Raw genomic sequence first — 57,671 nt, 5'->3', positions numbered from 1 at the left:
GGGTGAGGGCGCGCCGCCAGTAGCCGCTGAACTCGACGGCCGACTTGGGCAGTTCACGGTCCTCGACCAGGTGGCGGCGGAGCGCCCGCACGGCGGACGCCTCGCCCGCCACCCACGCGGCGTCCACCCCGTCGAGGTCCGCCCCGGCCCCCCGTACGGCCGCCACCAGCGAGCCGCCCCGGTCGCGGTGCACCCAGCGGACCTCGGCGCCGCCCGGCGGGGCGGGCAACTCCCGCTCCTCCGCCGCGTCCGCGACCTCGGCGTACACGACGGCCCCGGTCCCGGCCGGCAGCGCCTCCAGCACCGTGGCGATGGCCGGGAGCGCGGTCTCGTCCCCGGCGAGGAGCATCCGCCGGGCGGCGGGCAGCGGCCGGGCATAGAGGGAAGACGGGCCGACCATGCCGAGGACGTCGCCGGCCCGGGCCGCCGCACCCCAGCGGGAGGCGGGCCCGTCCGCGCCGTGCAGCACGAAGTCCACGGCCATCACGTTGCGTTCACGGTCGTACGAGCGGACGGTGAAGCCGCGCATCCAGGGTCGCTCCGCCTCCGGGACCGCGAGGTACGCCTCGTACCAGCGCATGCCGTACGGATCGTCGGCGCTCCGCTCCGGCAGCCGGGGCGCGGCCTGTCCGGCGCGGGGCAGGCAGAGCTTCATCTGCTGGTCCGGGCGGTCCTCCAGGAGCCCGGGCAGCTCGTCGGCGGTGAAGGAAACCCTGGCCGTCCCGGGGGTGACCCGCTCGACGCCCACGACCCGTACGTACGTGACCGGCAGCCCCTGCCCCATGGCGACCCGACCCCTCTCCCGGTGCGACTTGATACCTTACGGCGTAATGAATTACCCGCCGGACGTTACTTTACGCCGTAAGGAGTCGCAAGTGGTGGTCTTCGCCGGGCAGGGCGATCCGCGCCGCACCCTCTCCCTCCTCTGGCGCGCCGAGGCACCGCCGCCCGCCCGCACCGGCCCGGGACCCAAGCCCCGGCTGAGCGTGGACGCGATCGTGGCCGCCGCCGTGGCGATCGCGGACGAGGAGGGCATGGACGCGCTGTCGATGCGCGCGGTGGGTGACCGGCTCGGGCGCACGGCGATGGCGCTCTACACCCACGTCCCCGGCAAGAGCGAGCTGCTGGACCTGATGTACGACGCCGTCCACGCCGAACTGCCGCGCTCATACCAGGAGTCGGCCGGCTGGCGGGCGGCGCTGACCGCCTGGGCCGGAGAGGTCCTGGAGTTCTACGTCCGCCACCCCTGGGTGCTCCAGGTCTCGCAGGCGCGACCGGTGCTGGGTCCGCACGAGTACGCGGGGCTGGACACGCTGCTGGCTCTGCTGCGGGCGACCGGACTGCCGGCGGGGACTCTGCGGCGACTGGTGGGGACCCTGTTCCCGTTCGTCCGGGGCTCGGCGCAGGCGGTGGCGGACGCCCGGCGGGCAGCGGCGGCGACGGGGAGCAGCGACGAGGAGTGGTGGGCGGCGCGCTCGGCGGCCCTGCTGGAGCTGGTCCCGGATTTCGCGGAGCGCTTCCCGGCCGTGAGCGGCCTGGAGGCGGAGGCGGAGGGGGCGGTGGAGCCGTATCCGGACGAGGACCCCGGGGGCGCCGAAGCCGTGCCGTACCTGGAGCGGGAGGCCCGCGAGACGTTCCGGGCGGGGCTCGGGGTGCTGCTGGACGGGATCGAGGCGGCGCGCGTCGGCCGGACCTGACCGGGGCCGGGTCCGGCCGACGCGCTGATGCGGCGGGACGGCTACGGCTTGGGGAGCGCGCAGCCCTCACGGTCGAGGTCGATCTTGCTGGCGGCCCCGATGCACGGGACCATGGTGTACGTCTGCTGGGCGTAGTTGATGCCCTCGCGGACGGTGACCTCGCCGTTCTCGTCCACCTCGCACGGGTTGTTGTCCGTGCACTCCTGGCCGCTCTCGTTGCCGGTGTTGTTGACGGCGACCACCTTGCCGGTGGCGTCGTCGATCACCGGCGAGCCGGACGTGCCGCCGATGGTCTGGCACTCCGGGGTGTAGCGGACCGAGTCCTTCCAGGTCCACCGGCCTTCCTTGAGCTGGTGAACGAAGCCGTCGATGTCGCAGCTATAGGTGCGCTTCCAGTAGCCGGAGGCGACCGTGATGGCGGTACCCGCCGTCGGGTGGGCGGTCTCCAGCTCCAGTGCGCGGATGCCGTAGCCGTCCTCGATCTGCTGGTAGGTGGAGGTGAGTTCGTAGAGCGAGAGGTCGGTGTCGGTCATCGTGCCGTACGCGACCTTGCTCGCCTTCACCGTGCCGATGCCGCTGCCCGAGGCGTTGAGCAGGGTGAAGGTCCGGGACGACGGCTGGTCGACGACGACCTCGCCGGGGCCGGGGAAGCCGGACTCCAGGCAGTGCCCGTTGGAGAGTACGAGGGCGGGGTCGGTGGGGGCGGCGTCGGGCGAACGGACCACGGAGCCCGAGCAGTTGCTGAGGGCCACGGTCCCGGCGAAGGTCACGGCCTTCGCCTTGGGGGCGGCTGCGGCCGCGCCCGGCACGGCGGTCGGAGAGTCGACGGCGGGTGCTGCGGCTGCGGCCGGAACCGCGCTCGCGTTCCCGGCGGATTCGGCTGCGGTGACGGGCGCGGCGCCGGCTCCGAGGAGCAGGGCGGCAAGAAACGCACCGGCGAGAGGCTTGTTCATGTGGGGGGTACCTCCGGTGATGCCATGGGCCGGAGATCTTCCGGCTTTTGACATGCGCATGTTGGCGCAGATGTCCGGCCATCACAAGGGGCTGATTCCGGCCGCGCGGGGCGCGGCCGGCCCTACCGCTGCCCGTACCCGAGACCCACCACGGGCTCGGGCACGCCCGCGTCCGCGTGGGCCCCCGCGCCCTCACCGGTTCTCGCGCCCGCGCTCTCGCCCGAACCCGAACCCGCCGTGCCCGCACCGGCTTCCGCACCCGGATCCGCGGCCTCACCCTGGCCCGGGGCCTCGCCCGTACCCCGGTAGATGTGGTCGCGCCCCCACTGCCCCAGCGGCTCCAGGGCGGCGTTCAGCGAGAGGCCCAGCGGCGTGAGCGAATACTCCACGCGCGGCGGCACTTCGGCGTACACCTCGCGGTGCACGATGCCGTCGTCCTCCAGCTCCCGCAGGTGCGAGCTGAGCACCTTCTCCGTCACCCCGGGCACCGCCCGGCGCAACTCACCGAAGCGGCAGGTCCGTTCGTTCAACGCCCACAGGATGAGCACCTTCCACTTGCCGCCGATCACGTCCATCGCCGCGTCGATCCCGCAGACGAAAGCCCCCGGCCGCCGTACGATCCGCATCGCCCGCCCCTCCCACCTGGTCACTCACCACGAGGTAACCACCCACTCCATAGTGCGTACTTGTCGCCCCTCGCGCCGTCGACCAGCCTAATCGCCATGCCTGACACCACCGTTGACTCCACGTCCCCCGCTCCTCTCACCCTGCTCGGCCTCGGCGCGATGGGCGCCGCTCTCGCCCGTACCTGGCTCGCCGCCGGCCACCGGCTGACCGTCTGGAACCGCAGCCCCGGCCGTACCGCCGAACTCGCCGCAGCGGGCGCGCGGGTGGCCGCCACGGCGGCGGAGGCGGTGGCCGCGAGCCCGCTCGTCGTCACCTGCCTCCTGGACGACGCCTCGGTCCGCGAGGCGCTGGCCGACGCCGATCTCGGCGGCAGGGACCTGGTCGACCTCACCACCTCCACCCCGGCCGAATCGCGCTCCCGGGCGGCGTGGGCGAGCGGGCGCGGCGCCCGCTTCCTGGACGGCGGGATCATGGCGGTGCCGCCGATGGTCGGGGTGCCGGAGGCGGGCGGCTACGTCTTCTACAGCGGCTCCCGCGAGGTCTTCGACGCCCACCGCGAGGTGCTGGCCGTACCCGCCGCCACCCGGTACGTCGGCGCCGACCCGGGACTCGCCGCGCTCCAGGACGTGGCGCTGCTCAGCGCGATGACCGCCATGTTCGCCGGGGCCCGGCACGCGGCGGCGCTGGTGGCGGAGGCGGGGATCGACCAGAAGGCGTTCGGCGCCCTGGTGGCGGAGTGGCTGACGGCGATGGCCCCGTCGACGGCGGCGTACGCGGGCGGCCCGGCGCCCGAGGACCCCACCAGCGCGGCCGTGGCGGAGGCCGGGGACGCGGCGCTGCTCCGTACGGCCCGGGAGCAGGGCGTGGACACGGCGCTGCTGATCGCGTCGTCGGGGGCGATGGAGGGCGTCTGACGGAACGGATGCGGCGGGGCCGGGCAGGACCGTTCGGCCGTGCCGGACCGGGCAGGGCCGGGCCGGGCGGTCGGACCCGGTCAGCAGGCTTCCGCCGCCGCGGTCTCCTTCGCGTACGTCGCCGCCTGGAGCAGCGACAGGCCGGGCTCGGCCTGGCGGAGGGTCTTGATGGCCTCCACGGAGTCCGCCGGGCCCGTGTACCCGGAGGAGTCCAGCCGTTGGCGCACCCACCGGCAGCGCAGTTCCGCCTCCGGTCGCGCGGCGGACCGCTCGGCCAGGGCGAGGGCGCGCTCCAGTCCGGGGCGCTCGGTCTCCCCGGCCGTCTCCAGCGCGCGCCGCAGGTCCGCGACGACGTCGGGGGCGTCGCGGACGACGAGGACGGCGAGGGGCTGGGGCTTCCGGAACATGCTCATGGGGGCACTGTTACCCGGGCCTGGCCGGCTCGCACGCGAGTTGAGCAAGATCTGAGCCCGTCGGTCGGTCAGCACCCGTCCGCCCAGGGGCCGGACCGCACCTCCCCGGCCGCCGCTCTCCGCCCGGCACACCTCCCCGGCGCGCATCCCGGCCCACGCCCCTCGGTCCACGCCCCTCGGTCCACTCACCCCGGTCCACTCACCCCGGTCCGCGCTCCTCCGTCGCAGGCCCCCGGTCCAGCGACCGAGCCCCCGCCCGCCGATGTCGGCCCCCGGTCGGAGGCGCGCCCGCACCCCGGCTGCGTACGGTCGGCGTATGACACTCGACCTCGACGCCTACTTCGCCCGTATCGGCTGGACCGGTGAACCCCGCCCCACGCTGGAGGTGCTGCGGTCCGTGCTCCGCGCCCACCTGCTCGGCATCCCGTTCGAGAATCTGGACCCGGTCCTCGGCTCCGCCCCGTCGCTCGCGCTCGACGATCTGGAGGCCAAGCTCGTCCGCGGCCGGCGCGGCGGGTACTGCTACGAGCACAACACCCTCTTCTCCGCCGTGCTGCGGCAGATCGGCTTCACCGTGACCCCGCTGGCCGCCCGGGTGGTGGTGGGCGCCGCGCCGGGCGACATCCGTCCCCGTACGCACATGCTCATGCGGGTGGACGTGGCCGGGGAGCCGCACCCGTATCTGGCGGACGTCGGATTCGGCGCGATCGGCTCACTGCTGGAACCGATCGAACTGGTGGAGGGCGCCGAGCTGTTCGACACGCCCCGCCACCACCGCCTCGTCCACGTGCCGCACACCGGCCCGCTGCCGATGTGGGAGCTGCAGGTGGAGAAGGGCGGGGCGTGGGAGCCGCAGTACACGTTCACCCTGGAGCCGTACGAGGCCCCGGACTACGAGGTGATCAACTGGTTCATCGCGACGTACCCGCGCTCCCCGTTCCGCCAGGCCGTGTACGCGCAGCGCACCCGCGTCGGCAGCCATCTCGCGCTGGCGGGGCTCGACCTGGTGGAGACGGCGGACGACGGCACGATCACGGAGCGGGTGCTGAAGGACGGCGACGAGGCGCTGCGGGTCCTGGCGGACGACTTCGGCATCCAGCTCCCGGAGGGCACCCGCCTCCCGGAGTGAGGGCGGGGTGAGGGGCGGAACGGAGGAACCGCCGACCAGCCGCCGCCTCGGTCCCCGGCCCCGGCCCCGGCGGGACCGTGCCGTACGGAGAACCCGCCGCACCGCGCCGCCCCGGCGGCCGGAAGCCTCCCCCGCGCCCCGACCCCGCGTGGCGCATCTCACCCGGTGCGGCCGCCCACACCGCTCACGCCGCCATTCCAAGCCGCGACGCCGCCCCGACCGGGCCATCCCACGGTCCGGGGCGGCGACGGGCATGACGATGGAAGACGGCCGGGGAACGGTCCGCGCCCCCGGCCGGGTACAACCGGAGCAATCCCCGCGCACCCCGCGAAACGCCGCCGTAAGCTCGCGGACATGCAGGTCATCCAGTCCACGAAGCTCGCCAATGTCTGTTACGAGATCCGGGGTCCCGTGCTGGAGGAGGCGATGCGGCTGGAAGCGGCCGGTCAGCGCATCCTCAAGCTCAACACGGGCAACCCCGCCGCGTTCGGGTTCGAATGCCCGCCGGAGATCCTGGAAGACATCCTGCGCAACGTGGCGGGCGCACACGGCTACGGCGACGCGAAGGGCCTGCTGTCGGCGCGCCGCGCGGTGATGCAGCACTACCAGACCAAGGGCATCGACCTGGACGTCGAGGACGTCTACCTCGGCAACGGCGTCTCCGAGCTGATCCAGATGTCGATGCAGGCCCTGCTCAACGATGGTGACGAGGTGCTCGTCCCGGCCCCCGACTACCCGCTGTGGACCGCCTCGGTGTCGCTCGCGGGCGGAACGGCCGTGCACTACCGCTGCGACGAGCAGGCCGACTGGATGCCGGACCTCGCGGACATCGAGCGGAAGATCACCGACCGCACCAAGGCCCTGGTGATCATCAACCCGAACAACCCGACCGGCGCGGTGTACGACGACGAGATGCTGCGCGGGCTCACCGAGATCGCCCGGCGGCACAACCTGATCGTCTGCTCCGACGAGATCTACGACCGGATCCTGTACGACGGCGCGACCCACACCCCGACGGCGGCGCTCGCCCCGGACCTCATGGTGCTGACGTTCAACGGGCTCTCGAAGAACTACCGGGTGGCCGGCTACCGCTCCGGCTGGATGGCCGTCTGCGGCCCGAAGGCGCACGCCTCCTCGTACATCGAGGGGCTGACGATCCTCGCCAACATGCGGCTCTGCGCCAACATGCCGTCGCAGCACGCGGTGGCCACCGCGCTCGGCGGGCGGCAGTCGATCGAGGACCTGGTGCTGCCCGGCGGCCGGATCCTGGAGCAGCGGGACACGGCGTACGAGCTGCTGACCTCGATCCCCGGGGTGACCTGTGTGAAGCCGAAGGGGGCGCTGTACCTCTTCCCCCGGCTCGACCCGGCGGTCTACAAGATCAAGGACGACCGGCAGATGGTGCTGGACCTGCTGCGCGCCGAGAAGATCATGGTCGTGCAGGGCACCGGCTTCAACTGGCCGGAACCCGATCACTTCCGGATCGTCACGCTGCCGACGGTCGAGGATCTGACCGACGCCGTGACCAGGATCGGAAACTTCCTGGACGGGTACGGGCAGCCGTAGCCACCGGGCGTTTTCCGGCCACCCCTCCCGCCCACCGCCGATCGCCTCCCGCCATCCGGGCCGACCCCGTCCCGGATGACACACAACTTTAGACTCGTTCCAATGTAGGATGGTTCCCACGCACCATCGGGAGGCCATCCATGTACGAGCCGATCCGCAGCCCCTCGGTCCACACGCAGGCCGACGACGCGGACTTTCCGCACCGCAGCCGCGAGGAGGAGCTGGACATCCAGCTCGCCGGGCACCTGGCCGCCCTTCTCGCGGTCACCGACGAACTGGGCCTCTCCGCGGCCGGCGACCGCGTCGCCGAGCAGGTGGCCCGGTTGCGCGGCGCCCCGCCCGCCCGGCACGCCGGTCTGACCGACGCCGCCCCGGCGCAGCTCCACCGCCGCGCCCACGCCCTCGCGGGCCGCGCGCTCCTGGTGGCCGCGTCCCGGGCCGACACCACCGCGGCCATCCTCTCCGCCGAACGGATGGACGCCCACACGGCGGCGCTCGCCGCCCTCGCCGACGCCGCCCCCTCCGGGGAGCTGGTCGGCGCCCACTGACGGCCCCGGTCCGCATGCCGCGCAGCGCGTGCGGACCGGGCGCCACGGAACTCGGCACGCCCCCGGGAAGACGAAGCGGCCCCCGGAACCGTGAGGGGGTTCCGGGGGCCGGGAGGGTTGTCCTTGGTCGGGGACGGCCCTCCGGGGGCTGCCGGCGACGACGACAGGCCCCGTACCGCGGCGGATCGTTCGGCCCCACAGGTCAGGGCGGATGTCCGATGGACCCGGCCGCGGGGTTCGGTGGGGATCCGGGGATGCCCGGCGGACCTCGACGGCCCCGCCGGACGCCCCCGGGTCCGGGGGCCGGGATCAGCCCAGGCGCTCGACCAGCGCGTGGTACTCGTCCCACAGCTCCTTGGGCGTGTGGTCGCCGAAGGTGTTGAGGTGCTCGGGGACCAGGGCGGCCTCCTCGCGCCAGACCTCCTTGTCGACCGTGAGGAGGAAGTCGAGGTCGGCCTCGGCCAGGTCCAGGCCCTCGGTGTCGAGCGCGCCCTTGGCCGGCAGGACGCCGATCGGGGTCTCGACGCCCTCGGCCTTGCCCTCCAGGCGCTCCACGATCCACTTGAGGACGCGGCCGTTCTCGCCGAAGCCGGGCCAGACGAACTTGCCCGCGTCGTTCTTGCGGAACCAGTTGACGTAGTAGATCTTCGGCAGCTTGGCCTGGTCCTTGTCGGCGCCGACCTTGACCCAGTGGTTCATGTAGTCGCCCATGTTGTAGCCGCAGAACGGCAGCATGGCGAACGGGTCGCGGCGCAGCTCGCCGACCTTGCCCTCGGCGGCGGCGGTCTTCTCGGAGGCGACGTTGGCCCCGAGGAAGACGCCGTGCTGCCAGTCGAAGGACTCGGTGACCAGCGGGACGGCGGAGGCGCGGCGGCCGCCGAAGAGGATCGCGGAGATCGGGACGCCCTTGGGGTCCTCCCACTCGGGCGCGATGATCGGGCACTGTCCGGCGGGGACGGTGAAGCGGGCGTTGGGGTGGGCGGCGGGCGTGCCGGACTCGGGGGTCCAGTCGTTGCCCTTCCAGTCCGTGAGGTGCGCGGGCTGCTCCTCGGTCATCCCCTCCCACCAGACGTCGCCGTCGTCGGTGAGCGCGACGTTGGTGAAGACGGAGTTGCCCCACATGGTCTTCATGGCGTTGGCGTTGGTGTGCTCGCCGGTGCCGGGCGCGACGCCGAAGAAGCCGGCCTCGGGGTTGATCGCGTAGAGGCGGCCGTCCTCGCCGAACCGCATCCAGGCGATGTCGTCGCCGATGGTCTCCACGGTCCAGCCGGGGATGGTGGGCTCCAGCATGGCGAGGTTGGTCTTGCCGCACGCCGACGGGAACGCGGCGGCGACGTACTTGGCCCCACCGCGCGGCGGCGTGAGCTTCAGGATGAGCATGTGCTCGGCCAGCCAGCCCTCGTCGCGGGCCATGACGGAGGCGATGCGCAGGGCGTAGCACTTCTTGCCGAGCAGGGCGTTGCCGCCGTAGCCGGAGCCGTACGACCAGATCTCGCGGTCCTCGGGGAAGTGCGAGATGTACTTCGTGGTGTTGCACGGCCACGGGACGTCCTCCTGGCCCTCTTCCAGGGGGGCGCCGAGGGTGTGGACGGCCTTGACGAAGAAGCCGTCCTCGCCCAGCTCGTCCAGGACCGCCTGGCCCATGCGGGTCATGGTGCGCATGGAGACGGCGACGTACGCGGAGTCGGTGATCTCGACGCCGATCGCGGAGAGCGGCGAGCCGACGGGGCCCATGCAGAAGGGCACGACGTACATGGTGCGACCGCGCATGGAGCCGCGGAAGATGCCGTCCTCACCGGTGAAGACGTCCCGCATCTCGGCGGGGTCCTTCCAGTGGTTGGTGGGGCCGGCGTCCTTCTCCTTCTTGGAGCAGATGTACGTACGGTCCTCGACGCGGGCGACGTCGCTCGGGTCGGACGCGGCGTAGTACGAGTTGGGCCGCTTGATCTCGTCCAGCTTGGTGAACGTCCCCTTGGCGACGAGCTCCCCGCACAGGCGCTCGTACTCGGCCTCGGAGCCGTCGCACCAGACCACCCGGTCCGGCTGGGTGATGGCTGCGATCTCGTCGACCCAGGAGATCAGCTCCTGGTGGGTGGTGGGGACAGTGAGGGGAGCCGCGATGTCGCGCGCCACGATCGCTCCTTGTTGAGGGTGTCAGTTGTTGGGCCCCGTGGGGGCTGCGACCCGGATGCTTCGTACCCTTCGAAATCCCCTGGCGCTCATCCGGTGCCGACTGCACTCATTTGATCATCCAGCTCTTCCGCCCATATGTCCAGGGGGCCGCACACGTGAGCATCGCCACTCGTTTCCGCCCCATATCCGCTACCTACGGAGGCGTAGGTACCATGCGGGACATGACTGACGTTGCCGCTGACGCCGCGCCCCGTGACGCCGCGACCCCGGGGCCTGTCGTCCTCGACCCCACCCCCGTCAAACCGCGGATGCGCGGCTGGCTGCACGCCGGCATGTTCCCCGCGGTCGTGATCGCCGGCGTCACCCTGATCGCGCTGACCGACAGCACGACGGGCCGGATCGCCTGCGCCGTCTACACGCTGAGCGCGTGTCTGCTGTTCGGCGTCAGCGCGCTCTACCACCGCGGTACGTGGGGACCGCGCGGCGAGGCGGTGCTCCGCCGCCTGGACCACGCGAACATCTTCCTGATCATCGCGGGCACCTACACCCCGCTGACGCTGCTCCTGCTCCCCGAGTCCACCGGCCGCCCGCTGCTGTGGGCGGTGTGGGGGGCCGCGGCGGCGGGCATCGCGTTCCGGGTGTTCTGGGTGGGCGCGCCGCGCTGGCTCTACACGCCGTGCTACATCGCGATGGGCTGGGCGGCGGTCTTCTTCCTGCCGGACTTCATGCGCACGGGCGGCATCGCGGTGCTGGTCCTGGTGATCGTCGGCGGAGTGCTCTACAGCGCGGGCGGCGTGATCTACGGCATCAAGAAGCCGAACCCGTCGCCGCGGTGGTTCGGCTTCCACGAGGTCTTCCACTCGCTGACGCTGGCCGCGTTCATAGCGCACTACGTGGGCATCTCGCTGGTGGCGTACCAGCACGGGTGAGCGCTGGGGCGCGCGGGCGTCTCGGCCTGCGGTCCCCGGGCGCACGGGGGCTGGGGGCGCGCGACCGTCCCGGCATACGGTCCCCGGGCGTACGGGCGCACGGTCCCCGGGCGTACACGGGCATCCGGGCCACGGGCCTGCGGGCTCACGGAGCTCCGGGCGCACGGGCCCACCGGCCTCTGGGCTCACGGACCTCCGGGCATCCGGGCATCCGGGCATCAGACTGACGCACGAGGGGCCGGTCGTCGCACACGACGACCGGCCCCTCACTCCTGTTCCGGCACTGTTCCGACACCGCTACGGCATCGCCACGGCGCGGGCTCAGCCCCCGGCCGGGCCCGCCAGCGCGGCCGCCAACTCCCCGGCGTTTGTGGTCGGCGCGGAACACACGAAGTGCCGGCAGACGTACGCGGTCGGCTGACCGCCCACCAGCGGCCGGTCCACCAGCAGCGGGAACTCGGCCCCCGCCCCCGGCCCCTCGCCGGCCGCGACCACCGCGCCGGGGGCCCGGCCGAGCAGCGCCGTACGGTGCAACTCCCCGCCCACGGGCCCGGCCACGGCGACTTCGCGGGGCCCGTCCAGCAGCGCCTCGGCCACCGCGAGCCCCCAGCCGACGAACCGGGGGACGCGCGGCCCCAGCGCCTTCACCACGCCGAGCGCGCCCTCGGCTGCGGTGCGGTGGGGCTCGGACCCGGTGTACGCGGCGTACGAGAGCAGCGCCCCGGCCGCTGCGGTCCACCCGGACGGGGTGGCGCTGTCGGTCGGGTCCTGCGGCCGGCGGATGAGCTGCTCGGCGTCGTGGGCGGTGTCGTACAACTGGCCGCCCTCCCCGGTGAACTGCTCCAGCACGATGTCCAGCAGGAACCCGGCGAACTCCAGCCAGGCCCCCTCCCCCGTCACCGCCGCCAGCGCGAGGAACCCCTCGGCGACGTCTCCGTAGTCCTCCAGCACCCCGGCGTTGTCCCCGGCGCGCCCGTCCTTGGAGGTGCGGGTCAGCCGGGCCACCTCGCCCAGGTGCACGCGAACGAGCAGATCGGCGGCCTCGGTGGCCCGCTCCACGAGGTCCGGCCGGTCGAAGTAGGCGCCGGTCTCGGCGAGGGCGGCGACGGCCAGCCCGTTCCAGGCGGCGACGACCTTGTCGTCCCGCCCCGGGCGCGGCCGCTGTTCACGGGCCGCCAGCAGCCGGGCGCGTACGTCCGCGACCCGGTCGGCGTCGACGGGCCCGGCGTCACCCGGCAACCGGAGCACGGAGGCGCCCTCCTCGAAGGTGCCGTCCTCGGTGACCCCGTAGTACGCGGCGGCGAAGGCGGCGTCGTCCTCGCCGAGCACCTCCCGCAATTGCGCGGGCGTCCACACGTAGTAGGCGCCCTCGACGTGCCGGCCGTCCGCGTCCTCGCTGTCGGCGTCCAGCGCTGAGGCGAACCCGCCCTCGGCGGTGCGCAGCTCCCGCACCATGAAGTCGGCGGTCTCCAGGGCGATCCGCCGGGCCTCGTCCGACCCGGTGGCCCGCCACAGATGGGCGTAGACGCGGCACAGCAGGGCGTTGTCGTAGAGCATCTTCTCGAAGTGCGGGACGATCCACTCCCGGTCCACGGAGTACCGCGCGAACCCGCCGCCGAGCTGGTCGTAGATCCCGCCCCGGGCCATCGCCGCACAGGTGTCGGCGGCCATCTGGAGCGCGCCCTCGGACCCGGTACGGGCGTAGTGCCGCAGCAGGAACTCGACCGCCATGGACGGCGGGAACTTCGGCGCGCCCCCGAACCCGCCGTGCTGCTCGTCGTACTCCCGGGTCAGCCCGAGCAGCGCCTGGGCGACCTCGGACTCCCCCGGCACCCCGTCGCCCCCGTGGACCAGCGACCGCCCCGCGAGATCGGCGACGATCCGCCCGGCCACCTCGGCGACCTCGTCCCGCCGGTCCTTCCAGGCCGCCGCCACCCCCTCCAGCACCTGCCGGAACGAGGGCGACCCGTGCCGCGCCTCGGGCGGGAAGTAGGTCCCGAAGTAGAACGGTTCCCCGTCCGCCGTGAGGAAGACGGTCATCGGCCACCCCCCGTGCCCGGTGGCCGCCTGCACGGCCTCCATGTACACGGCGTCGACGTCGGGCCGCTCTTCCCGATCGACCTTGACGGACACGAAATGCTCGTTCATGTACGCGGCGGTCGCATCGTCCTCGAAGGACTCGTGCGCCATGACGTGGCACCAGTGGCACGAGGCGTAACCGACGCTGAGCAGCACCGGAACGTCCCGCCTTCTGGCCTCCTCGAACGCCTCGGGCGACCAGGGCCACCAGTCGACGGGGTTGTCCGCGTGCTGGAGGAGGTACGGGGAGCTGGTCTGCGCAAGTCGGTTGGCCATACACCCCATCCTTGCGCACCCTCCCCCACGACAGCCGTGCGCCACGGGCGGGGTGGGAAGGTGCAGGCGGGACTGGCCCGTACCTTGGCCAACGCCCTGGACGCCGCCGCGGGCCCGGACTGGAACGCCGACACGGACTTCGACGTCCGCCTGCAGGATGTTCCGCTCACCAACCGCCGCCCTGACGTCATCGTCTACCGCGCCGAGACAATCGACCTCACCCCTACCCGTCCCGAGCACGTGCTGCTGGTCGTCGAGGTCGTGCCGCCTGGCTCGGAGACCACGGACCGGATCGTGAAGGTCGACCAGTACGCCAAGGCCGGCATCCCCTTCTACTGGCGCATTGAACAGGCCGCCACCGGTGTCCCAATCGTGTACACCTACGTCCTCGACCCCGTCACCAAGGCTTACCGGGACGGCGAGATCTTCACCGGCACCGTGAAAGCCACCGCCTCCTTCTCGATCACAGTCGATCTTGGGGTCATGTAAAAAGCCACTCCGCTTCCCACGTCTGGTTCGCCTCCGTGCGGCCCTGGGCACGGCCCGCGTTCCGGACCCGTGTCAGGCCTGAACTCCGACCGCTACGACTGGCCGAATCTCGGAGCTGAAGCAGACAAGGCGACCTAGCCGGGCGGCGACGGCTGTCAGTGCCTGCATCTGGTGCGCGGTGTCTCCCGTCACCATCACCGGGGCCGCAGCCTCGTCCCCGGCGTGGGCGAGGGCCTGGGCCACTGCGTTGGCCAGATCGGGGGCAGCTCCGGTGGGCAGCAGTCGGGCCGCCACCCGGGCGTGACGGGTGCCCGGGTCGTCGTGTCCGGCGGGGGAACAGCCGAGGGAGAGTGCCGCCAGGCACCGACCACCAGCGAGCCGCCAAGGCGACCACGGACTCGTTGCCGACGCCACCGCAGGACGACGCCTTGGAGCCCGGCCCATTCGGACGTGCCGAGCTCCATGCCTGGTACGGCTCGCCGAAGTACGTCGTCGCCGACCCGAGGTCAGGAGCGCTCATCTCCGGAGAGGCCCACCGCCACAGCCCGAGCCCATCGCCCCATAAGTGAGTGCGTATCGCTCGCGCGGAGATCAAAGGGACCCTCACGGTCACCGACCCCAGGGCCTTCGTCGCGGGCATCGCCCAAGGCATCCGCCACGCGCGCGTACAGCTGCGGGCTGATTCTCGTACGCTGAACCATGGCGAGAACGGCACGAGCCGTACGGCTCGACGTCCTGGAACAGCAGCCTGGGTGTCGGCAGCACCGGACCCGCCGTGTGCTCAGGCTTGCGGCTGAACAGTTTTGAGCATCTGCAGAGCGACCTGGATCTCCTTGACCGCACTGATGCGGTCATCGTCACTCGTGTGGAAGTGCATGGTCTCGTTACGGATCTTTCGAACCCGGTCCATGCGTTCGGCGAAGCTCTGCTGCGGGAACTGCCAACCCGTTGCCCGCCAAACGTCATCCCGCTTGAGCAAGGTGATGTAGTCAGCAAAGTTCATGCCTTGCTCGGCGAGCTTGACGATCTTTGCGGGATCGCCGGGGAGGCCGTATTCACCGTGGATCTCCTTCACCTGCATCAGAGCCTTCTTGAGCGCTCGACGCAGGCGCAGTTCCAGCTCTTGGATGAGGGCGTACGGGCGCAGCTCCTGATCGAATCTGTGAGCCAGGTCGTGGCCGGTCACGATCCCGGAGAGGCTGCCGTCGGGATTGAGTACGAATACGCAACCGTGGTCGGCTACGTCCGCCAGGCAGTCCACCATGGGCTCGTCAGTACGTATGGAACGGACCTTCAACACGGCAGCATCTTCGACCAGCGCGGTGGCAGGGCGGTTGGTCGCACCAATTTCCCGCCAGCTGATGGAGCCGCGCAAGTGGCCGTCGTCGTCGAGGACCGGGAGCTGGTCATACGCGTTCTCGGACAGAAGTTCCACGGCGCGGCTGAGCGGGTCGGTAAGCCTGACGGTCTTCAATTCACTGCGCGCCGAGGGCAACCTCCCCACGGTCACCAGCACAGACGCCGGTCGAGCCGACTCCTCCTCTTCACCGCTCTCGCCCTCTCCGGCTCCATCAGGGATCAGGTTGACATCGGCGACAACCGAGGAGCCAGGATCCTCGTCGGCCAGGAGATCCGCCTCAGAGTCATTTCCTGCTTCCGGCTCCAGTTCCAGGTCTGCGGTCTCTTCGCCCGACGACTTCCGTTCAGCCTCCGGGGCCATCCCGATGGGAACGACGCGGACCATGTGGTCGATCGATGGAACCTCGGTGACGGGAGGGACAACCGCGAGACCGAGATCGTCCAAGTCCCGGCGAATGGTGGCGATGGCCTTGCCCGAGCGACTGACGAAGTCCCAGATGCTGAGCAGATCACGTACAGCCAGTCTGACCGTCTCGCCCGCCGGGGCCTGGGCCACCTTGTCGGCCAACTCGGCGGGTCCCCCCCCCAACAATCGGAGGTCAGCCGGAGCATCAGGATTTCCCGGATCGGAGTTCCCCGCCGCAATCTCAGTGAGACGCTTCACGGCATCGAGGCGGCGCAACTCGCTCACTGTGAGCAGGGAGCCAAGCGTCGCACGCAGGTCGGCGCGAAGATCCGAACGCGGCACATCGGTGCGCTTCCACGTGACAGTACGTACATGCCGAAGTCCCGGAGCAGCCTCCGCACGAAACTGATAATCGCCCGTGAGGCATCCGATGGCGATGTCGCCCGCCTTGAGTGGCAGGACGATCAGGTCCCCGGGCGACATGACGGCGCGGAAACGCCACAGTTGTCCGCGCCAGTTGCCGAGCACGCGGGGGTTTTCACGGGGATACGCCTTGGCAAGCTCGGCCTTGAGGTCTCCCGGCGTCTGACAGCCCGACAGGTCACCGACCTCGGGCCAGCCGGCAATCGTCAAGTTCTCGGAGAGGGAGACAGCCTCCCTCTTGTCATCCGATCCGGCGCGCACCATCCAGGCCCGCACAGCGCCCACGTTGTCCCCCCGAACCTGTCGTAACTGAATATCGACGTGCAATTCGTCGAGCCTAGCCCGGGCTTCCCGATCATGAAACGCGGGTCATCACTCGGCTCACAACAGCCGTACGCATGTACAGCCCTCGCGGTGCAATAGAGCTGTCCTGCACTTTGAGCATGAAGTCGACCCGCGCTGGACCCACCGAGAACATCTCCGTGTCCATGCCCACCGAGCTCGTCAGCGAGCTCCGCTCTCGAACAGGCCGCTGCGGCCTGTTCAGCTGCATGACCGAGGCTGTCAGGCACCAGCTCGCCATGGACGGGCTCGCGGAGCCCGTGTTCGGGTTCGGATTCCCGTACCCGAACTCGGGTGCATACCTCACAGTATCGAAGACCACACGCTCCGTAACATGAGAGACATGTCTCTCACGGTCCGTCGCAGGCGCGTCCCGTTCCGCGCCGTCGCACTCGCCCTCACCCTCGCCGCTCTCCCCGCCATGACCACCGGCACCGGGACGCCCGGGAACTCCGCGTCCGGAAGCCCGTCGTTGGAGGGCCTGTGGCAGAGCACCGGATACGGCACCGTCGTCTCGGTCGGCGAACGCCGCCTGCGCACCTACGAGACGACGCGCGTCAGTTGCCTGCCCGGCAGACTGGAAGCCGAGCGGAGCGGCTCGTCGCGGGCAGACGGTGCCGTGGATTTCACGCCGGCTGACAGCGAGGAGGCCGGGCGCATCACTCTGACTCCGGGCTCTGACGACAGCGGCGATGTCATCAGGCTCCGCTTCGCGGACAACGCGGGATTCCGCACCCTGCACCGCGTCCACGAGCTTCCCGAGAGGTGCGGCCACAAACCGCCCACGGACCCTCGCGCCGTCTTCGACACCTTCTGGCAGACGTATGCGGAGAACTACCCCTCGTTCCCCGCAAAGGGCGTCGACTGGGCCGCCGTACGCGACCGGTACCGCCCCGCCATCACCGCCGACACCACCGATGCCGAACTGTTCGGCGTTCTCGAAGACATGATCAAGCCGCTGCACGACGCCCACACCTCCATCGTTGCGGGCAGGAAGCAGCGCTTCGTGGGCCGTCGAGCAGACACGGAGGCGCCCACGTCCGACACCGTCACGAAGATCGAGAAGGCGACGGCCGCGAGCGTGGGCACGCCCCAACAACGCTGGGGGCTGGGCGCCATCGGCTACGCGGACCTTCCCGGCCGCATCGGCTATCTGCGCATCACCCGTTTCGCCGACTTCACCGAGGACGGTGACTACGCCAGGGACCGGGCCGAACTCGACAAGGCTCTCGACGCCGTCTTCACCGAACCGCGCACACATGGCTCCAAGGCGCTGCGCGCACTCGTCATCGACCTGCGTTTCAACGGCGGCGGATCCGACCCCCTCGGGCTGCGCATCGCCTCCAGGCTCACCGCCCGCGCGTACACCGCCTACACGAAGCAAGCCCGCGACAACACCGTGGCCGCAGAGCGGTTCACCTCAGCGCAACCGATCGAGGTGAGCCCCCGGACGGGCGATCCCGTCTACACCGGCCCGCTCGCCGTCCTCACCGGCCGCCTGACCGTCAGTGCGGGCGAGACCTTCACCCAGGCCCTCATGAACCGCAGCCCGGCCCCCGTCCGTATCGGTGAGAACACCCAAGGAGCCTTCTCCGACACCATGGACCGTGTCCTGCCCAACGGCTGGACCTTCACCCTGCCCAATGAGAGGTACCTCGCCTCGAACGGCAGGGCCTTCGACGGGACCGGTATCGCACCCACCATCCGCGTGCCTGTCTTCACCGACGAGGACTTCGCGGCTCGCCGCGACGGCGCGCTCGCCCGGGCCCGCGAGCTTTTCGGCTGAGGCAGGCATGCGCGTCCGTCTGTGTGCCGCATGCTTCGACCGCCGACAAGCCGCGCGGTCGGGACGAAGGCCGCTGCCTCGCGGGCGCCACCGGCCCGGTCCTCGCCGCGGCGGGGCGGGGGCTGACGCACCTGCCCGAGCAGGCGCCTACCCGGGCTGCCCGGGAGAAGGGCGCAGGTCTTCCAGCCTGTGCAAGATCAGGCCGGAGGCCGGCTTCGGGCCGAAGGAGGTCGACTTCCGCGGCATCGTGATGCCTCGGCGCGCCAGGTCGTGGACCACGTCTTCGCGTACCGGGTGCATCAGCACGGCGGTGGCGCCGTGAAGCTCGGCCTGTGCCACCGCCGTCTCCGCGTCGTGGATGTACGCGATGGAGTCGGCGACATCCGGGATGCGCCACACCTGGGCCAGGAGGGTTTCGTGCAGCACCGCGGCATCCAGAGCGCGCCAGTCAGCCGGACGGTCCTGCCGCATCGTACGGGCGAGAAGCGCTGGGTCCGGGCTGTCGAGGAGGTAATAGGAACCGTCGCCCGCGAGCAGGAAGGCGTTGCCGGTGGAGGCGGCTTTCGCCAGGGCCGACATGGCCCGGGCAAGGGAGGAGTCCATGCGCCGGACGCGGAAGGAGTCCGCCACCGCGTCCAGCGCCTCGGAGACCGGAAGCCGATGGAGGAGCCGGTGGATCGCGTTGACCTGGAGGGGGTACAGCGCCGTGTCCACGAGGAGAACGAGCCCGTAGTCCCAGTGGCTGGGCGTAGCGGCCTGCTCCCGCTGCAGTCGGAGGTACGTGGCCCATCGGTGGTGGCCGTCGGCGATGAGAGCCTGATGGCCGGCGATGTGATCGGCCACTTCGCTCACATCGGCCGGGTCGGTCAGCGACCACAGGCGATGGTGGAAGCCGTCCTCCGTGGTGGTGGCGAGCAGGGGAGGACCGGCTGTCGCCCGCTCGACGACGGAGGTGGCTCCAGTCCGTCCGACGGTGCCCCGGTAGCTGAGCAGCAGGGGTTCGAGCTGGGCGGCGGTGGCCCGCACCAGGGCCGCCCGTTCCTCAAGGACGTGCACGATGACGTCCTCGTGGGGAAGAACGATCCCCTCCTCGGGCGGGGAGAGCTCCAGGGCGCCGATGACGCCGCGCTGCACAACGTCGCCACGCGCTTGCTCGTACACGTACAGGGCCGGTTCGGCGTCGGAGGCGAGGATGCCTTCGGCGAGCCACGCGCGCAGCGTCCCCGACGCCTGCTGGCGGCGGTCCTCGGCCGTGCCCGCCTGCGGGAGGATCAGGCGGACGATGCTGTACGGATGCGCGGGCGCCTGCTCGTCACGCCGGACCGCGCCGTCGAGCGGTGGCGAGGTCACGGCTGCCAGGCCGCCGACTTCCTCCGGGACGTAGCGGACTCCGCGCAGCGGGAGCAGCCTCAGACCGCGGGTCCCTGACCGCGGCGCGGGGTCGTCCTTTCCGGGAAGGAGATCAAGCACGGTCGTTCACCTGACGCCGGTCGTGGCACCGGGCGGGCGACGGGACGGCCTCGTCCGCTCGAAGACGTCCGCCAGACGGAACAGAACGGATTCGCTGAACGCCTTTCCGGTAAAGGTGATTCCGACGGGCAAGCCCTCCGTCCAGCCAGCCGGGACACTGATGGCGGGGTAACCGGCAAGACCGGGCACGAGCGCGGCTCCGTGCGGATCGGGATCGCCCTCGACGGGGTCGATCGGCCACGGCGGCGGGCAGGTGGGCATGACCAGCGCGTCGAGTCGGTGCTCGTCCATGACGGCGTCGATGCCTTCCGCCCGTGCCTTTCTCCGCACGGTGGCCAACGCGTCGCGGTAGCCGGGGTCGTCGAGGTCGGCGTCGTGTGCGGCCAGCATCTCCAGGATGTCCTGCTCGTACAGCTCCAGTTCGACCGCGGCATTCGCCCGGTTGGCCTCCACCAAGGCGGCGATGGAACGCGGGTGGCTGCCGGGTGTCCGGGCGAGGTACTGCCCCAAGCCGTGGGCGGTCTCGTTCACCACGACGCGGCCGAAGGACGGATCGGTGGTCAACTCCTCCGCTCCCGGGATGTTCGTGTCCTCGACGATGACCGCGCCGAGCCCGCTCAGGGTTTCCAGAGCGGTCTCCGCGACCGCGTCGGCCGCTTCGCTGTAGCCGAAGAACATCTTTCGAGGCACACCGATGCGCACACCGCGCAGGTCCGTGGCACCGAGGAAGCTCAGGTAGTCGAGCACGGGCACGCCGTCCGTCGCGGCGTCGAGCGGGTCGGGCCCGGCCATCACGGAGAGGACTTCCGCGGCGTCGGCGACAGAACGCGCCAGAGGTCCGATCGAGTCGAAGCTGGGGATACCGGGAATCATGCCCGCCCGGCTGGTGAGTCCGGTGGTCGGCTTCACACCGACAAGGCAGTTCGCGGCGGCGGGCCCCAGGATCGACCCGATGGTCTCGGTGCCGACCGCCACGGCGCACAGGTTCGCCGAGGCGCCCACCGCCGAGCCCGAACTCGAACCGTGCGGCGATCGCGTCGGGTCGTACGGATTGCGCGTCTGGCCGCCCCGGGCACTCCAGCCCGCGGGCCCGAGAATCCACGACGTCTTGTTCGCCTTGCCCAGCAGCACGGCTCCGGCGGCTCGCAGCCGTGCCACGACGGTGGCGTCGCGGTCCGGCCGGGAGCCGAGCATGACCGTCGAGCCGCTCGTGGTGTGCATGCGGTCGGCCGTGTCCAGGTTGTCCTTGAGGAGGACCGGGATGCCGTGCAGCGGACCACGGACCGGGCCGGCGTCCAGCCGGGCGGCCTCCGCCTCGGCATCCGGATTGACCTCGATGACCGCGCACAGTTCGTCGTTGAAGCGCTCGATGCGGTCCAGATACCAGCGGGTCAGCTCAAGGGCGGTGAGGCTCCCGTCGCCGAGCGCCTTCCGCAGTTGAGCCACTGTCGCCTCGGTCGGATCAAGCACAGGAGACCTCCGGCAGAGAGAAGAGCTCACGAAGCAGTGCTGCCTCGTGGTCGGCCAGGTAGAAGTGGCCCCCGGGAAACCGGTGCGCCGTGAAGGGGCCCGTGGTGACCTCGGCCCAGGCGTCGACGTCGTCCGCCCGGCTGTCGGTATCGTCCTCGCCGTAGAACGCGCGCACCGGGCAGCCGAGCAGGCTCGGGCGGGCCGCACGGTAGTTCTGTACGAGTGTGAAGTCCGCCCGGATCGGCGGCAGGACGAGGTCGCGCAGCTCGGGGTCCTCGAAGAGCTGGGCGTCGTATCCGCCCAGCCGTTTGACCTCCTCGATGAGCGCTGCGTCGCTGAGTCCAGCGCTTGCGTCGCCTCGGCGGGCCGATCCGGGGCGCGCCGAACTCCGTCGTGAGGGCGGCACTTGGCCGGAGACGAGCAACGCGCGCACCGGTATCCGCTGCGCCACCTCGTAGGCGATCCACGCGCCCATGCTGTGCCCGAACAGGACGAGCGGCCGGTCGCGCAGGGGTGTGAGTGCCTCCGTGACCGCCTCCACCATGGGCTCCATCCGTTCGAGACAGGGCTCGGCCACCCGGTCCTGTCGCCCTGGATAGCGCACGACGAGCACCTCGACGTCGGAGGGCAGCGAGGCGGGCCAGGTACGGAACGCGCTGGGGCCCCCTCCGGCATGCGCGAAACAGACCAGGCGGACCCGAGGCTGGTCCACCGGGCGGTATCTCCTCAACCAGGTGCTCGTCTGCTGAGCGGCAATCATGGCACGCCTCCGAATATGCGTTCGAATGGAGGGTCACGGCACGGCCCGGACGCTCCCCGCCGCTCATGGAGACGCGGCGGACCATCACCGTGAGAACCTGCTGAACCGCGGCCTCGGTGAGAGGCCGCAGGCTCGGCGGCGGTCAGTCCACCCTACGAAGGGCCGGTATCGCCCTGCTATCGGCCGGGCACTTCACATGGGAGGAGGCGGCTGCCAGCACGCGGTCGTACGCCGCCTTGCGGACGGCAGCGGCCACCTCCGCATGAGCTGTCTCTTCCGCGTGCAGGGCATGCAGAGTGGGCAGACGGTACCGGAACCAGCCGTCAGGGCCCGTGTCGGCCACTTCGAGCAGGATGGCATCCACCAGTTCCTCAAGCAGCCGCTGTGCGGCCATCGCGCCGACGTCGAGGAGGGCCTGAGCCTCCCAAACCGCGATGCACTCACCGTTGATGAGACCGAGCCGGACGTACAGGCCCGCAGCCGCGGGCGACAACGTCCGGTACACGCTGTCCAGGACCCGGCGGAGGACGGGGGCGCCTGTGCTGAGTTCCTCCAGCCGGTGCCGGCGGTCGCCGAGCCGGGTGAGCAGATGGGGGAAGCGCCAGTGTGGCTTGGCGACGAGGCGTGCGGCCGCCGCGGACAGGGCGAGCGGCAAGTAGTCGCACAACGAGGCAAGGCGGTGCGCGGCGACTCTGTCCTCTTCGACCCGTCCGTCGTCCACGAGGGAGCCGAGCAGCGTCACGGATTCCGCGGGGGTCAGTTCTGGCACGCCCAGCCGGACCTGTGCCGCGGTCGCGAGTACGCGTCGGCTGGTCAGCAGGACGCAACTCTTCCCCGCCTTGGGGACGAAATCATGGGCGACACCGTCATCGGGGACCCCATCAAGAATGATCAGGAGCCGCAGTTGCCCGATCTGCCGGTGGAACTCCCTGACCCGGTCCTGATAGTTGCGCGGTATTTCGGGATCCGACAGCCCGAGGGCTCGCAGGAGGACGGCAGGGGCATCAGCGGTGTCGGTCCGTTCGAAGTCGACATAGAGCTGCCCATCGGGAAACGCGGGCGCCGCCCTGCGCGCCCAGTGCAACACGAGGGCGGTCTTGCCGATTCCAGGGCGTCCCACCACGAGACCTACGGACGATACGCCTTCGCGGGCCCAGCGAAGCAAGCCGTCGAGTGACTTGATCTCGTCCTGGCGACCGACGAACTCCGTCGCGCCCCAGGGGAGTTGCGGCGAGACGGCGGCGACGCTCAGCGGCCCGGCCACGTCTGTCGGCGCCACCAGGTCGGCGGCCTCCTGAAGGATGGCCGTGTGCAGATCCTGAAGGACACGGCCGGGTTCGAGGCCGATCTCCTCGCGGAAGACTCGCTGCGCCTGACGGAAGAGAGCGAGAGCCTCGGACCGGTGACCCGAACGGTAGTGGGCCAGCATGAGCGCGGCTCGCGCCTGCTCCCACAACGGCCGATCGTGCACGAGGGCCGTCAGCTCGGAGATGACCTCGCGGTGCCGGCCGAGCTGCAGTTGCAGGGTTGCGTACTGCTCGTAAGCAGCGAGCCTCCGGTGATCCAGGAGTTCCGCCTCCGTCTCCAGGACGGGACTGGACATGTCGGTCAGCACCAGGCCCCGCCACAGCCCGAGCGCCTGCCCGAGCCGGTCGGCAGCGGCGCCGACGTCTCCGTGGCGGGCAAGCGTCTGCGCGGAGTCCACCCCGGCCGCGAATTCCATCGAGTCGATGTGGTGCCCCGCCGAGTGCAACAGGTAGCCGGGCGCGGAGGTGCCGATCAGCTCCCCCGTGTACCCAGCGGTCCGAAACGCCTTGCGCAGGCTGGCGACACAGATGGCGATCTGAGTGCGGCACGTGGTCGGCGGCCGTCCGTTCCAGACGGCTTCGACCAGTTGATCGATCGATACGACCCGGTCCGGTGCGATGAGGAGCATCGCCAGCACGATGCGCTGCCGAGGCCCGCCTATCTCGACCTTTCGCGGCCCCACCCACGCCTCCAGCGGGCCCAGGACCTGGAACGAGACGTTCGGCTCGGTCCGCCCGGCGCCCCCCTGCTGCGCCCGAACATGCGGAGGAATTCCCTCCGATTTTGGTGGTAACGTCGATGAAGCCGCAGCCGCATGATGCATGACTAAATTCCCCGTTTAGTACCGTTGCAGAATCTTGAGCCTGCCCCAGGCGAGCCGGATCAGGTCCCATGCCTTCGCAAGCCGAAGGAGCCGCCCGGCCTTCGCAAGCCGAAGGAGCCGCCCGACACCTTCGGCAGCCCTGCCGTCACTCTCTCTTCGACCACACCGGCCCGGCGCCAAGGTGGATTCACCGGACGAGACCGGACTCCAACGCCTTCATCTGCTCCCGTGAAGGATGAGACAGAGAGGCAACCGAACGCGCTCGGGAAATAATCGGACATGAAACACTACTGCCGCATTCCCTGTTCTCACGGGCGCCCGACGGAAGGACACCGACTGCCACAGAGGAACCTTCCCCCTCAAATCCTCCTCCTCTCGTACGCGCCTACTTGTGGCCGCCCCGAGTCTTCGCCATCGGGTGAAACCGCACCAAGGCAGGGGGACATTACACCCCACGACCTGCTCGACCTGGTCAACCCGGCCATACGAAGAACGGCCGGAAGCCGTCGTGATCTTGATCTCACACCTTCCCCCGCTCCTTTAGCAATTCTTTGCACTTAACGGTCCCGACGCTCACTTCAGGACTGCGGGCAACGATCACTGTTGCAGCTGCCGGACACCCCGCAAACCGGATAATAAGCCAAAGAAGGATTCGGTGGCGGGCGCGCCCCCTTCGGGGCGTGCCCACCACCGAGACTTGATCACATGAGCCCTCCTCGGGCAAATACTTTCGTCACGCCGGCCAACTTTGACATCCTGCGCGAAATGCGACCAACAGCGGAAATCGGACCCAACGCCTCCTGCCCCTCTCGCACAACGACTCGACAGCGTCATCCAAGTGTGAAAAACACCATCGGGTTATGGCGGCTATCGCGAACAGGGGTGCTGAGCCGCAGCTCCTCCTTCACCTTGCTGAGGTGCTCGATGACTTCAGGAGCCTTCGCGGCCGAAGGGGTGAAGAAGCTCTTGTTGTGCTCGGCGAGCCACTTCATGAGGACCGAACCCTCGCTGATCGGCTTCGGCCGGCGACCGTGGAAGACATCGTGCACGCTGGTCGGAGTTCCCGGGCGAACCATCGGAAAGACGTTCTCCACGTACCAGCGGCCGAATCGTGCCCCATGGTCGGCATCAATGAACAGGTAATCCACGCTGCCGACGATACCTCCGAGCGTCTCCCGGACATCACCCTTCGTGAATGTCCAGCGGGCAGCGGAAAGATCATCCGGAACGTTGCTCACCACATGGTCGACGATGTCGAACGAATACAGGTGCCCTATGCCGTTGTCTCGCAGGGCGCTGAGAATCCACATGGTCGACCAGCCGTAGAACGTGCCGATCTCGACCACCGTCTCGGGCCGGTACTCGCGCAGCAGCAGATAGGTGATCTCCGCCTCGTAGTCGTCGAGTTGCGCCTTCATGGACGTGCCGCGCCGCTGAAGGAAGGACCGCTGCTGATCCCTGACGGCACGCAGGTCGTCCTGGTATTTCACGTAGAGTTCCGACACGGCTTGCACGGTGAGGTCGCGAAGAGAGTTCACGACGTCCTGCGCGGACGTCACGTCGGCGCCGCTCTCCACCGAGCCCGGAATATCGCTCGAAGGGGTCATGGAATTCCTCCTGTTGCAGATTGACGGAAAGCATTCAGATGTTCTGAAAATGATAGGTCAGCGCGACATTATTCGATTATCGGGGAATTATCGGATGACGTCGGGCGGACTTTTTGGTGACATCGAGCGGATTTCTGGGTGGCGTCGGGCAGATTTTTCGACGTCTTTGAAGGCCAGCCAGAAGAGAGCAAGCACGCAGGCGAAAACGGGAATCCAGGCAAGGCGGAAGGCCACCCAGAACGGATCCTCCGGTGCCGTGTGGAGTCCGGGCCAGCGTTGCCCGAACCCGAGCCAGAACACGGTGGTGGCGATCATGGACGTCTGGTGCCAGAGGAAGACCGTCATGGCCGAGAGGTTCAGCACCGCGACGACGGCCCAGCAGAACTGTCCTGCGGTGGCACGCTCGCGGGCCGCATCGGACGCACGGCCGGAGAGCGACGGGACCGGACCCGTCGGCTGTCCGGTGAGTCGGCGGAGCGGTCCGCACAACAGCAGTCCGAGACCGCACTGGGCCAGACCGAAACAGACAGCGGCGAGGCTCGGCGGGTTGAGATTGGACAGGGAGGCCCCGGGAACGCCGACCATGCTCGCCGGGTAGCCACACCAGAGCACCAGGCCGGCCAGACCGGCCGCTCCACAGACGAGCAGGCCGGCCGCGTGCCTGCGGCGGGAGAGGCCGCCTGCCGCCCGGAACACCCCGAGCGCGTAGGGCACCAGCCAGCCGGTGAGGACGTTCAGCCATCGGAGCGATCCCACCCATTCCAGGTCACCGACCAGCCCGCGGACCAGATCCGCGGCCCCGACCAGCGCGAAGGCCACCAGCACCAGCCGACCCGCACCACACCGCCTGATCAGCGGAGTGGCCGCCGTGATCACCGCGTAGACGCAGAGGAACCAGAGCGGGGACACCGCGAGCCGCAGCAGGGTGCGGATCGTCTCGAACGCCACGCCTTCAAGAGCCAGCCCGATCAGCACCAGGGCCCACACACCCAGCAGCACCGAGGTGGGGCGGATCAATTGACGCAACCGCAGGGCCAGCCAGGTCCGGTAGCGGATTCCGTTCACGACTGCGGAGCCGTAGCTCTGGGATCCGACCCAGCCGCCGACGAAGAAGAACAGGGCGAGCGGCTGCAGCAGCCACGTCACCGGCGTGAGAGCCGGCAGGTGGCGTAAAGGGCTGTCGCCTCCCAGATGGCCCCCGGCCCGTAGCACCACCGCACTCACCAGCCAGTGGCCCAGCACCACCCCGAGGATGGAGTAAGCACGCAGGACATCGACCGCACGATCGCGGGAGAAGGGAGTCGCCGCATCGATACGCAGCACGGCCCGGTGCAGTCGCCGCACCGGTGTCAGCCGGACGGGCGGTGCCGGTGGCAGCTCCTTCCGGACCACGGGGGCGGGGCGCTCGTTCTCCGTCCTGACCCGCACGTCAGCCATGGGACACCTGCCGGCCCCGGTCCAGGCCGATCAGCGCGATGCTCCGGAGCGAAAGGCTGCCGGGGCGCAGGTAGTCGCCGTGCCGGCTGTCCCCGGTGGGGAGTCGTCGGGCGCCGAACTCCGCGGACGCCGGGTCCGGGCCGAACCCGACTCTCTCACCGAACACGCCGTACTGAGCGTGCGGCACACGCGAGATCCAGTCACCGCTGCCTCGCCCCGCCCACACCGGGACGCGCGCGCCCAGTTCACCCGCCGAGTCGACGCCCATCCCCGGGCTGCCGAAAACCGCGACACCCGACAGCGTGGACTGCGCGGACCGATCCATTCCGCGCACCGCTTCCCCGCACACCACGGACCCGTACGAATGGCACATCAGAGCAACGGATGCATTGGAGTTGACTCCCCGCAGCCGGTCGATCTGGCGGCGGAGCAGTCGGCCGCCCTCCTCCGCCCGCTCCTGGGTCACGGTGTCGCGGCTCTTGGTGCGGGGCGCCCGGTAGCCGTACCAGCCGATGACGGCAACGCGTGTCCCCGGTGCGGCGGCTCGCATCTCGGCGTACAGCGCCCGGCTTCCCCCGGCCACCGAACCGTGCCGCGAGCCGAGGTGGTCGAAGGTGTCGATGGTGGTGTCCGAGCCCGGCACCAGAAGGGCGATCCGCTGCGCGTGCGCCAGGTCTCCGAGCACCTCCACCGCCTGGCCGTCACCATCGGCGGAGGCATCCAGGAACCGGCGGTCGGGGGAGGCGAGAGCGCCCAGTGCCCGAGCCCGCTCACCATCACCCATCCGGCGTGCCGCATCGGCCGCGCGGGCGAGATAGCGCCGGTTCTCGCTGTAGAGCTCGGGCAGGTCCTTCGCCGCCACGGCCACCTGCCGGGGCGCGGGCGGCAGGCCGAGCACGCCGTTCGCAGCCGCGGCCGTGACGGACGCGACGATGCTTCCGGCGATGGTGGCTATCAGCATTCCGAGTCTGATCCGCGCAGCGCGCATGGACGACTGTCCCTTCTTCGGGCATGGGCCGGTCTTCGGGCATGAGCCGGTCTTCGGGCATGGGCCGGCGCGAGGCGGCGGGCCGGGTGAAAGCGGCGTCGAGGGCGCCGAGGTGGTGGAGTGGGGAGAAACGGGCCGCGAGGAGAGGTGAGCGGGCCCGTCAGGGGCAGAACGTCAGATCCGGAGCGGCATCTCGAGTGCGACGGTGGTCGGGCCCTCGGGCGGGCTGTGGAGGCCGAGAGTTCCGTCGACCGCGGTCAGCCGTTCCCTCAGGCCCGACAGGCCACTGCCCGCACCGATCCTGGCGCCTCCCCTGCCGTCGTCCTGGACCTGGATCCGCAGGACCTTTCCGACGACGCGCGCGTCCACCGACGCCTTCGTCGCCCGGCTGTGCTTGGAGACGTTGGTGAGCAGTTCGGCGACACAGAAGTACGCCACCCGTTCGATCACCGGATCCGGTCGCTGTGACATCTCCACCCGCAGGGCCACCGGCACTCCGGCCTGCCCGGTCAGCTGCGGCAGCGCCTCGGCGAGTCCCCGGTCGAGTACGGCGGGACTCATTCCGTCGATGAGCCGCCTCAGCTCCGCGATGGCCGCGTCGGTCTGCGTGCGGGCCCGTGCGACGAGAGCGCCGGTACGGCCGGTGGGCTCGTCGCCGTCCAGGGTGTCGGCGGCCAACGACAGCGTCATGGCGAGCGCGACCAACTGGGCCTGCGTGCCGTCATGCAGGTCCCGCTCGACCTGCCTCAGGTCGCGTGTGCCCGCGGTGAAGGCGACCGTGCGCGCCCGCTCCAGCGTCCGGACCCGCACCTGGGAGGTGCTGGGGCCGAGCAGCTTCCGGCCCAGCAGCCGGTGCACCCGCATCACCGTACGAGCCGTCACCGGGGTGAAGGCCAGGACGATCAAGGCGCCCACGACCGCTGTGACCGCCAGCCAGAGCTCCGGGTCTCCGATCACCGTCCACACGATCGACCACACGGCCAACGCGGGCAGCGCGATCGTCACCACGAAGGCGAGCAGGTCGAGGGGGAGCCGCAACACCAGGTAGAGCACGCTGCGCCAGGCAGTCACATCGGACAGATTGCTCCGGATCCACCGGAACGCGCCGGGTGGCGCCTCCGGCGGCGCGGGGGGAACGATGGTCTCGCCGAGCAGGGTCCGCATCAGCCAGGCGTGCCCCCGGCCGAGCTGGCGGGCCCCCAGCAGACCGGTCGCGAGCACCGGCAGCCCGATCACGGTCAGCGAGAGCAACCCGCCGGCGTAGAGGACCGCGAGGGCGTAGGCCATGCCGAGGAGGGAGAGCGGCAACCCGCAGACGGCGAAAGCGATCGACCCCGGCCGCACCTTCCGTCGTCCGCCGCGAGCCTCGTCCGCGAGGCGGGGCGCGGTCACGGCGCGGCCACGGCGGTGACCGCCGACTCCGAGGTGGCCCGCGCACCGGTGAACAGGATCGTCAGCACGGTCAGCGCCACCGGTCCCAGCACCAGCGGGGCATAGGTGGAGAACGCGATGGTGGGAAGCAACTCGCCGGTCGCGGCGCTCGCGAACGCCATGCTCATGGGCGCGGCGACGAGGATGCCGAGCACCACTCCGGCCAGGGCGGTCAGTACCGCCTCCGTGCCCAGCATGCGGATCAGCTGCCGCCGGGTCGCGCCGGTCAGGGTGAGCAGCGCGTACTCGCGCCGTCGCGCCGTGGTCAGCGAGGCGAGGGTGTTCACCGTGGCCACAGCTCCGAAGCCGGCCAGCATGGCGAGTTCCACTCCACGGAGCCAGTTGTCGCTCTCGGCATAGGCTCCGGGCGGGGCAACCTCTTGAAAGGTGCCGCTGACCGACGCGAACGTCGTCGAGAGCCCGACCAACAGGGCGATCGGCACCACGGCGGAGGAGAGACGGTAGGCGTGACCGCGCAGGTTGTCGGCGGCGAGAGCGCCACCGGCGTCTCCCCCGTGCCGTCGGCCCATCAGCCGGAACGGCACACCGAGCACCACGATGGACAGTCGTGCCAGCAGGGGTCCGAGCAGTCCGGCGGCGACCAGGAAGATCAGCGATCCGAGCAGAGCCAGTTGGGCGGACTTGTCGGCCGGCTGCCCGGCGGTGAACATCACCAGGGGTACGGAACCGGCGATCACGAGCAGACCGGCGATGCCGCGAAGCCAGCCCATCTTCGTCTGCTCGGCCGTCTGAGCGAGCACAGTGGACGGCCGGCCGCGGACGACCCGGCGCGCGGCGATCCTCGCCGCGCCGGCTCCGACCAGCAGCGTCACCACCGTACCGATCAGCAGGGGCCAGGGGGACCACACCACCACCGCGTCCGCCGGGACGATGTCCCGGGCGGCGAGCTCTGCCAGGAACCGCTCGGCGCCCCACGTTCCGAGCAGCCAGGCCGGCGGCGAGACGATGAGCGTCAGCCAGAGGATCTGGCACCTGATCAGGCGCTTGATCTGTGCCGGCGTCGCGCCGCTGGTCCTCAGCAGAGCCATGTCCCGGGCCTGGCCCCGCACGGAGAACGAGAGTGTGTTGGTGACTGTGAACAGCGCCATCAGCATCGCGATCTCGCCGAAGGCCCCGCCGATCATCCCGAGCCGCGAGCCTCCGTGACCGCCGATCGCCGTGGCGATGAGGGATCCGAACATGGTGATCACGGCGACGGCCATCAGGAGCGCGGTGGCCGGCCCCGCGTACAAGGAGGGCCTGGCACGCAGCAGCCCGAGGGCAAGCCTCAGCATGCGAGCTCACTCAGCTTCTCGGAGATCTGCGCGGCGGACGGGCGCATCAGTTCGTCGACCAGGACTCCATCGGCGAGGACGACCACACGGTCCGCGAAACTCGCCGCGATCGGGTCGTGCGTGACCATGACGCACGTGCGGCCTTCGTTCTCGACGCCCTCGCGCAGGAGCCACAGCACCTCGCGCCCGGTCGCGCGGTCGAGGGCGCCGGTCGGCTCATCGGCGAACAGGACGCGCGGACGGGCGTACAGAGCCCGTGCCACGGCGACGCGCTGCTGCTGGCCACCGGAGAGACGGCCGGGCCGTTCCTTCCTCCGGTCGGCGAGACCCACCCGCTCAAGGCAGTCGGCGACCTCTGACCAGTCCACGCGCTCGCCCGCCAGCCGAGAGGTCAGGGCGACGTTCTGCTCGACCGTCATGGCCGGCATCAGGTTGTACGACTGGAAGATGAAGCCTGCCTCTGCGCGCCGCAGTTGAGCCAGGCGACGCTCGGGCAGCGCGGTGATGTCGGTCGTGCCCCAGTGGATCGTCCCGGTGGTCGGCCGGTCCATTCCCGCCACGCACTGCAGCAGAGTCGACTTGCCCGAGCCCGACGGCCCCATCACCGCGGTGAAGGTGCCGGGAGCGAAACCGATGCCCACTCCACGCAGAGCGTGAACCGCGGCACGGCCACGGCCGTACGAGCGGTGCAGGTTCTCCACGTGGATTCCCGGACCGCCTTCCACGAGAGGTCGGGCTTGGGCCTCAGTGCTCAGTGACATGCCTCTATTCTCGGCAGCACGGCTGCTCGGAGCCACCGTGCTACCTCCCGTTCACGAGGTTCGGATATCCGCCCCCTTGCCGGCGCCCGGGACCGCGCCCCTGGCCCGAGGTCAGGGCCTGGACTCCTGCAGGTACGCGACGACCGCCTTGACACGGCGGTTGTCCGCAGCGGCCGGAGGAAGATCGAACTTCGTGAAGATGGACGCCGCGTGCTTCTCCACCGCCCGCTCGGAGACGACGAGCAGTTCGGCGATGGAACGGTTCGAGTGGCCCTGGGCCATCAGGTCCAGGACCACTCGTTCGCGCTCGGTCAGCCGGTCGAGGGGGCGACCGCCGGTGTTGAACATACGGCTGACGATCTCCGGGTCGAGAGCCACACCGCCGGCCGCGACCCTGCGCAACGCCTCGATGAAGTCGGCGGTGGCCGAGACGCGCTCCTTGAGCAGGTACCCGATGCCCGACGCCTCGCCGGCGAGCAGCCGGGCCGCCCAGGCCGGTTCGGCGTGCTGGGAGAAGACGAGGACACCCACCCCGGGGTGAGCGGCGCGGAGTTGGATCGCCGCGCGGATGCCCTCGTCGGTGTGGGTGGGCGGCATGCGGATGTCGACCACGGCGACATCGGGGACATGCGTGGCCACCGCGGCCAGCAGTCCGTCCCCGTCGCCCACGGTCGCGACGACATCACAGCCTCGGGCGGTCAGCAGTTCCACCATGCCCTCACGGAGAATGACCGAGTCCTCGGCGATGACTACCCGCACTGCGCGCTCCCTCGCTACCGGTCAACCCGGCGCGGTCGACCTCGTTTTCATTCAAACAGAACGTAACCGTCGCCCGGACGCTGCCCCCGCGAGCGTCGCAGAGAGGTCAGCGCGAAGGTGCGCTGCAGCCAACGGTCCCGGCCGTCGTAACGAGGGGTGAACGCGGTGCGGCCGTGCGCGGTGACGTGGTTGTCGACGATGACCAGATCGCCGGGACGCAGTTCCGACGTCGTCGACACCTGCTCGAAGAGCGCGCCCAGCTCGGCGAGGGCGGCGGCACCCTCCTCCGTGGTGGCCCGGGTGGCGGCGAAGTCGACGCGCAGATCGGGGTCGGTCCGGGATCCACCCAGCACCGGGTGGTGGAGCGCGCCCTTGTTGCCGGCTCCGAAGGACGGTGGAGCCTCGGTGATGAACTCGGACAGGCTCAGCGTCTTCCGCGCCGCCGGGCGGAGCAGGTCCAGAACCTCGCGCACGCACGCGGTACGCGTGCCCGCGACACCCTCGTGGTCGGCACGCAGACACAGCAGCATGACGTGGTCCGGGCGGTGCTCGTGGAACGCGTTCTCGGTGTGGAAGGAGAGGAGGACCGATCCGGCGTTCCCCTGGAACTCCTCACGGCCCGGGACGGGCACGACGTCCTGCACCAAGGCTCCGGATTTCTCCTGGAGATACGCGGCGGGGTCGCCGAGTCCGCAGGCCACCATGAGGAGGGTCGCGGCGGCGACGGACGCCTCCCGCTGGACCGAGTCGGCGGTCGACGGGGTGGGCCGCGGTTCGTCGCCCACCGGAAGCCCCCGGATCAGCAGCCGGCCGCGGGGGCCGGAGTGCCGGCGGAACCGGCGGATCTCCTGGCGGAGCGGGGCCGGGAGGTTCTCCCAGGCGTCCCGGGCGGCTGCCACGAACTCGGGCGAGTCGACCCGGCCGTCCGCGGCGTGCAGCATCTCCTGTGCGACCGCCTCCACGGTGGCGGCGTCGCCGCCGAGCATGAAGACGGCGTCGTCGCGGACACCGCTGTCGCGGCTACCGTTCTCCATCAGCTCCGTCATCAGACAACACCTGTTGTGGTCATCATCGAAAGTTCCCCGAGTTCCTCGAATTCACCCGCGAGCGCCGCGCTGCCGTAGATCTCCTCGACCCAGCCCCGGTGATAGACCGAGTCCAGGTATCTGTCGCCCATATCCGGTGCGACGGCCACGGCGGTGACGTCCGCGCCCGGTGCGTACTCGTCGAGCCAGCGCAGGGCGCCGCTGATCACCGTCCCCGTGGATCCGCCGAAGAGGAAACCGCGTCTGGCCAGCCGGCGGCAGGCCCGTATGGTGTCCACCTCGTCCACGTGCACCACGTCGTCCACGTAGGACCGGTCGAGGAGCGGCGGACGGACACCCGTGCCGAGGCCGGGAATCTGCCGCGGCAGGGACGGCCCGCCGAAGGTCACCGAGCCGACCGCGTCGACCGCGACGACCTTGACCTCGGGACGGTTCTCCTTGAAGTAGCGGGCGCACCCCATGAGGGTGCCGGTGGTGCCCGCACCGATGAAGGCCACCTGCAGGTCGGGGAAGCGCTCGGCGATCGCCGGCGCAGTCCCCCAGAAGTGGGCGAGCGCGTTGTTCGGATTCGCGTACTGGTTGAGCCAGACATAGCGGTCGTCGGACTCGCGCAGCTTCTTCACCAACTGCAGCCGTGCGCCGAGGAAGCCGCCGTCAGCCGCGGGTTCCGTAATGGTGTGGACCGTGCCGCCCATGGCCTCGATGAGCTGCTTCGTGGCCAGATTGCATCTGCTGTCCGTGACGCAGACGAAGCCGTAACCCTTGCTGGCGGCGAGAATGCTCAGCGCGACGCCGAGGTTGCCCGACGACGACTCCACCAGAACCGAGCCGGGTCGCAGCACCCCGCTGGCCTCCGCCGCCTCGACCATGGCGCGGGCGGCCTTGAGTTTGATCGAGCCCGCGAAGTTGAAGCCTTCGCACTTGAGGTAGAGCTTGCGTCCGAAGGTCCGATGGAGGTCGACGAACAGGTCGTTCTCGTGGTACTGCTCCGGCTGTGAAATTATTGGCACAGCTTTCTCCCGTTCCGGGCAGTCGCCCTTAGCCGCCGTACCGGCTCATCTCGTGGAAAAAGTCCTCGACGACGTGAAGGTCACCGCTGCGCGACACCTGGTCGTAGACGTGCGCGCTGACCGCCAGGTCGAGCACACCCAGACCGAACGGCGAGAACACCACCGTGCGATCCGTCGGCACCGTGGTGCGGCCCGTCATGACGTCGTAGAGAGTCCCGTCGAGGAAGTCCCTGTTGCCGGAGAGCTGTTCGGCCAGGTGCGGCGAGGTGTCGGCCTTCAGGCAGTGCTCGACGTCGTCGACGTAGTTGGCCGAATTGAGGATGATCTCCGGCGCCAGATCACGCAGCGAGACATGGAGCACGAGCGGGTGGTGGGCGAACAGCCGTGGGTCGGTCACGTGCGGAGCACCCGCCACCGTGGCGAAGACGACCAGGTCGCTGGCGCGGATCAGATCGTCCACGGAGCTGTGGACACTCACCCGGCCGTTCTCGCCCGAGCGGTCCAGGTAGCCGGCGAACCCGGCGGCGTGCTCCTCGGACAGGTCGTGCACTCCGACCTCGTCGAAGCTCCATCCCGTGCCCGCCAGATAGGTGTGCAGATAGCGGGCGATCAGACCGGTGCCGACGAAGCCCACCCGGGTGGGGCGGGCCTTTCCCCTGGTCAGCCGGTCGGCGGCCAGCGCGGCTGACGCGGCCGTCCTGCTCGCGCTAATGATCGAGCTCTCCAGGCAGGCGTACGGATAGCCGGTACGCGGGTCGTTGAGGATCAGCACCGCGGAAGCGCGGGGCAGCCCCGCATCCACGTTCTCCGGGAAACTGGAGATCCACTTGAGTCCGTCCACGGCGGCGTCGCCGCCGAGCGACGCCGGGAGAGCGATGATCCGGGCCGTGGGCCGGTCGGGGAACCGGAGGAAGTACGAGGGCGGGTTGACCGTCCTCCCCGTGCCGTGCGCCCGGTAGGCCGCTTCGACGATCTCCGTGACCAGCTTCTCCTGTCCGCTCAGTGCGCGTTGCACCTGCCGGCCGGAGATCACTGCGAAGTCTGGTATGTGCTTGGTCATTGGCTTCCGGACCTCTAGACGGAGCGGGTGGTGGGATTCGCCATCGCGACGAGCACCTCGCGGGCTCCGTCGTAGGGCAGCCGGCTGTGCGCCGTGCGGAGGTTGTCGACGAGCATCACGTCTCCCGCACGCCACGGCTCGGCGACGGTGACGGAGTCGTACACCTTGTTGATCGCCGCGACGTCGTCCTCGGTGACCTCACCGCCGTCGCCGTAACTCGTGTTGAAGGGCAGGCCCTCGGGGCCGTAGACGTCGACCAGGTACTCACGCACCTCGGGCGCCATCGTCCACTGGTTGAGGAAGGCGATCTGGTTGAACCAGAGCCGCCGGCCGTCGGCGGGGTGGCGCAGCACTGCGGGCCGGCGCTGGCTGGTGCGCAGTTCCTCGCCGCGCCACTCGAAGGAGATGTCGTTGGCCGCGCAGTATCGCTCGACCTCGGAGCGATCGGTGGTGCCGAACGCCTCCGCCCACGGAACACCGATGTCCTCGTTGTAGCTGCGGGTGAGCAGCCAACCCTCGCGTTCGAAGCGCTCCACGAGGTCGGAGGGCAGCTGCTCCAGGACGCGACCGGCGTCGGCCAGGGCGGTGGCCCCGCCGGTGGTGGGTGCGCTGAGGCAGGCGAAAGCCATGGTCGCCGGGAACTCGACCGCGTAGCTCAGCTCGTGGTGCATGCACATCGGTTGGTTCGGCGGCCACTTGGACGACGAGTAGATGCGGTCGTCATAGGTCCAGCGGGGCGCGAACGCCTCGCGTTCGGACATCAGGTCGCCTCCCAGGGTCTTGAGCACCGCAGCGGCCCCGGCGGCGTCCGCCAGTCCCAGACCACGCACCAGTACGGCACCCTCGGAGGCGACGATCCGGTACAGCGCTTCGCGGTGACGGGCGGCCCAGGCCGCCGGGTCCGGCGCGTCGGCGACGGTGACGACGGCCGGGCGGCCCTCGTCACGGCGCCCGTCGAGTCCGGCGTAGAGGTCCGTATCGGTATCGATCGGCGGCACTTTCACACTCGCTCTCGTTGGTGCAGGTCGTGGACGGCCCGCACCACAGCGGCGGTCTGCGCCGGCCTGGTGCGGAAGAAGTGGTGGCCGCCTTCGGGCAGTTCGCGGATCTCAACGGTCCTGGCGATGCCGCGCCAGGCCGCGAGATCGCCCTCGTGGCCCCGGGTGGCGGGATCGTCGGCGGCGGTGACGAGGACCGTCGGGGCCTCGATGAGCGCGACCGGGGGGTTCTCCACCGCGTCGGCGAAGAACGCGTTCGCTTCCAGGACGTCGTGCCGGTACGCCGCGCCGACCAGCGCCGCCCGGGTCGTGTCCGTCCCGGCGAGTTCGGCGTAGCCGCTGTCGCCGTTGAGCCGCGCCGCGACCTCCAGGGGCGTGAGCGCTTCGAGCTCGGCGCTGTGCCTGCGCCGCGCGTCCGGGGATCCGACGAGTTGGCCGCCGATCAGGACGGCACGCACGTCGTGCCCCGTCCGCTCGAGGAGGCGCGCGGTCGCCACGGCCAGGGCCGCCCCGGACGAGTGTCCCCACAGCAGGATCGGGCCGACGGCACACCGGCCGATCTCGCTCGCCGCGGTCCTGGCGATCTGCTCCAGGGAGACGAACGGCTCGGTCTCGGCTGTGAGGTCGTGTCCGGGCAGCTCCACTCCGTGTACGGCCAGCCCGCTGTCCGCCAGTTCGCCGGCCAGAGCGTGGAAGTTGACCGCGTTGCCGCCCGCGTAGGGGAAGCAGACGAGCGTGCCGGTCACGGAGGGGGGCTGGAGGAGAGAGTTCAGAACGCCCGTCCCGGCGTCCGCGTCGTCGGACGTGCCGGTCTTGTCGATGAACGCCGCCAGGTCGCTCAGCCGCGGGTACCGGGTGAGCTCCTTCAGCGACACGGCCCGCTCGAGCTTCACGACGAGGCGTACAGCGGAGAGGGAGGTGCCACCCGTGTCGAAGAAGTGACTGTCGCGGCCGACCCGCTGGGGATCGAGACCGAGCACGGCCGCCCAGGCGGCGGCGATCCGGTGTTCCGTCGGGGTGACTGGAGGCTCCGGGCCGTCCTCGTCCGCCGCCGCCAGCTCCGCCAACCGCTTCTTGTCGATCTTGCTGTTGGCGGTGAGCGGCAGGGCGTCGAGGCGATGGAAACGGCTCGGCACCATGTACTCCGGCAGCGCGGCCGCCAGCCACGTCCTCAGCTCGTCGGCGGGCACGTCGGCGGCGGCGGCGTAGAACGCCGCCAGACTCTCGCCGACGACGACCACGGCGGTGTCACGGACCCCGGCGACGCCGAGCAGCCGGTTCTCGATCTCGCCGAGCTCGATGCGGAAGCCGCGCAGCTTGACCTGCGCATCGCGACGGCCCAGGAACTCCAGCTTGCCATCGGGACGCCAGCGGCCGAAGTCGCCGGAGCGGTAGAGCCGTTCCCCCCGCCGGTGCGGATCGGTGCCGTACGCGGCGGCCGTGCGCTCCGGGTCGTTGATGTAGCCGCGGCCGACGCAGATTCCGGCGAACACGATCTCGCCGGGCGAGCCGAGCGGCACCGGTTCGAGGTCGGGGTCGACGACGTAGACCCGCACGTTGGCGACGGCGGGCCCGAGGGGGACCCGGTCACCGTGCGGCGGCCTGGTCATCACCTCGTGGTTGGTGTCGTCGGAGGTCTCGGTGAGCCCGTACGCGTTGACGAGCGCGGTGCCCGGGAAGGCCGCGAACCAGCGTTCGACGAGCTCCTTCTTGAGCGCCTCACCGGTGGCCGAGAGGCAGCGGATCCGGCCGAGGCCGCCGCCGTGCTCCTCCAGGTGCGACAGCACCACCTCCAGGTAGGAGGGGACCATCTGGGCCACGTCCGCGCCGCGGACGACCTCCACGAACCTCTCCACGTCGAGGATCGCCTCCTGCGGCACGATGAGTGTCGTGCCGCCGACCAGCAGGGCCGCGACGAGCTGCCAGAGCGAGATGTCGAAGCACTGGGGAGCGATCTGCGCGAGGACGTCGTCCTCGCCCACGCCGAGATCGTCGGTCTTCGCGTAGAGGTGGTTGAGCATTCCCTCGTGCTCGCACATCACCCCCTTGGGCTTACCGGTGGAGCCGGACGTGAAGTAGATGTAGGCGAGCCGGTCGGCGCCGATCTCGATACCGAGGTCCGTCGCGTCGGCCCCGTCGCTCTCGTCGACGCGGAGCACGGTGATGGACGGGCGGTGGCTCAACGCCTCGTCGAGGGTGGCGGTGCTCCCGGGTTCCGTGAGGACGAGGGTGCAGCCGGCACGGTCGAGGACGGTGCCGATGCGATCCGCCGGGAAGTGCGGCTCGATCGGCACGTAGACACCGCCGGCCTTGAACACGGCGAGGACGGACGCCATCCAGTCCAGGTTGCGCTCCGTCACCACGGCGACGGGATCCTCGGCGGCCAGGCCGCGGGCGAGGAGGGTCCGGGCGATCCGGTTCGCGTGGGCGTTGAGTTCGGCGTACGCGATCCGGCGCTCTCCCATGATCGCGGCGGTCTTCCCGGGGTGCAGCCGCACGCGCTCCTCGAAGAGCTCGTGGAAGCGCCGGTCCGGAAGCTCCCGCACCGGACCGGCCATGCCGACGAGCTGGTGGTGCCGTTCCCCGGCGGAGAGCAGGCTGCGGCCCTCGTGCGGGGCGTCCGGTTCGGTGGCGATGCGGTGGAGAGCCGTGTGGTGATAGCCGGCGACCCGGGTCGCGTGGTCGGCGTCGAAGTCTTCGGTGCGGTACGTCAGCACCAGGGCCCCGCCGGAGACCGACACCCCGAACACCACGCCGTCGGGCAGTGTGCCCGGTGTCCCGCCGACCACGGTCTCGAATCCGTGGCGGGGCGCGGCGACCGCGGCGCGGACGCGGTCCACCAGGCCGGCCCACGTGGTGCCGGCCACCGGCACGAGGCGGGGCACGGGGCCGAAGGCCACCTCGTCCTCACCGCTGAGAGTCGCGACGACCTTGGCATGGGCGGCGGACAGTTCCGCCGGCGTCGGTTCGAGTTCCAGCGGAATACCGACGGTCGCCGTGCCCGGTGCCGAACCGATTGTCGCCTGCCACCGCGGAACGGTGGTATGACCGGACCTCATGAGAGGGCTCCTCCACTAGCGGAGTTGGAATGAGAAAAAGGTATGGGCGAGGGTTTCCCTCCCGTTATCGATCACATTTCAGCGACGTCGATAGCGGGATATCGCCAGCGGGACCGCGAAGCACATGAGGCCCACGCTCCACAGCACGGTGCCGAGGACGGGGCCGGCGATCGGCCCCCCGGCGAGCAGGTTGCGGCACGCGTCCGTCACCAGGGTCGTGGGGTTGGCCTCGGCGAAGACCCGCAGCCAGCCCGGCATCGTGCTGGTCGGCACCAGCATGGAACTGCCGAACTGGAGCGGGATCATCCAGAGGAAGCCCACCGACTGCACGGTGTTGGGGCTGCGGATCGTCAGCCCGATGAAGGCCGACACCCAGGCCAGCGCGGTGCCGTACAGCAGCGTGAGGAGCAGAGCGGCCACCGCGAGCAGCACGTTGGTCTCGACCCGGAAGCCGATGGCGAGCGCGAAGAGCAACATGACGACCTGGCCCAGCAGGAGCCGGCTCATGTCTGCCACGATCCGGCCGGTCAGGACAGCCGAGCGGGCGATGGGCAGGGATCGCAACCGGTCCATCACACCGTTGTCGAAGTCGACGGCGAGCAGGTAGCCGGTCGAACGGGACGCGAACATCAGCGTCTGCACCATGATGCCCGGCAGGAGGAACTGCCGGTAGTCTCCGGGGCGGTCTCCCCAGATGGCGCCGCCGAAGACGTACAGGAAGATCAGGGTGAAGACCATCGGCATGACCACGGAGTCGAGGAGTTGCCCGGGATCGCCGCGCAGCTGGAGCATGTTGCGCCTGGCGAGGGCGAGCGATTGCCTGACGACGTCCCGCGGTCCGTTCCGTGCGGAACCGGCAAGAGGGGGTACCCCGACGGTCGGCGCGCTGTCGGTGGTCGGGGTCACGCGGTGCTCCTGGTCAGTTCGATGAATGCCTCGTCGAGGCTGGCGACCCTGGTGTCCACGGCCAGCACCTCCACGGCCGAGGCGGTGACGGCCCGCACCGCACGGGTCAGTTCGTCCGGTTCCACGAGCGGCAGCCGAACCACGCAGGTCTCCTGGTCGATACGGCCGTCCAGCCCTTCCAGGGCGAGGCTTCCCGCGAGGGCCGCCAGGTCCCGGGGGTGCGCGGGCCGTATCTCGAGGGTCCGGCCGCCCACCCGAGCCCGGAGGTCCGCGGCCGTGCCGGCGGCGATGACCCGTCCCTTGTCCACGACGACCGCCGAGTCGGCGAGCGCCTCGGCCTCCTCCATGTACTGGGTGGTGAGCAGAACGGTCGCGCCGGCGAGGGCGCGTTCCTTCACCATGGCCCACAGCTCGTTGCGGCTGTGCGGGTCCAGACCGGTGGTCGGCTCGTCGAGGTAGATGAGCCTCGGCTCACCCATGAGCGATGCGGCGAGGTCGAGACGCCGGCGCATTCCGCCGGAGTACTCGCGGGCGGGCTTGCCGCCCGCCTCGGCGAGACGGAACCGCTCCAGCATCCCGGTCGCCTCCGACCGTGCCCGCCGGGCGGGCACGCCCAGGAGGCGCGCGATGAGATACAGGTTCTCCCTGCCGGAGATGTTGCCGTCGACCGAGGCGAACTGCCCGGTCAGCGCGATGCAGCGGCGGACCTGGTGGGGCTCCTCCACCACGTCGTACCCGAAGACCCGGGCCCGCCCGGCATCGGGTCGCAGCAGAGTCGCCAGGACACGCACCATCGTGGTCTTTCCCGCCCCGTTCGGACCGAGGAGGCCCAGGATCTGCCCGGCCGGCACCGCGAGGTCGACTCCGTCGAGGGCCCGGTGGGCGCCGAAGCGCTTCACCAGGCCCTCGACCTCGATAGCCAGAGTCATGGTGTTACTGCGCGTCCATCGCGGTGGCGAGACTACGCGGGCGCATATCGGTCCAGTTGGCCTCGATGTAGGCGAGGCAGGCGTCGCGGGTGTCGGCCGGGTGGGCGGTCAGCCAGCCGGCGGGCACGTCGACGAACGTCGGCCAGAGGGAGTGCTGTCCCTCGTCGTTGACGAGCACCACATAGGTGCCGTCCTTGTCCTCGAACGGATTGGTCATCCTCGTTCTCCTTCCAATTGCGGGGAAAGCACTGCGGCGAGTGAGCCGACAGTGGGGTGTTCGTAGAGGTGGTGCACCGACAGCCGGGCGGTCAGCGCGCTGTTGACGCGGTTCACGAGCTGAGCGGCGCGCAGCGAACTGCCGCCGAGGTCGAAGAAGCGGTCGTCGCGGCCGACGTCGGTGCCGAGGACGTCGGTCCAGAGGGCGGCCAGGGCCTGTTCCAACTCGGTGGCGGGCGGCACGAACTCCCGGCCGCCCCGTTCCAGCACCGCGACCGCGACAGAGAGGAGCTGGTCCCGGTCGACGGGCAGCTTCTCGACGCGCAGACAGCGCAGGGGGTGGTCGAGCTCCCTCGCCACCGGTGCCACGGCCGCCCGCACGTCGGCCTCGGAGGCGGGCCCGGTGTACACGACGATCGCCTCCGCGATGTGCAGGCTGTCCGGGGCGAGGGCGCGCGCGATGTGCTCGTTGCGGCCGTCGAGGCCGACCAACACGGTGGCCCGGTCCTGTCCCAGCACGGCGAGCAGCGAGGCCAGGCCCTCGTCGGGGTCCAGGGTGCGGAAGCCGCGGGCCTCGGCGGCGCCCTCGGGCGCGCCCCGGTTCATGCCGGGGCCGCTCCAGGAGCTCCACGCCAGGCAGTGCACCGGCCGACCGCGTTCACGGCCCCAGTGGTCGGCGAAGCCGTGCAGGAAACTGTTGGCCGACGAGTACGCCGCGAAGGAGCTTCCGCCGAACTCGCCGTTGACCGACGAGAAGAGCACGAGGGGGGTGTCGGGCCGGTCCTCCAGCAGTCCGGCGAGCGCCAAGGTGCCGGTCACCTTCGCGCGGTAGGCGTCGTGGAACGCCTGGGGGGACTCGCGGGCCACCTGGTGGAGTTCCAGGCGCGCCCACTGGTGGGAGACGTCGGCGCCGGCCAGGTGCAGCACACCGTCGAGCGGTGCTCCCCAGCGTGCCTCCGCGTCACGCACCGCGGCCCGCAGAGCGACCGGATCGGCCACGTCGAGCGCGCGGTAGGCCACGTCGCCCAGGACTCCGAGGTCGTCGAGGCGCTCGGCGCGCTCGCCCCGGTCGGCCGGGCTCCGTCCGACCAGCAGCAGTTTCGCGCCGTGGGCGGCCAGGAGGTACTCCGCGACCGTATGGGCGACGCCGCCGAGACCACCGGTGACGAGGTAGCGGCCGCCGGTGACGAACGCGTCCCTCCCCCGCTCGTCGAGGGCCATCGGCCGCAGCCGGGGCACGAGGCGTCGCGTACCCCGGTGGGCCACGAGGTCGGCGGCGTCGTGGCAGGCGAGTTCCGTGACGATCGCGGCGGCGCGGTCGGCGGGGTCGGGCACGTCGAGTTGCCGGACGGACGGCAGCACCCGCTCCGCCGCGGCCGTCCGCAGCAGACCGGGCAGGGCGGCGGTGGCGAGGTCCAGGGTGTCGCCCGCCGCCGTCCACAGACCGCCGCTCGTGACGACCAGGAGCGGGGGCGCGGGATCGTACGCGGCCAGATCCTGGACCAGCCGCAGCACGTCGAGGGCCACGCTCTCCGCGTCGGGGCCCTGTGCCAGGTGGACGACGGCGCCGACGTGTCCGGCCGGGGTGGCGCCGCCGGCGGGGGAGGCGAGGAGCTCGGGGACGCCGGGCACGGTGCCCAGCTCTTCCCGGAGGGCCTCCGGGACCAGCCACGGGCCGGGGGGCAGTGCGCCGCGTTCGGCGGGAAGTTCGGTCCAGGTCCGCTCGAAGTACCAGGGGCCGTCCGGCTCGTCGCACCACTCGGCGTACTCGCCCCCGTCGAGGTCGGCGATGAGCTGGGCTCGCTGGATCTTGCCGCTGCCCGTCTTGGGGAAGTCCCGCCGCTCGACCGGGATCACCAGGTCGGGCTGGAGGCCCAGGGCCTCGGCCACCCGCGCCTTGATCGCGGCGATGGTGTCGTGGACCGAGGTCCGGTCGTCGGAGGCCGGGACGAAGAAGATCACCAGTTTGTCGGTGCTGTCGCCCGCGCCGGACCATCCGCACGCGGCGACGTACGTGACCTCGGTGCCCTCCACCTGCTCGACGATGGACTCCACGTCGTAGCTCAGGATGTTGGCGCCCTGGACGATGATGAGGTCCTTCTCGCGGCCGGTGATGGTGAGCCGGCCCCGGTGCAGGAACGCGAGGTCGCCCGTGCTGAACCAGCCGTCGGCGGTGAACGCCTCCGCGTTCGCCTCCGCGTTGCGGAAGTAGCCCTCCATGATCGTCGGTCCCGTGATCTGGAGCCGCCCCACGTGGTCCTCGGGCAGCACGTCGTCGTTCGGGTCGACGATGCGCAGCCGCACGCCCGGGACCGGCGGCCCGACTTCCGTGAACACGACGGCGTCGGGGTCGGTGGACCAGCGCAGCGCCCCGCCGAGCGAGCTCTTGTCCACCCGCAGCCGGCCCGCGTCCGGATCGCCGGCGCGCAGCGTCGAGTACGTCACGCCCGAGCTGGTCTCCGACATCCCCCAGGAGGGGCTCATCGTGTCGGCCGGCATCCCGTGCGCCGTGAGCAGCTCGATGAAGCGGTCCGCGGTGCGGCTGACGACGGCCTCTCCGCCGTTGAGGAGGTGCCTCAGCGTCGACAGGTCCCAGGACCTGCCGGCCATCGCGGCGGCACGCTCGTTGACGAGCGCGAAGGCGAAGTTGGGGGCCCAGGTGTTGGTGACGCCGTACCGGTCGATCCAGTCGAGCCAGCGCAGAGGGTCGGCGAGGAAGGCGTCGATGGTGGCGTTGACGTGCCGACAGCGCAGCACCACGTCCCGCACGCTCCACATGATGATGCCGCCGACGTGGTCGAGCGGCATCCAGTTCAGCGCGACCTCGTCGGAATCGAATCCGTGGACCGCCGCGACGGCCCGGGTGCGGGCCAGGATGCTGCGGCTGGCGTGCCGGACCACCTTCGGCACCCCGGTACTGCCGGAGGTGAGCAGGTGCACGGCCGGGCTGTCCGGGGTCGCCGGGAACCAGTCCGTGCTGCGGGGGCCGTCGCACAGTTCCTCGACGACGGCCACCCGCAGGTCGTCGGCGTCCCACAGGGCGGACAGCTTGGCCACCGCCGGGGCGAGGGTGGAGTCCGTGAGGATGAGCGGCCGGTCCAGCAGCTGCCAGGCGTTGCGCAGTTTGGTCGTGACGGCGTTCTCACGGTCGTAGCCGGGTGCGGCGCCGACCGGGGTGGGCAGGTATCCGCCCAGGACGCACGCCCAGAACGCGGTGATGAAGGCGCGGTTGTCACCGAACTGGAACAGCACGGACTCGCCGGGTGCGATGCCGGTGGAGCGCAGGCCGGTGAGCAGCCGCTGTGCGTCGTCGAGCAGCCGGGAGTAGCTCTGGAACCGCTCGTCGCCGTCCGTCAGGTAGACGATGCCCTGCTCCGGGGCGAGTTCGGCGGCCAGGCGGAGGGCTTCCTGCAGGGTGGTGGGGAAGCCGGGGTCGTCCGGCAGGTCGCCGCCGTACGCGACGGCCGGCGGCCCCGCCGCCGCGGGAAGTGCGTCCGCGGGTCGGGGTGCGGCCGGGCGCGCGCGGTCGAGCCGGGCCTCCCTGCGCAGCAGGGGCGCGGCCTCCTCCACCCCGGTGACGGATTCGGCCGCCGCCCGCAGCCGGGCCACGGCGTCGTGTCCGGACGTCGTCATCAGTTCCGCCCCCCTTGGCCGGTGTACGCCGGCTCACGGCCGAGCAGCGCGCCGCCGACGAGCCCGGCGAGCTCCGCTTCGGAGTCGTGGAGATAGAAGTGGCCGCCGGGGAAGACCTCGACGGAGAACGCCCCGGTGGTCTGCTCCTCCCATGCGCGGAGTCCGCTGACGGGGGCACGCGGGTCGGTGTCCCCGCCGAGTGCGGTGACCGGTACGGAAAGCGGCTGGTCGGGGCGGTGCCGGTGGTTCTCCCAGAGGGTGAAGTCGGCACGCAGTGTCGGCAGCAGCAGCTTCATCAGCTCGGGGTCGGTGAACACCCCGTCGGATGTGCCGTCCATACTCCGCACGGCGGCTCGGAGATCGTCGTCGGACAGCCGGTGCAGCTCCGGCGCGGCGATGTCGTGGCCCGGGGCCGACTGCCCGGACAGGAACAGGTGCCCGGGCTGGGTGCCGCGCTTGCGCAGTGCTCTGGCCAGTTCGAACGCCAGCAGCGCGCCGCCACTGTGGCCGAAGAACGCGTAGGGGCCCTGGAGATAGGGCCGCAGCGCCACGGCCACCATGCGGACGGCGACGTCGACGGACGCGGGGTGCGGTTCGCCGACGCGGTCCTCGCGGCCGGGCAGTTGCACGGCCACGACTTCCACCTCCGGCGGCAGGAGATCCGGCCACGCGGCGAAGGCACTCGCCCCTGCTCCCGCGTGCGGAAAGCAGAACAGCCGGATCCTCCGGTTCGTCCGCCGGGCGCGGCGGACGAATGGAGTTTCTGCTATGAGCCTGTCAGGCATGACCGAGCCGCCTCGAAATCCGCGGGACAACAGGAATACGTCGCACGGTATTGAGCCGCATTATCGGTCCTCTATTACGGCCTTTTCCGGCCCGCATTCGAAAAATCCGGCGATACGTGCGGCCACGTCGCGCAGCAGGGCCGGCTCCAGCAGATCGTCGTGCCCGCAGCTGAACGGGGTGACCTTCAGCTCCCCGTCCACATAGGGGGCCCAGGCGGTGGCGAGCTTCGCGGCCCTCTCCTCGCCGCCCGAGGTGATCAGCGCCACCTCGCCCTTGTACGCGGCGGGCCGGTGCGCCGTGGCCACCATGATGGTGTTGACCATGACGTCGAAGAGCCGCTCGTCGGCCGCGCCACCGAGGATCTCTCCGACCAGGCCCCGTGCCCGCGCCCGCTGTTCCGCCTCATCGCCCCGGTTGTCGGGGTCGCCGCCCGCGTCGTCGCTCAGGACGGCGAGCACGTCGGCGGGGGTGAGGAGCCGCTGCTTCTCCACCGGGCCCTCCTGACCGGGGTCCCCCGGCCGGGAGTCCATGATGGCCAGCAGGGCCACCTGCTCTCCCTGTTCCTGCAGGGTGGTGGCGACGGCGTGCGCGATGTTGCCACCGGTCGAGTAACCCAGCAGGTGGTACGGGCCCTGCGGCTGGACGGCGCGTATCTGCTCGACCGCGTCGAGTGCCCACACGGTCAGCGAGTCCGGCAGCGGTCCCGGGCCGTCGAGTCCCCACGCCTGCAGGCCGTACAGGCCCGTGTCCTCGGGCAGCCCGCGCAGGAGTCCCGCGTAGCACCAGCTCAGGCCGAGCGCCGGCGGGGCGCAGAACAGGGAGGGGCGGTCGCCGCCCCTGCGCAGCACCGCCATGGGGCCGGTGTCGTCGACGGTGTCGAGCCGCGCCGCGAGCAGCGCCGGGGTGGGCGCCTCGAAGAGCGTCCGGACGTCCGCCTCGACATCGAGCGCGGTGTTGATCCGGGTGGCGAGGCGCATCGCGAGCAGCGAGTGGCCGCCGAGCTCGAAGAAGTTCCCGTCGACGCCGACCCGGGGCAGTTCGAGTACGTCCGCGAAGAGGCCGCAGAGCAGTTCCTCCCGCAGGCTGCGCGGGTCGCGCCCGGCCGTCGCCGCGTTCACCTCAGGTACGGGCAGGGCTTTGCGGTCGAGCTTGTTGCTGGGACTCAGCGGCAGGCGTTCCAGCACCACGACCGCACCGGGGACCATGTGCGCCGGCAGCACCGCGGCGAGCCCGGCGCGCAGGTCCCCGGGGTCCAGCCGTGCTCCGGGGGCCGGGACGGCGTAGCCGACGAGCCGGTCGGCGTGGACCGCCGCGGCGGCGTGGGTGACGCCGGGCTGCTCGGCGAGCGCCGACTCGATCTCCCCCAGCTCGATCCGCAGGCCGCGGAGCTTCACCTGCGTATCGGCCCGGCCGACGAACACCAGCCGTCCGTCGCGGTCCCACCGGACGAGGTCGCCGGTGCGGTACATCCGGCCGCCGGGTGCGAACGGGTCGGCGACGAACCTCTCGGCGGTCAGGGCGGGGCGATCGAGGTAGCCGCGGGCCAGGCCGGGACCGGTTGTGTACAGCTCTCCCGCCACGCCGGGCGGGACGGGCCGCAGGTACCGGTCGAGCACGTACACGCCGGCGTTGGCGATGGGCCGGCCGATCGGGACCGGCTGCCGGCCCGGAGCGTCGTACACCCAGGAGGCGACGTCGACGGTCGCCTCGGTCGGGCCGTACGCGTTGACGAGCCCGCGGCCCCGGGACCAGTGGGCGATCACATCCGCCGGGGGCACGTCGCCGCCGGTGATGATCATCCGCAGGTCGGGCAGCGCGATCCGGGGCAGGCCGGACATCACGGCCGGGGTGAGGTGCGCGTGCGTGACGCTCCGGTCGGCGAGGAACGCGGCGAGTTCGTCGCCGGCCAGCACGCCCGGGGGGATCACGAGGCAGGAGCCGGTGAGCAGGGAGAGGCACAGCTCGGAGACGCTGGCGTCGAAGCTCGGGGAGATCAGCTGCGCGACGCGGTTGCCCGTCCCGGCTCCGTAGCGCTCGGCCTGGTTGGCGACCAGGCCCGCGATACCGCGGTGCGACACCACGACGCCCTTGGGGCGGCCTGTCGACCCGGAGGTGTAGATGACGTACGCGGCGTCGTCGAGGTGCCGGGCGACGACCGGTTCCGTGCCCGGGAGTCCCTCCGGGACCGGGAAGGAGGCGGGCGTCAGCTCGCACACCGGCCGGGCGTCGTCGAGCATGAACGCGATCCGCTCGGCCGGGTAGTCCGGGTCGACCGGCAGGTACGCGGCTCCGGCCTTCAGCGTCGCCAGCACGGCGATCACCAGGTCGGCCGAGCGGGGCAGCCGCAGCGCGACGATCTCCCCCGGTCCCGCGCCCCGCTCGCGCAGCAGGTGCGCGAGCCGGTTGGCGCGGAGGTCCAGTTCGGCGTAGGTGAGCGTTTCGGGACCGTGCTCCACGGCCGGGTGGTCCGGGGTGCGGGCTGCCTGCAGCGCGAAGAGCTCCGGCCAGGTGAGCGGGGGCACGTCGCGGGCGGTGTCGTTCCACCCCTCCAGGACCCGTCGGCCCAGCTCCGGACCGAGGATGTCGAGCCGGTCCAGCGGTGCGTCCGGCTCGGCCACCGCCGCGGCGAGCAGCCGGACCAGGGAGTCGGCCAGGCCGCGGGCGGTTTCCGGGTCGAACAGGTCGGTGGCGTACCGCACGATGCCGTTCAGCCCGGTGGTCTCGTCCTCCTCCAGGACGAACGCCAGGTCCACCTTGGCGGCTTCCGCGTCGACCTGTTCCCCGCGCACCACCAGGCCCGGCAGCTCCGGCTCCGAGATGTCGAGGTTCTCCAGGGTGAGCATCACCTGGAACAAGGGGTGGTGGGCCAGCGAGCGGGTCGGGTTGAGCACCTCGACGAGCCGCTCGAACGGCACGTCCTGGTGGGCGAACGCGGCCAGGTCCGTCTCCCGCACCCGGTCGAGGAGCTCGTGCAGGGTGGGGCTGCCGGAGACGTCGGTGCGCAGCACGACGGTGTTGACGAAGAAGCCGACCAGCTCATGGGCCGCCTCCTCGTCGCGCCCGGCGACCGCGCAGCCGAGCGGGATGTCCGTGCCGCTGCCGTACCGGGTGAGCAGGGCGGCGAGGGCGGCCTGCAGCACCATGAACACGCTGGCGTGCCGGCGGCGGGCCAGGTCCACGACGGCGCGGTACAGGTCGGGGCCGATCGCCAGCGGCACCGAGCCGCCGCGGTGACCGAGGACGGCCGGCCGGGGCCGGTCGACGGGGAGGGCCAGCAGGTCGGGGGCGCCCGCGAGGGCGTCGCGCCAGAACGCCGTCTGGCGTGCCAGCACGCTGTCCGGGTCGTCCTCCGCGCCGAGCACCTCCCGCTGCCAGAGGGCGTAGTCGGCGTACTGCACCGGAAGCGGGGTCCAGTGCGGGGCGCTCCCGGCGCGGCGGGCCTCGTACGCGGTGGCCAGATCGCGCAGCAGCGGTCCCATCGACCAGCCGTCGCTGACGATGTGGTGGACGAGCACGAGCAGGACGTGTTCGTCGCCGCCGGGAGAGAAGAGCCAGCAGCGGATGGGGAGTTCGCGGTCGAGCGCGAACGCGTACCCGGCAGCGGCGGCGATGTCGTCGCCGGCCACTTCCTCCAGAACCGGTCCTCCGGTCACGATCCGCTGGTACGGCACGCCCGACTCGTCACCGAAGACGGTGCGCAGGCTCTCGTGCCGTCCCACCACGTCGGCGAGGGCGGCCCGCAGGGCGGCCCGGTCGACCCGGCCGGTGAGCCGCAGTGCCAGCGGGACGTTGTACGTGGGCGACGGGCCCTCGAAGCGGTACAGGAACCACAGACGTCGCTGGGCGGCCGACAGAGGCACCTGCTCGGGCCGTGGGCGCGGGGTGAGCGCGGGCCGGGGCCGCCCGGCGGCCGGTTCCGATCCGGCGATCCGCGCGGCGAACCCGGCGACGGTGGGCGCTTCGAAGAGGAGCCGGATACCGGCGTCGACGCCGAGTTCGTCCCGGACGCGGGCGACGACCCGGGCGGCGAGCAGCGAGTGCCCGCCGAGGTCGAAGAAGACGTCGTCGACGCCGACCGAGGGCACGCCCAGGCACTCGGCGAAGATCGCGCAGAGGGCTTCCTCGCGGGCGTCCCGGGGACCTTGGGCGGACGTGGTCGTCGTCTCGGGCTCGGGCAACGCGTCCCGGTCCAGCTTTCCGTTGGCGGTGAAGGGCAACTGGTCCATCGCCACGTACGCGGACGGCGCCATGTACTCGGGCAGTTGCCCGGCGGCGTACGCCCGCACGGCCCCCAGGTCGAGCCCGGCGGGCGTCACGTACGCGACGAGGCGCTTGTCGCCCGGCCTGTCCTCGCGCAGCACGACGGCGGCGTGCGACACGTCCGGGTGCTTGCCGACGGCCGACTCGACCTCGCCCAGCTCGATCCGGAAGCCCCGCAGTTTCACCTGGTGGTCGACGCGGGCGACGAACTCCAGTTCGCCGTGCCTGTTCCGCCGGCCGAGGTCTCCGGAGCGGTACATCCGCGAGCCCGGAGGGCCGTACGGGTCGGCCACGAACTTGGCGGCGGTGAGGCCGAGCCGGTTCAGGTAGCCGCGGGTGACCAGGTCGCCCGCGATGTAGAGCTCGCCCGTCACTCCGACGGGCAGCGGTCGCAGCCTCGCGTCGAGCACGTACATCCGGGTGTTCCAGACGGGCCGGCCGATGGTGATGACGCCGCTGGGGACGGTGTCGCCGGGGGCGATGCGGAATTCGGTGCAGCCCACGGTCGTCTCCGTGGGGCCGTACTCGTTGACCACGGTCACGCCCGGGTGCCGACGGCGCCACTCGTCGAGCAGTTCCCCCATCAACGACTCGCCGCCGAGAACGAGCTGCTCGGTCGGGGAGAACGCGTCCGGCAGGTTCAGCAGCAGCGAGAGGTGGCTCGGCGTGGCCTTGACGAAGGCGGGGCGCGTGCCCGGAGCGTCTCCGTTCAGGTCGACGAGGTCTATGGCACCGCCCGCGGTCAGGGGCGCGAAGACGCCGGTGACGGTGAGGTCGAAGGAGATCGGCGAGTGCACGAGCGCACCGCGCTCCACGGAGTCGTAGGCGTTACGGGCCCATGCCAGGTACGAGTTGAGCGAGCGGTGCTCGACCACGACGCCCTTCGGCCTGCCGGTGGAACCGGAGGTGAAGATCACGTACGCGGCGGCGCTGTCCGGTACGAACCCCGGCAGCGGCTCTGTCCACGCAGCGCCGCCGTCCGTGTCCGGGAAGAGGTCCGCGTCCAGGTGGAGGCGGGGGCGCGTGCCGGGAAGCTCGGTCGTCGTGGTGGTCAGCACCAGCACCGGATCGACGTCGTCGAGCACGAAGGCGAGCCGGTCGGCCGGGTAGTCCGGATCCAGCGGCAGGTAGGCCGCCCCGGCCCGGAAGACGGCGAGCACCGCCACCACCAGGTCGACGGACTTGGGCAGGGCGATCGCCACGAAGGTCTCCGGGCGGGCGCCCCGTGCGGCCAGCAGCCGTGCGAGGCGGTCGACGCGGTCGGCCAGCTCGGCGTAGGTGACGCGGTCGTCCCCGCACACCACGGCGACGGCTCCGGGGGTCCGGGCCGCCTGCGCGGCGAACAGTTCCGGCACGGTCGTCCGGGGTACGTCGTGCCCCGGGTCGTTCCAGCCTGTCAGAACACTGTGGCGTTCCTGGTCGGACAGGATCGGCAGATCGCCTATCGGGAGGTTCGGGTCGGCCGCGGCCGCGGTGAGCAGACGGACCAGGCGGTCGGCCATCGCCCGCACGGTCTCGGCCTCGAACAGGTCGGCGGCGTACTGGATCGCGCCGTGCAGACCGTCCGGACGGCCGTCCTCGGTGTGCTCCTCGGCGAGGAAGAAGGACAGGTCGAGTTTGGCTGTGTCCGCGCCGACGTGCTCGCGGACCACCTCGAGACCGGACATGCTGAAGTCTCCGCCCGCGGTGTTCGCGAACGTCAGCATCACCTGGAACAGCGGGTGGTGGGCGAGCGACCTGGCCGGGTTGAGCACCTCGACCAGTCGCTCGAACGGCACGTCCTGGTGGGAGTACGCGGCCAGGTCGGCGGTGCGGACGCGGTGGAGCAGCTCGGCGAAGGAGGGGTCGCCCGACACGTCGGTGCGCAGCACCAGGGTGTTGACGAAGAACCCGACGAGGTTGTCGAGCGCCTCGTCGGTCCGTCCGGCGATCGCCGTGCCCATGGGGATGTCGGCCCCCGCCCCCATACGGGTCAGCAGGGCGGCGATACCGGCCTGGACCACCATGAACAGGCTCGCCTGGTGGGCCCTGGCCAGCGCCTGGAGCGCCTCGTGGACGACGGCGGGCACGTCAAGCTCCACGACACCACCGCCGTTCCCGGCGACCGCGGGGCGTGGGCGGTCGGTGGGCAGCTCCAGCAGCTCCGGGGCGTCGGCCAGCGTCGCCCGCCAGTAGGCGAGCTGGCGGCTGATCAGGCTGTCCGGGTCCTCCTCACCGGCGAGGAGTTCGTGCTGCCACAGGGCGAAGTCCGCGTACTGCACGCGCAGTGCCGGCCAGGCGGGGCTCCCGCCGGCGCACCTGGCCGCGTACGCGGTGGCGAGATCGCTCGCGAGCGGGGACGCGGACCAGCCGTCGCCCGCGATGTGGTGCAGTAGCAGCAGCAGCGTGTGCTCGTCGGGACCGGACTCGAAGAGCGTGACGCGCAGTGGGGCCTCCCTTTCGAGGTGGAAGGCGTACCCGGCCGCCGCGGCGAGCGCCTCCGGGGAGAAGCGTTCCACCGTCAGCTCGACCTCGGCGGGCAGGACCAGCTGATAGGGCGCGCCCGCGAAGTCGGGGAAGGCCGTGCGCAGGGCCTCGTGTCGCTCGGTCACGTCAGTGATCGCGGCCTGCAGCGCGGACCGGTCCAGCCGGCCGGTCAGGCGCAGCGCGATCGGCAGGTTGTAGGTGGCGGCGGGCCCCTCCAGCCGGTACAGGAACCAGAGGCGTCGCTGCGCGTACGACAGAGGCGGGTGCTCCGGCCGCGCACCCACGACTACCGGCGGGCGGGCGGTGGCCGCCGTGTCGAGGCGGGCGGCTATCCCGGCCGGGGTCGGCGCCTCGAACAGCGCGCGGATCGGCAGCTCGACGGCGAACGTGGAACGAATGCGGCTGACCAGCCGGGTGGCGAGCAGCGAGTGCCCGCCGAGCGCGAAGAAGTCGTCGTCGACACCGGTCTGCCGCAGGCCGAGCAGCTCGGCGAAAAGGCCGCAGAGGATCTCCTGCTGCGGTGTCGCCGCGGCCCGCGCCGCGGGGGCGGCCACGTATTCGGGGGCGGGCAGCGCGGCGGTGTCGAGCTTGCCGCTGGGGGTCAGCGGCAGGGCGTCGAGGAGCACGATCGCGCCGGGCACGAGCACCGCGGGCAGCCTCGCGGCAAGGTGCTCCCGGACGGTTCGGACCAGGTCGTCGCCGGCCCGGTCGGCCCCGCCGGGAACGACGTACGCGACGAGACGCTCGTCGACCACGGTGACGACGGCCTGGCCCACCTCGGGCAGTTCGGCCGCCGTGGCCCGGATCTCGTCGAGCTCGATCCGAACGCCACGTACCTTGACCTGGCGGTCGGCGCGGCCGGCGAACTGGAGGGAACCGTCGGGGTTCCACCGCCCCAGGTCGCCGGATCGGTACATCCGCGACCCCGCCGGGCCGAACGGATCGGCCACGAACCGCTCCGCGCTGAGGCCCGGACGGTTCAGGTAGCCGTGCGCGAGCTGGACGCCCGCGAGGTAGAGCTCTCCCACGACGCCGGGCGGAACCGGGCGCAGCGCCCGGTCGAGGACGTGGACGCGGGTGTTCCACACGGGGAAGCCGATCGGCGCGTTGCCCGGGTGGATCTCCTGGCCGCCGTCCCACGCCGTGACGTCGACGGTGGCTTCGGTCGGGCCGTACAGATGGTGCAGCGGGGCGCCGAGCAGATCGCGGAAGCTCCGGTGCAGGTCCGCGGGCAGGGCCTCGCCGCCGCAGAAGACGCGGCGCAGGCTGGTGCAGTCGGCGGCCTGCGGCGTCTGCACGAAGGCCGCGAGCATCGCGGGGATGAAGTGGACCGTCGTCACGCGTTCGGCCCGGATCAGCTCGGCGAGGTACTCGGGATCCCGGTGCCCGTCCGGCTTGGCCATCACCGTCGTGGCGCCCTGCAGCAGCGGCCAGAAGAACTCCCAGACCGATACGTCGAAGCTGGTGGCGGTCTTCTGCAGCACCCGGTCGTCGGCCGCCAGGGGGTAGGCGCGCTGCATACCGTCGAGCCGGTTCACGGCTGCGGCATGCGGGATGACGACGCCCTTCGGGCGGCCCGTCGAACCGGAGGTGTACATGACGTACGCCGGGTCGGACGGGTGCGGGGGACGGAGCCGGTCGGCGTCGGTGAGCGGGGTGTCCTCGTACCCCGCCACGTCCACGGCGGCCAGGTACGCGCTGTCCAGCACGCAGATCGGGGCAGCGTCGGCGAGCATGTAGGCGATGCGGTCGGCCGGGTAGCCGACGTCCACCGGCAAATACGCCGCACCCGTCTTGACGATCGCGAGCAGGCCGACGAGGAGGTCCACCGAGCGGGGGGCGGCGAGGGCCACCAGCTCGCCGGGGCCCGCGCCCCGGTCGATGAGGTGGCGGGCCAGCCGGTTGGCCCGCGCGTGCAGTTCCCCGTACGCGATCTCCTCGCCCTCCAGCACGAGGGCGACCCGGTCGGGTGTGCGGACCGCCTGGGCGTCGAGCAGCTCGGGCAGGACCGCGGCGGGCAGTTCGAGATCCGTGGCGTTCCACGTCTCGACGACCTGTTCCCGCTCGGCGGGCAGGGTCACGTCGATGCGGCCGACGAGAAGGTCGGGGTCGGCGGCGACGGTTTCGAGGACCTGGAGGAACCGGGCGGCGATACCGGTGCCCTGCGCTCTGTCGAACTGCTCAGGACGGATGTCGAGCCGGACGACGAGACGGTCTCCCGCGATGCCGGTGATGAGGCTGAGCGGGTAGTGGGTCGCGCCGCCGCCCTCGACGTCGGCGATTCTGAACTTCCCCGCCGGGCTCTCCGCCGCGTCCTCGAAGGGATAGTTCTCGAAGACGAGGATCGAGTCGAAGAGCTCTCCCAGACCTACCGCCCGCTGGATCTCGGCGAGGCTGACGTGGTGGTGGTCGAGCAGGTTGGTCTGCCGGCGCTGGAGATCACCGACGACCTCGGCGAACGTCGCGGCAGGCTCCAGCCCGACGCGGACCGGGAGCGTGTTGATGAAGGACCCGATCATGGCCTCGACGCCGGGCAGGTCGGCCGGGCGCCCGGAGACCGTGGCGCCGAAGACGACGTCGCTGCGGCCGGTGAGCTGCCCGAGCACCATCGCCCAGGCGCCCTGCACCAGGTTGTTCACGGTCAGGCCGCGGTCGGCCGCCATCCGGACCAGGCGGGCCGTGGTCCCGGGCGGTAGCTCGGCGGTGATCCGCTCGGGCAGTACCTTGCCCGCGGGAGCTCCGGGAGCCACCGAGGTCGGCCCGTCGAGGTCGGCGAGAGCGGTCCGCCACGCCTCCGCGCCGGCGTCCGCGTCCTGCCGGGCAAGCCAGCCCAGATAGTCCCGGTACGGCGTGACCCGGGGCAGTCCGTCGGTGCTGCCCCCGGCCTTGTAGACCTCGAAGAGCTCGTCGACCAGCAGGGGCGCCGACCAGCCGTCGAGCAGGATGTGGTGGTTGGTCACCACGAGCCGGTGGTCCTCCGGCCCGAGGTGGACCAGTCTGAAGCGGATCAGCGGCGGCCGGCCGAGGTCGAACCGGGTGGCCCGTTCGGTCGTCAGGAACGCGTCCAGTTCCTCGGCCCGAAGGGTCGATTCGGACCAGCCGGGCTTCACGTCCCGGGGGATGATCTGCATCGGCCGGCCGTTCGCCCGCAGCCGGAAACCGGCCCTGAGGTTGGCGTGCCGCCGCAGGACGGCCTCGGCGCTGCGGCGCAGCAGGGCCGCGTCCACCTCACCGGAGAGCGCCAGCACGAGTTGGGTGTTGTAGACGTCCACGGCCTCCTCGTCGTAGAGGGAGTGGAAGAGCAGCCCCTCCTGCAACGGTGTCAGCGGCAGTACGTCTTCGAGGCGCGAGCGCTTCATTACCAATCCCCCAGTTCAGCCTCGAGGCTGTCGATCTCGCTCTGTGTCAGGTCGTCGCTCAGGTCGGAGGGCGTCAGTCCGCCCACGTCCGGCCGCTCGTCCGCCAGCGCGGTGAGCGCGTCGAACCACGCGCGTGCCAGCCGCCGTACCTCGGACTCGGCGAGCAGTCCGGACGCCCAGGTCCAGGTGGCGACGAGGTGCGGACAGCCCTCGTGGTTCTCGGTGACCGCGGTGATCTCGACCGCGTGGGTCATCGGCATCTCGGGCGATCGCGGCGCGGGCGTCGGCCCGTCGACGGTCTGCCAGTCACCCGTGTCGTCGCCGTCGGTGTACCGGCCCAGGTAGTTGAAGCCGATCTGCGGCTCGACGGCCAGACCGGGCTCGCCCCTCAGGTGGCGCAGGATGCCGTATCCGACGCCGTTGTCGGGGAACGCGCGCAGCTGTTCCTTGACCTGCTTGAGCCTGTCGGTGGGCGTGCGGCCGTCCGGGGCGAGCCTGACGGGGTAGAGGCTGGTGAACCAGCCGACCGTCCGGGAGGTGTCCACCCCGTCGGCGACGTGTTCACGTCCGTGCCCTTCGAGGTCGACGAGGACCGGTCCGGCGCCGCGTCCTTCCACGACCGCCGTCGCCAGCCCGCACAGCAGCGCGTCGGTGATGGTGCCGTTGACACTCGCCGGGATCCGGGTGAGCAGTGCCTCGGTGACGTCCGGTTCCAGGGTGAGCTCGATCTCCCGGGCGGTGGCGGCGGTGTCGACCGCCGGGTCCAGCCGGCGGGTGCCGAGGAGCGGCTCCGCGGTCGCGGCGATCTCCTGCCACACCGGCAACTCGGCCTGTCGGTCCGCCGCCCGCAGGTGCCCGGCCCAGGTCCGGTACGAGGTGGCGACCGGGGCGAGCTCGGGAGCCCGGCCCGCTGCGACCGCCTCGTACGCGGCGGCGAGGTCGGGCAGCAGGATCCGCCACGACACCGCGTCGACGACCAGGTGGTGCAGGACGATCAGCAGCGTGCCCGGCGCGTCGCTTCCGGCGTCGAACCAGACGAACCGTGAGACGTCGCCGGTCGCCGGGGACAGTTCCCGGCGGGCCGTCTCCGCGGCTTCGCCGTCGCCCGGACCGACGCGCCTGACCGTGACCGGTACGGTGCCGCGCTCGCGCACCTCGTACGTGCCGTCCGGGTGGTGGCGCAGGCGCAGGACGTCGTGGTGGTCGATCAGGGCCTGGGCGGCCCGGACCAGTGCCCGCTCGTCGAGGCCCGCCGGGACGCGTACGGTCATCGACTGGTTGAAGCCGTCGGTGGCCTCGTACTGCTCCAGCCAGCGCATGATGGGTGTGGGCGCGAAGGCGCCCGTACCGGCGTCCAGGTCCTCCGCCGTGGTCACCGCCGCTGTGGCCGCCCGTGCCAGGAGGGCCGGGGTGCGCTCCCTGAAGACGTCGCGGGCCGAGACCAGCAGCCCGCCCGTGCGGGCGCGGCTGACCACCTGGATCGACATGATGCTGTCGCCCCCGAGGTCGAAGAAGCTGTCGTCGGGGCTGACGCCGGGCAGGCCGAGGACGTCGGCGAAGATCCGGCAGAGCAGTTCCTCGCGGGCGTCGGCGGGCCCGCGGCCGCCGGTGGCCGTGGACCACCGCGGTGCGGGCAGCGATGCCCGGTCGACCTTGCCGTTGGGCATCAGCGGGAGCTCGTCCAGGGCCATCAGGGCGGCCGGGACCATGTAGTCCGGCAGTCCGGCGGCGATCTGCGCCCGCACGGCCGCCGGCTCCACGTCGC

General features: G+C 71.1%; 38 protein-coding genes (1 of these 38 running past the window's edge). 8 read left to right on the top strand and 30 right to left on the bottom strand.

All coding sequences use genetic code 11. From position 1 onward, the window contains the following. Positions 1 to 784, bottom strand: the 5' portion of a protein-coding gene (locus IF19_RS0129340) for a siderophore-interacting protein (protein ID WP_030115252.1). 65 nt of this gene lie to the left of the window's left edge; the window shows 784 of its 849 coding nt (coding positions 1–784); the start codon lies at positions 782 to 784; its stop codon lies off the left edge, out of view. Positions 785 to 875: 91 nt separating this feature from the next. Here IF19_RS0129340 and IF19_RS0129335 point away from each other — a divergent pair, with 91 nt between their 5' ends. Then, positions 876 to 1,697 (top strand): TetR/AcrR family transcriptional regulator, encoded by an 822-nt coding sequence (locus IF19_RS0129335; RefSeq protein WP_030115251.1) that lies wholly within the window; start codon positions 876 to 878, stop codon positions 1,695 to 1,697. 41 nt (positions 1,698 to 1,738) lie between these two features. On the opposite strand, the gene IF19_RS0129330 is transcribed toward IF19_RS0129335, so the two are convergent. Continuing rightward, positions 1,739 to 2,650, bottom strand: coding sequence for a S1 family peptidase (locus IF19_RS0129330; RefSeq protein ID WP_030115250.1), 912 nt, complete (start codon positions 2,648 to 2,650; stop codon positions 1,739 to 1,741). A 122-nt stretch (positions 2,651 to 2,772) separates the two neighbouring features. Beyond that, on the bottom strand, positions 2,773 to 3,276 hold the full coding sequence (locus IF19_RS0129325) for a winged helix-turn-helix transcriptional regulator (protein ID WP_030115249.1): 504 nt from the start codon (positions 3,274 to 3,276) through the stop codon (positions 2,773 to 2,775). Between the two features lie 96 nt (positions 3,277 to 3,372). Here IF19_RS0129325 and IF19_RS0129320 point away from each other — a divergent pair, with 96 nt between their 5' ends. Beyond that, positions 3,373 to 4,191, top strand: a complete 819-nt coding sequence (locus IF19_RS0129320) for an NAD(P)-dependent oxidoreductase (protein WP_030277744.1) — start codon at positions 3,373 to 3,375, stop codon at positions 4,189 to 4,191. A gap of 80 nt (positions 4,192 to 4,271) precedes the next feature. Here IF19_RS0129320 and IF19_RS0129315 read toward each other — a convergent pair whose 3' ends face one another. Further along, entirely contained in the window at positions 4,272 to 4,604 is a 333-nt protein-coding gene (locus tag IF19_RS0129315; protein ID WP_030115247.1) for a hypothetical protein, read from the bottom strand. A gap of 316 nt (positions 4,605 to 4,920) precedes the next feature. Between IF19_RS0129315 and IF19_RS0129310 the strand changes: the two genes are divergently transcribed. The 3 genes from IF19_RS0129310 to IF19_RS0129300 all read left to right on the top strand — a co-directional run bounded on the left by IF19_RS0129310 (position 4,921) and on the right by IF19_RS0129300 (position 7,847). Further along, positions 4,921 to 5,733: an arylamine N-acetyltransferase family protein gene (locus IF19_RS0129310; protein ID WP_030115246.1), complete on the top strand. Its 813-nt coding sequence runs from the start codon at positions 4,921 to 4,923 to the stop codon at positions 5,731 to 5,733. Positions 5,734 to 6,087: 354 nt separating this feature from the next. Continuing rightward, positions 6,088 to 7,299, top strand: coding sequence for a pyridoxal phosphate-dependent aminotransferase (locus tag IF19_RS0129305; RefSeq protein ID WP_030115245.1), 1,212 nt, complete (start codon positions 6,088 to 6,090; stop codon positions 7,297 to 7,299). A gap of 140 nt (positions 7,300 to 7,439) precedes the next feature. After that, positions 7,440 to 7,847: an SCO4983 family protein gene (locus IF19_RS0129300; RefSeq protein WP_030115244.1), complete on the top strand. Its 408-nt coding sequence runs from the start codon at positions 7,440 to 7,442 to the stop codon at positions 7,845 to 7,847. A gap of 309 nt (positions 7,848 to 8,156) precedes the next feature. Here the strand turns inward: IF19_RS0129300 and IF19_RS0129295 are convergent, their stop codons facing one another. Beyond that, complete coding sequence (locus IF19_RS0129295; RefSeq protein WP_030115243.1) at positions 8,157 to 9,980, bottom strand: phosphoenolpyruvate carboxykinase (GTP); 1,824 nt, start codon at positions 9,978 to 9,980, stop codon at positions 8,157 to 8,159. A gap of 212 nt (positions 9,981 to 10,192) precedes the next feature. Here IF19_RS0129295 and trhA point away from each other — a divergent pair, with 212 nt between their 5' ends. After that, on the top strand, positions 10,193 to 10,909 hold the full coding sequence (gene trhA / locus IF19_RS0129290) for a PAQR family membrane homeostasis protein TrhA (protein ID WP_170757318.1): 717 nt from the start codon (positions 10,193 to 10,195) through the stop codon (positions 10,907 to 10,909). Positions 10,910 to 11,230: 321 nt separating this feature from the next. Here trhA and IF19_RS0129285 read toward each other — a convergent pair whose 3' ends face one another. After that, positions 11,231 to 13,264, bottom strand: a complete 2,034-nt coding sequence (locus tag IF19_RS0129285; RefSeq protein ID WP_030115241.1) for a thioredoxin domain-containing protein — start codon at positions 13,262 to 13,264, stop codon at positions 11,231 to 11,233. Between IF19_RS0129285 and IF19_RS0129280 the strand changes: the two genes are divergently transcribed. Beyond that, positions 13,217 to 13,753 carry a Uma2 family endonuclease gene (locus tag IF19_RS0129280; protein ID WP_267882452.1) on the top strand — a complete coding sequence of 179 codons (537 nt, stop codon included), beginning with the start codon at positions 13,217 to 13,219 and terminating at the stop codon, positions 13,751 to 13,753. The genes IF19_RS0129285 and IF19_RS0129280 overlap by 48 nt on opposite strands. 781 nt (positions 13,754 to 14,534) lie before the next feature. Here the strand turns inward: IF19_RS0129280 and IF19_RS1000000135550 are convergent. Beyond that, positions 14,535 to 16,268: a CBS domain-containing protein gene (locus tag IF19_RS1000000135550; RefSeq protein ID WP_136975157.1), complete on the bottom strand. Its 1,734-nt coding sequence runs from the start codon at positions 16,266 to 16,268 to the stop codon at positions 14,535 to 14,537. 358 nt (positions 16,269 to 16,626) lie between these two features. On the opposite strand from IF19_RS1000000135550, the gene IF19_RS0129260 reads away from it, so the two are divergent. Next, positions 16,627 to 18,069 carry a S41 family peptidase gene (locus IF19_RS0129260; RefSeq protein ID WP_030115238.1) on the top strand — a complete coding sequence of 481 codons (1,443 nt, stop codon included), beginning with the start codon at positions 16,627 to 16,629 and terminating at the stop codon, positions 18,067 to 18,069. Positions 18,070 to 18,216: 147 nt separating this feature from the next. Here the strand turns inward: IF19_RS0129260 and IF19_RS0129255 are convergent, their stop codons facing one another. The 23 genes from IF19_RS0129255 to IF19_RS0129145 all read right to left on the bottom strand — a co-directional run. Beyond that, the gene (locus tag IF19_RS0129255) at positions 18,217 to 19,539 is read right to left on the bottom strand and encodes a DUF1015 family protein (protein ID WP_030115237.1); all 1,323 of its coding nucleotides are present in this window, start codon (positions 19,537 to 19,539) and stop codon (positions 18,217 to 18,219) included. Positions 19,540 to 19,545: 6 nt separating this feature from the next. Further along, a complete protein-coding gene (locus tag IF19_RS0129250; protein WP_032748479.1) occupies positions 19,546 to 21,009 on the bottom strand; it encodes an amidase family protein in 1,464 nt (487 codons plus the stop codon). Next, positions 21,002 to 21,721, bottom strand: a complete 720-nt coding sequence (locus IF19_RS1000000136575; protein WP_050495281.1) for a thioesterase II family protein — start codon at positions 21,719 to 21,721, stop codon at positions 21,002 to 21,004. Before IF19_RS1000000136575 ends, IF19_RS0129250 begins: the two co-directional genes overlap by 8 nt. A 190-nt stretch (positions 21,722 to 21,911) precedes the next feature. Further along, positions 21,912 to 23,900 (bottom strand): AfsR/SARP family transcriptional regulator, encoded by a 1,989-nt coding sequence (locus IF19_RS0129240; RefSeq protein ID WP_078580998.1) that lies wholly within the window; start codon positions 23,898 to 23,900, stop codon positions 21,912 to 21,914. An 830-nt stretch (positions 23,901 to 24,730) separates the two neighbouring features. Further along, complete coding sequence (locus IF19_RS0129235; RefSeq protein ID WP_078580995.1) at positions 24,731 to 25,507, bottom strand: class I SAM-dependent methyltransferase; 777 nt, start codon at positions 25,505 to 25,507, stop codon at positions 24,731 to 24,733. A gap of 87 nt (positions 25,508 to 25,594) precedes the next feature. Further along, positions 25,595 to 26,944, bottom strand: a complete 1,350-nt coding sequence (locus IF19_RS0129230) for an acyltransferase family protein (protein ID WP_078580994.1) — start codon at positions 26,942 to 26,944, stop codon at positions 25,595 to 25,597. Beyond that, positions 26,937 to 27,905 (bottom strand): alpha/beta hydrolase, encoded by a 969-nt coding sequence (locus IF19_RS0129225; RefSeq protein ID WP_234313270.1) that lies wholly within the window; start codon positions 27,903 to 27,905, stop codon positions 26,937 to 26,939. The genes IF19_RS0129230 and IF19_RS0129225 overlap by 8 nt, the downstream gene beginning before the upstream one ends. A 201-nt stretch (positions 27,906 to 28,106) precedes the next feature. Then, positions 28,107 to 29,324: a sensor histidine kinase gene (locus IF19_RS0129220; RefSeq protein ID WP_030115230.1), complete on the bottom strand. Its 1,218-nt coding sequence runs from the start codon at positions 29,322 to 29,324 to the stop codon at positions 28,107 to 28,109. After that, on the bottom strand, positions 29,321 to 30,658 hold the full coding sequence (locus IF19_RS0129215; RefSeq protein WP_050493541.1) for an ABC transporter permease: 1,338 nt from the start codon (positions 30,656 to 30,658) through the stop codon (positions 29,321 to 29,323). Before IF19_RS0129215 ends, IF19_RS0129220 begins: the two co-directional genes overlap by 4 nt. Beyond that, positions 30,652 to 31,359 (bottom strand): ABC transporter ATP-binding protein, encoded by a 708-nt coding sequence (locus tag IF19_RS0129210; RefSeq protein WP_306339621.1) that lies wholly within the window; start codon positions 31,357 to 31,359, stop codon positions 30,652 to 30,654. The genes IF19_RS0129215 and IF19_RS0129210 overlap by 7 nt, the downstream gene beginning before the upstream one ends. Positions 31,360 to 31,530: 171 nt before the next feature. Then, entirely contained in the window at positions 31,531 to 32,178 is a 648-nt protein-coding gene (locus IF19_RS0129205; RefSeq protein ID WP_030115227.1) for a response regulator transcription factor, read from the bottom strand. Between the two features lie 47 nt (positions 32,179 to 32,225). Further along, positions 32,226 to 33,164 carry a TauD/TfdA family dioxygenase gene (locus IF19_RS0129200; protein WP_234310418.1) on the bottom strand — a complete coding sequence of 313 codons (939 nt, stop codon included), beginning with the start codon at positions 33,162 to 33,164 and terminating at the stop codon, positions 32,226 to 32,228. A gap of 59 nt (positions 33,165 to 33,223) precedes the next feature. Next, positions 33,224 to 34,234 carry a 2,3-diaminopropionate biosynthesis protein SbnA gene (sbnA, locus tag IF19_RS0129195; protein WP_030115225.1) on the bottom strand — a complete coding sequence of 337 codons (1,011 nt, stop codon included), beginning with the start codon at positions 34,232 to 34,234 and terminating at the stop codon, positions 33,224 to 33,226. Positions 34,235 to 34,262: 28 nt separating this feature from the next. Then, positions 34,263 to 35,294 carry a 2,3-diaminopropionate biosynthesis protein SbnB gene (sbnB, locus tag IF19_RS0129190; protein ID WP_030120576.1) on the bottom strand — a complete coding sequence of 344 codons (1,032 nt, stop codon included), beginning with the start codon at positions 35,292 to 35,294 and terminating at the stop codon, positions 34,263 to 34,265. 14 nt (positions 35,295 to 35,308) lie between these two features. Beyond that, positions 35,309 to 36,283, bottom strand: a complete 975-nt coding sequence (locus tag IF19_RS0129185; protein WP_030115222.1) for a TauD/TfdA family dioxygenase — start codon at positions 36,281 to 36,283, stop codon at positions 35,309 to 35,311. Between the two features lie 11 nt (positions 36,284 to 36,294). Next, positions 36,295 to 39,351: a non-ribosomal peptide synthetase gene (locus tag IF19_RS0129180; protein WP_032748482.1), complete on the bottom strand. Its 3,057-nt coding sequence runs from the start codon at positions 39,349 to 39,351 to the stop codon at positions 36,295 to 36,297. 78 nt (positions 39,352 to 39,429) lie between these two features. Further along, the gene (locus tag IF19_RS0129175) at positions 39,430 to 40,257 is read right to left on the bottom strand and encodes an ABC transporter permease (protein ID WP_030115219.1); all 828 of its coding nucleotides are present in this window, start codon (positions 40,255 to 40,257) and stop codon (positions 39,430 to 39,432) included. Next, the gene (locus IF19_RS0129170) at positions 40,254 to 41,186 is read right to left on the bottom strand and encodes a daunorubicin resistance protein DrrA family ABC transporter ATP-binding protein (protein ID WP_030120579.1); all 933 of its coding nucleotides are present in this window, start codon (positions 41,184 to 41,186) and stop codon (positions 40,254 to 40,256) included. Before IF19_RS0129170 ends, IF19_RS0129175 begins: the two co-directional genes overlap by 4 nt. A 4-nt stretch (positions 41,187 to 41,190) precedes the next feature. Beyond that, a complete protein-coding gene (locus IF19_RS0129165) occupies positions 41,191 to 41,403 on the bottom strand; it encodes an MbtH family protein (RefSeq protein WP_030115217.1) in 213 nt (70 codons plus the stop codon). Beyond that, positions 41,400 to 45,035: an SDR family NAD(P)-dependent oxidoreductase gene (locus IF19_RS0129160; protein ID WP_030115216.1), complete on the bottom strand. Its 3,636-nt coding sequence runs from the start codon at positions 45,033 to 45,035 to the stop codon at positions 41,400 to 41,402. Before IF19_RS0129160 ends, IF19_RS0129165 begins: the two co-directional genes overlap by 4 nt. Continuing rightward, positions 45,035 to 45,820 carry a thioesterase II family protein gene (locus tag IF19_RS0129155; RefSeq protein ID WP_030115215.1) on the bottom strand — a complete coding sequence of 262 codons (786 nt, stop codon included), beginning with the start codon at positions 45,818 to 45,820 and terminating at the stop codon, positions 45,035 to 45,037. The genes IF19_RS0129160 and IF19_RS0129155 overlap by 1 nt, the downstream gene beginning before the upstream one ends. Positions 45,821 to 45,880: 60 nt before the next feature. Next, on the bottom strand, positions 45,881 to 55,906 hold the full coding sequence (locus tag IF19_RS0129150; protein ID WP_050493993.1) for a non-ribosomal peptide synthetase: 10,026 nt from the start codon (positions 55,904 to 55,906) through the stop codon (positions 45,881 to 45,883). Continuing rightward, positions 55,906 to 57,671 (bottom strand): condensation domain-containing protein (locus IF19_RS0129145; protein ID WP_030290163.1); only part of this gene is annotated, 1,766 nt, incomplete at its 5' end. The genes IF19_RS0129145 and IF19_RS0129150, both read right to left, overlap by 1 nt.

Source organism: Streptomyces californicus (assembly GCF_000717645.1).
Classification (GTDB): domain Bacteria; phylum Actinomycetota; class Actinomycetes; order Streptomycetales; family Streptomycetaceae; genus Streptomyces; species Streptomyces californicus.
This window is presented reverse-complemented; position numbering and strand designations above follow the sequence as displayed.

What these genes read in the sequence shown, in the direction of transcription:
- IF19_RS0129150 (WP_050493993.1), bottom strand. Translation starts at nt 55,906, where the DNA reads ATGAAGCGCTCGCGCCTCGAAGACGTACTGCCGCTGACACCGTTGCAG.
- IF19_RS0129170 (WP_030120579.1), bottom strand. Translation starts at nt 41,186, where the DNA reads ATGACTCTGGCTATCGAGGTCGAGGGCCTGGTGAAGCGCTTCGGCGCC.
- IF19_RS0129300 (WP_030115244.1), top strand. Translation starts at nt 7,440, where the DNA reads ATGTACGAGCCGATCCGCAGCCCCTCGGTCCACACGCAGGCCGACGAC.
- IF19_RS0129180 (WP_032748482.1), bottom strand. Translation starts at nt 39,351, where the DNA reads ATGAGGTCCGGTCATACCACCGTTCCGCGGTGGCAGGCGACAATCGGT.
- IF19_RS0129230 (WP_078580994.1), bottom strand. Translation starts at nt 26,944, where the DNA reads ATGGCTGACGTGCGGGTCAGGACGGAGAACGAGCGCCCCGCCCCCGTG.
- IF19_RS0129330 (WP_030115250.1), bottom strand. Translation starts at nt 2,650, where the DNA reads ATGAACAAGCCTCTCGCCGGTGCGTTTCTTGCCGCCCTGCTCCTCGGA.
- IF19_RS0129200 (WP_234310418.1), bottom strand. Translation starts at nt 33,164, where the DNA reads ATGCTCGGCGGCGACGCCGCCACCGTGGAGGCGGTCGCACAGGAGATG.
- IF19_RS0129310 (WP_030115246.1), top strand. Translation starts at nt 4,921, where the DNA reads ATGACACTCGACCTCGACGCCTACTTCGCCCGTATCGGCTGGACCGGT.
- sbnB (WP_030120576.1), bottom strand. Translation starts at nt 35,294, where the DNA reads ATGACCAAGCACATACCAGACTTCGCAGTGATCTCCGGCCGGCAGGTG.
- IF19_RS0129165 (WP_030115217.1), bottom strand. Translation starts at nt 41,403, where the DNA reads ATGACCAATCCGTTCGAGGACAAGGACGGCACCTATGTGGTGCTCGTC.
- trhA (WP_170757318.1), top strand. Translation starts at nt 10,193, where the DNA reads ATGCGGGACATGACTGACGTTGCCGCTGACGCCGCGCCCCGTGACGCC.
- IF19_RS0129155 (WP_030115215.1), bottom strand. Translation starts at nt 45,820, where the DNA reads ATGCCTGACAGGCTCATAGCAGAAACTCCATTCGTCCGCCGCGCCCGG.
- IF19_RS0129305 (WP_030115245.1), top strand. Translation starts at nt 6,088, where the DNA reads ATGCAGGTCATCCAGTCCACGAAGCTCGCCAATGTCTGTTACGAGATC.
- IF19_RS0129285 (WP_030115241.1), bottom strand. Translation starts at nt 13,264, where the DNA reads ATGGCCAACCGACTTGCGCAGACCAGCTCCCCGTACCTCCTCCAGCAC.
- IF19_RS0129260 (WP_030115238.1), top strand. Translation starts at nt 16,627, where the DNA reads ATGTCTCTCACGGTCCGTCGCAGGCGCGTCCCGTTCCGCGCCGTCGCA.
- IF19_RS0129160 (WP_030115216.1), bottom strand. Translation starts at nt 45,035, where the DNA reads ATGACGACGTCCGGACACGACGCCGTGGCCCGGCTGCGGGCGGCGGCC.
- IF19_RS0129215 (WP_050493541.1), bottom strand. Translation starts at nt 30,658, where the DNA reads ATGCTGAGGCTTGCCCTCGGGCTGCTGCGTGCCAGGCCCTCCTTGTAC.
- IF19_RS0129320 (WP_030277744.1), top strand. Translation starts at nt 3,373, where the DNA reads ATGCCTGACACCACCGTTGACTCCACGTCCCCCGCTCCTCTCACCCTG.
- IF19_RS0129325 (WP_030115249.1), bottom strand. Translation starts at nt 3,276, where the DNA reads ATGCGGATCGTACGGCGGCCGGGGGCTTTCGTCTGCGGGATCGACGCG.
- IF19_RS0129315 (WP_030115247.1), bottom strand. Translation starts at nt 4,604, where the DNA reads ATGAGCATGTTCCGGAAGCCCCAGCCCCTCGCCGTCCTCGTCGTCCGC.
- IF19_RS0129240 (WP_078580998.1), bottom strand. Translation starts at nt 23,900, where the DNA reads ATGCATCATGCGGCTGCGGCTTCATCGACGTTACCACCAAAATCGGAG.
- IF19_RS0129235 (WP_078580995.1), bottom strand. Translation starts at nt 25,507, where the DNA reads ATGACCCCTTCGAGCGATATTCCGGGCTCGGTGGAGAGCGGCGCCGAC.
- IF19_RS0129225 (WP_234313270.1), bottom strand. Translation starts at nt 27,905, where the DNA reads ATGCTGATAGCCACCATCGCCGGAAGCATCGTCGCGTCCGTCACGGCC.